Annotated in this window: 59 protein-coding genes and 3 pseudogenes (1 of these 62 running past the window's edge); 24 read left to right on the top strand and 38 right to left on the bottom strand. The window is 58.4% G+C overall.

Going from position 1 to position 55,754, the window contains the following annotated elements:
* The 4 genes in view from flhA to AC2FNR_RS00295 are tightly spaced (each overlapping or abutting the next) and all read left to right on the top strand, a layout consistent with a single transcriptional unit that may run on beyond the window.
* Positions 1–1,014, top strand: the final stretch of a protein-coding gene (gene flhA / locus AC2FNR_RS00310; protein WP_496847590.1) for a flagellar biosynthesis protein FlhA. 1,074 nt of this gene lie to the left of the window's left edge; 1,014 of the gene's 2,088 nt are visible here — the last part of the coding sequence; the start codon falls outside the window, past its left edge; its stop codon occupies positions 1,012–1,014.
* Positions 1,011–1,784: a flagellar biosynthetic protein FliR gene (locus tag AC2FNR_RS00305; RefSeq protein WP_496847588.1), complete on the top strand. Its 774-nt coding sequence runs from the start codon at positions 1,011–1,013 to the stop codon at positions 1,782–1,784. Before flhA ends, AC2FNR_RS00305 begins: the two co-directional genes overlap by 4 nt.
* Positions 1,781–2,869 (top strand): flagellar type III secretion system protein FlhB, encoded by a 1,089-nt coding sequence (gene flhB / locus AC2FNR_RS00300; protein ID WP_496847586.1) that lies wholly within the window; start codon positions 1,781–1,783, stop codon positions 2,867–2,869. Before AC2FNR_RS00305 ends, flhB begins: the two co-directional genes overlap by 4 nt.
* A complete protein-coding gene (locus AC2FNR_RS00295; protein WP_496847584.1) occupies positions 2,866–3,249 on the top strand; it encodes a hypothetical protein in 384 nt (127 codons plus the stop codon). Before flhB ends, AC2FNR_RS00295 begins: the two co-directional genes overlap by 4 nt.
* Positions 3,250–3,256: 7 nt before the next feature.
* Here AC2FNR_RS00295 and AC2FNR_RS00290 read toward each other — a convergent pair whose 3' ends face one another.
* The 9 genes and pseudogenes from AC2FNR_RS00290 to AC2FNR_RS00250 form a co-directional block, all read right to left on the bottom strand.
* Positions 3,257–3,778 (bottom strand): flagellar basal body-associated FliL family protein, encoded by a 522-nt coding sequence (locus AC2FNR_RS00290; protein WP_496847582.1) that lies wholly within the window; start codon positions 3,776–3,778, stop codon positions 3,257–3,259.
* A gap of 9 nt (positions 3,779–3,787) precedes the next feature.
* Positions 3,788–4,518, bottom strand: a pseudogene (flgH, locus tag AC2FNR_RS00285) (flagellar basal body L-ring protein FlgH).
* Entirely contained in the window at positions 4,518–4,934 is a 417-nt protein-coding gene (gene flgA / locus AC2FNR_RS00280) for a flagellar basal body P-ring formation chaperone FlgA (protein WP_170755364.1), read from the bottom strand. Before flgA ends, flgH begins: the two are co-directional and overlap by 1 nt.
* On the bottom strand, positions 4,934–5,719 hold the full coding sequence (gene flgG, locus AC2FNR_RS00275; RefSeq protein ID WP_170755363.1) for a flagellar basal-body rod protein FlgG: 786 nt from the start codon (positions 5,717–5,719) through the stop codon (positions 4,934–4,936). The genes flgA and flgG overlap by 1 nt, the downstream gene beginning before the upstream one ends.
* Before the next feature lie 21 nt (positions 5,720–5,740).
* On the bottom strand, positions 5,741–6,451 hold the full coding sequence (locus AC2FNR_RS00270; protein ID WP_496847579.1) for a flagellar hook-basal body complex protein: 711 nt from the start codon (positions 6,449–6,451) through the stop codon (positions 5,741–5,743).
* Positions 6,451–6,723, bottom strand: a complete 273-nt coding sequence (locus AC2FNR_RS00265) for a flagellar biosynthetic protein FliQ (protein WP_170353788.1) — start codon at positions 6,721–6,723, stop codon at positions 6,451–6,453. Before AC2FNR_RS00265 ends, AC2FNR_RS00270 begins: the two co-directional genes overlap by 1 nt.
* Before the next feature lie 4 nt (positions 6,724–6,727).
* Positions 6,728–7,018 (bottom strand): flagellar hook-basal body complex protein FliE, encoded by a 291-nt coding sequence (fliE, locus tag AC2FNR_RS00260; RefSeq protein WP_170771019.1) that lies wholly within the window; start codon positions 7,016–7,018, stop codon positions 6,728–6,730.
* Positions 7,019–7,029: 11 nt separating this feature from the next.
* The gene (gene flgC, locus AC2FNR_RS00255; protein ID WP_480551650.1) at positions 7,030–7,416 is read right to left on the bottom strand and encodes a flagellar basal body rod protein FlgC; all 387 of its coding nucleotides are present in this window, start codon (positions 7,414–7,416) and stop codon (positions 7,030–7,032) included.
* A 12-nt stretch (positions 7,417–7,428) separates the two neighbouring features.
* A complete protein-coding gene (locus AC2FNR_RS00250) occupies positions 7,429–7,815 on the bottom strand; it encodes a FlgB family protein (RefSeq protein WP_496847627.1) in 387 nt (128 codons plus the stop codon).
* A gap of 87 nt (positions 7,816–7,902) precedes the next feature.
* Between AC2FNR_RS00250 and AC2FNR_RS00245 the strand changes: the two genes are divergently transcribed.
* The 6 genes and pseudogenes from AC2FNR_RS00245 (at position 7,903) to AC2FNR_RS00220 (ending at position 15,142) form a co-directional block, all read left to right on the top strand.
* Complete coding sequence (locus tag AC2FNR_RS00245) at positions 7,903–9,243, top strand: FliI/YscN family ATPase (RefSeq protein WP_496847576.1); 1,341 nt, start codon at positions 7,903–7,905, stop codon at positions 9,241–9,243.
* 83 nt (positions 9,244–9,326) lie between these two features.
* Entirely contained in the window at positions 9,327–10,163 is an 837-nt protein-coding gene (locus AC2FNR_RS00240) for a flagellar motor protein MotB (protein ID WP_496847574.1), read from the top strand.
* Positions 10,164–10,261: 98 nt separating this feature from the next.
* A complete protein-coding gene (locus AC2FNR_RS00235; RefSeq protein ID WP_496847572.1) occupies positions 10,262–11,557 on the top strand; it encodes a flagellar hook protein FlgE in 1,296 nt (431 codons plus the stop codon).
* A 33-nt stretch (positions 11,558–11,590) separates the two neighbouring features.
* Positions 11,591–13,042, top strand: coding sequence for a flagellar hook-associated protein FlgK (gene flgK / locus AC2FNR_RS00230; protein ID WP_496847570.1), 1,452 nt, complete (start codon positions 11,591–11,593; stop codon positions 13,040–13,042).
* Positions 13,043–13,044: 2 nt separating this feature from the next.
* Positions 13,045–14,052, top strand: coding sequence for a flagellin (locus AC2FNR_RS00225; protein WP_496847568.1), 1,008 nt, complete (start codon positions 13,045–13,047; stop codon positions 14,050–14,052).
* Positions 14,049–15,142, top strand: a pseudogene (locus tag AC2FNR_RS00220) (flagellar basal body P-ring protein FlgI). The gene AC2FNR_RS00225 and the pseudogene AC2FNR_RS00220 overlap by 4 nt, the downstream one beginning before the upstream one ends.
* Before the next feature lie 54 nt (positions 15,143–15,196).
* On the opposite strand, the gene AC2FNR_RS00215 reads toward AC2FNR_RS00220, so the two are convergent.
* The 10 genes from AC2FNR_RS00215 to AC2FNR_RS00170 all read right to left on the bottom strand — a co-directional run bounded on the left by AC2FNR_RS00215 (position 15,197) and on the right by AC2FNR_RS00170 (position 23,196).
* Positions 15,197–15,844, bottom strand: a complete 648-nt coding sequence (locus tag AC2FNR_RS00215; RefSeq protein ID WP_170353798.1) for a DUF1523 family protein — start codon at positions 15,842–15,844, stop codon at positions 15,197–15,199.
* Between the two features lie 11 nt (positions 15,845–15,855).
* Positions 15,856–16,122 carry a hypothetical protein gene (locus AC2FNR_RS00210; protein WP_170353799.1) on the bottom strand — a complete coding sequence of 89 codons (267 nt, stop codon included), beginning with the start codon at positions 16,120–16,122 and terminating at the stop codon, positions 15,856–15,858.
* Entirely contained in the window at positions 16,123–17,460 is a 1,338-nt protein-coding gene (locus AC2FNR_RS00205) for a DUF6638 family protein (protein WP_496847566.1), read from the bottom strand.
* 241 nt (positions 17,461–17,701) lie between these two features.
* A complete protein-coding gene (locus AC2FNR_RS00200) occupies positions 17,702–17,998 on the bottom strand; it encodes a hypothetical protein (protein WP_170755352.1) in 297 nt (98 codons plus the stop codon).
* Positions 17,995–18,330 carry a hypothetical protein gene (locus AC2FNR_RS00195; RefSeq protein ID WP_496847564.1) on the bottom strand — a complete coding sequence of 112 codons (336 nt, stop codon included), beginning with the start codon at positions 18,328–18,330 and terminating at the stop codon, positions 17,995–17,997. The genes AC2FNR_RS00200 and AC2FNR_RS00195 overlap by 4 nt, the downstream gene beginning before the upstream one ends.
* Positions 18,327–20,258 (bottom strand): AAA family ATPase, encoded by a 1,932-nt coding sequence (locus AC2FNR_RS00190; protein WP_496847562.1) that lies wholly within the window; start codon positions 20,256–20,258, stop codon positions 18,327–18,329. Before AC2FNR_RS00190 ends, AC2FNR_RS00195 begins: the two co-directional genes overlap by 4 nt.
* A 57-nt stretch (positions 20,259–20,315) precedes the next feature.
* Entirely contained in the window at positions 20,316–21,434 is a 1,119-nt protein-coding gene (locus AC2FNR_RS00185) for a hypothetical protein (RefSeq protein ID WP_496847560.1), read from the bottom strand.
* Positions 21,427–21,711, bottom strand: a complete 285-nt coding sequence (locus tag AC2FNR_RS00180) for a hypothetical protein (protein WP_170755348.1) — start codon at positions 21,709–21,711, stop codon at positions 21,427–21,429. The genes AC2FNR_RS00185 and AC2FNR_RS00180 overlap by 8 nt, the downstream gene beginning before the upstream one ends.
* A 93-nt stretch (positions 21,712–21,804) precedes the next feature.
* Positions 21,805–21,981, bottom strand: coding sequence for a hypothetical protein (locus AC2FNR_RS00175; RefSeq protein ID WP_480868735.1), 177 nt, complete (start codon positions 21,979–21,981; stop codon positions 21,805–21,807).
* A 135-nt stretch (positions 21,982–22,116) separates the two neighbouring features.
* Entirely contained in the window at positions 22,117–23,196 is a 1,080-nt protein-coding gene (locus AC2FNR_RS00170) for a hypothetical protein (RefSeq protein WP_496847557.1), read from the bottom strand.
* A gap of 249 nt (positions 23,197–23,445) precedes the next feature.
* Here AC2FNR_RS00170 and AC2FNR_RS00165 point away from each other — a divergent pair, with 249 nt between their 5' ends.
* Both AC2FNR_RS00165 and AC2FNR_RS00160 read left to right on the top strand, forming a co-directional pair.
* Complete coding sequence (locus AC2FNR_RS00165; protein ID WP_496847555.1) at positions 23,446–24,921, top strand: NAD-dependent succinate-semialdehyde dehydrogenase; 1,476 nt, start codon at positions 23,446–23,448, stop codon at positions 24,919–24,921.
* 123 nt (positions 24,922–25,044) lie between these two features.
* Positions 25,045–27,228 carry an esterase-like activity of phytase family protein gene (locus AC2FNR_RS00160; RefSeq protein ID WP_496847553.1) on the top strand — a complete coding sequence of 728 codons (2,184 nt, stop codon included), beginning with the start codon at positions 25,045–25,047 and terminating at the stop codon, positions 27,226–27,228.
* A 73-nt stretch (positions 27,229–27,301) separates the two neighbouring features.
* Here AC2FNR_RS00160 and AC2FNR_RS00155 read toward each other — a convergent pair whose 3' ends face one another.
* From AC2FNR_RS00155 to AC2FNR_RS00125, 7 genes are all read right to left on the bottom strand, one after another.
* Entirely contained in the window at positions 27,302–27,544 is a 243-nt protein-coding gene (locus tag AC2FNR_RS00155) for a glycine zipper 2TM domain-containing protein (protein WP_170755343.1), read from the bottom strand.
* A gap of 255 nt (positions 27,545–27,799) precedes the next feature.
* Entirely contained in the window at positions 27,800–28,267 is a 468-nt protein-coding gene (locus AC2FNR_RS00150) for an Hsp20 family protein (protein WP_480868743.1), read from the bottom strand.
* A gap of 120 nt (positions 28,268–28,387) precedes the next feature.
* Positions 28,388–29,200: a trypsin-like serine peptidase gene (locus tag AC2FNR_RS00145; protein WP_170353812.1), complete on the bottom strand. Its 813-nt coding sequence runs from the start codon at positions 29,198–29,200 to the stop codon at positions 28,388–28,390.
* The gene (locus AC2FNR_RS00140; RefSeq protein ID WP_234899436.1) at positions 29,197–29,988 is read right to left on the bottom strand and encodes a trypsin-like serine peptidase; all 792 of its coding nucleotides are present in this window, start codon (positions 29,986–29,988) and stop codon (positions 29,197–29,199) included. The genes AC2FNR_RS00145 and AC2FNR_RS00140 overlap by 4 nt, the downstream gene beginning before the upstream one ends.
* Positions 29,989–30,106: 118 nt before the next feature.
* Positions 30,107–31,429, bottom strand: coding sequence for a glycolate oxidase subunit GlcF (gene glcF, locus AC2FNR_RS00135; protein ID WP_496847549.1), 1,323 nt, complete (start codon positions 31,427–31,429; stop codon positions 30,107–30,109).
* 4 nt (positions 31,430–31,433) lie between these two features.
* Complete coding sequence (locus AC2FNR_RS00130; protein ID WP_496847547.1) at positions 31,434–32,534, bottom strand: FAD-binding protein; 1,101 nt, start codon at positions 32,532–32,534, stop codon at positions 31,434–31,436.
* 22 nt (positions 32,535–32,556) lie between these two features.
* Positions 32,557–34,005, bottom strand: coding sequence for an FAD-linked oxidase C-terminal domain-containing protein (locus AC2FNR_RS00125; protein ID WP_496847545.1), 1,449 nt, complete (start codon positions 34,003–34,005; stop codon positions 32,557–32,559).
* Positions 34,006–34,086: 81 nt separating this feature from the next.
* Between AC2FNR_RS00125 and AC2FNR_RS00120 the strand changes: the two genes are divergently transcribed.
* Positions 34,087–34,785 carry a DUF599 domain-containing protein gene (locus AC2FNR_RS00120; RefSeq protein ID WP_170755338.1) on the top strand — a complete coding sequence of 233 codons (699 nt, stop codon included), beginning with the start codon at positions 34,087–34,089 and terminating at the stop codon, positions 34,783–34,785.
* 35 nt (positions 34,786–34,820) lie between these two features.
* On the top strand, positions 34,821–35,168 hold the full coding sequence (locus AC2FNR_RS00115; protein WP_170353817.1) for a hypothetical protein: 348 nt from the start codon (positions 34,821–34,823) through the stop codon (positions 35,166–35,168).
* A gap of 2 nt (positions 35,169–35,170) precedes the next feature.
* Here AC2FNR_RS00115 and AC2FNR_RS00110 read toward each other — a convergent pair whose 3' ends face one another.
* The 4 genes from AC2FNR_RS00110 to AC2FNR_RS00095 form a co-directional block, all read right to left on the bottom strand.
* Positions 35,171–35,656: a flavodoxin family protein gene (locus AC2FNR_RS00110; RefSeq protein WP_496847543.1), complete on the bottom strand. Its 486-nt coding sequence runs from the start codon at positions 35,654–35,656 to the stop codon at positions 35,171–35,173.
* Position 35,657: 1 nt separating this feature from the next.
* Positions 35,658–36,128, bottom strand: coding sequence for a 23S rRNA (pseudouridine(1915)-N(3))-methyltransferase RlmH (gene rlmH / locus AC2FNR_RS00105; protein ID WP_496847541.1), 471 nt, complete (start codon positions 36,126–36,128; stop codon positions 35,658–35,660).
* A gap of 44 nt (positions 36,129–36,172) precedes the next feature.
* On the bottom strand, positions 36,173–36,532 hold the full coding sequence (gene rsfS / locus AC2FNR_RS00100) for a ribosome silencing factor (protein WP_170353820.1): 360 nt from the start codon (positions 36,530–36,532) through the stop codon (positions 36,173–36,175).
* Positions 36,533–36,708: 176 nt separating this feature from the next.
* Positions 36,709–38,037: a mechanosensitive ion channel family protein gene (locus AC2FNR_RS00095; RefSeq protein ID WP_496847539.1), complete on the bottom strand. Its 1,329-nt coding sequence runs from the start codon at positions 38,035–38,037 to the stop codon at positions 36,709–36,711.
* 90 nt (positions 38,038–38,127) lie between these two features.
* Between AC2FNR_RS00095 and AC2FNR_RS00090 the strand changes: the two genes are divergently transcribed.
* From AC2FNR_RS00090 to AC2FNR_RS00065, 6 genes are all read left to right on the top strand, one after another.
* On the top strand, positions 38,128–38,235 hold the full coding sequence (locus AC2FNR_RS00090) for an isopropylmalate isomerase (protein WP_170675431.1): 108 nt from the start codon (positions 38,128–38,130) through the stop codon (positions 38,233–38,235).
* A gap of 43 nt (positions 38,236–38,278) precedes the next feature.
* Positions 38,279–39,682 carry a 3-isopropylmalate dehydratase large subunit gene (leuC, locus tag AC2FNR_RS00085; RefSeq protein WP_496847537.1) on the top strand — a complete coding sequence of 468 codons (1,404 nt, stop codon included), beginning with the start codon at positions 38,279–38,281 and terminating at the stop codon, positions 39,680–39,682.
* A gap of 37 nt (positions 39,683–39,719) precedes the next feature.
* Positions 39,720–40,289 (top strand): HdeD family acid-resistance protein, encoded by a 570-nt coding sequence (locus AC2FNR_RS00080; RefSeq protein ID WP_170755334.1) that lies wholly within the window; start codon positions 39,720–39,722, stop codon positions 40,287–40,289.
* A 42-nt stretch (positions 40,290–40,331) separates the two neighbouring features.
* Positions 40,332–40,937, top strand: a complete 606-nt coding sequence (leuD, locus tag AC2FNR_RS00075) for a 3-isopropylmalate dehydratase small subunit (protein WP_353390852.1) — start codon at positions 40,332–40,334, stop codon at positions 40,935–40,937.
* Between the two features lie 326 nt (positions 40,938–41,263).
* On the top strand, positions 41,264–42,094 hold the full coding sequence (locus AC2FNR_RS00070) for a hypothetical protein (protein ID WP_170755332.1): 831 nt from the start codon (positions 41,264–41,266) through the stop codon (positions 42,092–42,094).
* Positions 42,091–43,119: an endonuclease/exonuclease/phosphatase family protein gene (locus AC2FNR_RS00065; RefSeq protein WP_496847534.1), complete on the top strand. Its 1,029-nt coding sequence runs from the start codon at positions 42,091–42,093 to the stop codon at positions 43,117–43,119. Before AC2FNR_RS00070 ends, AC2FNR_RS00065 begins: the two co-directional genes overlap by 4 nt.
* Before the next feature lie 91 nt (positions 43,120–43,210).
* On the opposite strand, the gene AC2FNR_RS00060 is transcribed toward AC2FNR_RS00065, so the two are convergent.
* Entirely contained in the window at positions 43,211–43,738 is a 528-nt protein-coding gene (locus AC2FNR_RS00060; RefSeq protein WP_496847532.1) for a redoxin domain-containing protein, read from the bottom strand.
* Between the two features lie 91 nt (positions 43,739–43,829).
* Between AC2FNR_RS00060 and leuB the strand changes: the two genes are divergently transcribed.
* Complete coding sequence (gene leuB / locus AC2FNR_RS00055) at positions 43,830–44,933, top strand: 3-isopropylmalate dehydrogenase (protein WP_170755329.1); 1,104 nt, start codon at positions 43,830–43,832, stop codon at positions 44,931–44,933.
* A gap of 60 nt (positions 44,934–44,993) precedes the next feature.
* On the opposite strand, the gene AC2FNR_RS00050 is transcribed toward leuB, so the two are convergent.
* Entirely contained in the window at positions 44,994–47,195 is a 2,202-nt protein-coding gene (locus AC2FNR_RS00050; protein ID WP_496847529.1) for a transglycosylase domain-containing protein, read from the bottom strand.
* A gap of 258 nt (positions 47,196–47,453) precedes the next feature.
* Between AC2FNR_RS00050 and AC2FNR_RS00045 the strand changes: the two genes are divergently transcribed.
* Together AC2FNR_RS00045 and AC2FNR_RS00040 are read left to right on the top strand one after the other, a co-directional pair.
* Complete coding sequence (locus tag AC2FNR_RS00045) at positions 47,454–47,792, top strand: P-II family nitrogen regulator (protein WP_058273036.1); 339 nt, start codon at positions 47,454–47,456, stop codon at positions 47,790–47,792.
* Positions 47,793–47,824: 32 nt separating this feature from the next.
* Entirely contained in the window at positions 47,825–49,129 is a 1,305-nt protein-coding gene (locus AC2FNR_RS00040; RefSeq protein ID WP_170353832.1) for an ammonium transporter, read from the top strand.
* Positions 49,130–49,248: 119 nt separating this feature from the next.
* Here AC2FNR_RS00040 and AC2FNR_RS00035 read toward each other — a convergent pair whose 3' ends face one another.
* The 3 genes from AC2FNR_RS00035 to AC2FNR_RS00025 all read right to left on the bottom strand — a co-directional run bounded on the left by AC2FNR_RS00035 (position 49,249) and on the right by AC2FNR_RS00025 (position 51,915).
* Positions 49,249–50,433 (bottom strand): amino acid aminotransferase, encoded by a 1,185-nt coding sequence (locus AC2FNR_RS00035; RefSeq protein ID WP_496847527.1) that lies wholly within the window; start codon positions 50,431–50,433, stop codon positions 49,249–49,251.
* A complete protein-coding gene (gene sseA, locus AC2FNR_RS00030) occupies positions 50,433–51,287 on the bottom strand; it encodes a 3-mercaptopyruvate sulfurtransferase (RefSeq protein ID WP_496847525.1) in 855 nt (284 codons plus the stop codon). Before sseA ends, AC2FNR_RS00035 begins: the two co-directional genes overlap by 1 nt.
* An 82-nt stretch (positions 51,288–51,369) precedes the next feature.
* On the bottom strand, positions 51,370–51,915 hold the full coding sequence (locus AC2FNR_RS00025) for a helix-turn-helix domain-containing protein (RefSeq protein WP_170353838.1): 546 nt from the start codon (positions 51,913–51,915) through the stop codon (positions 51,370–51,372).
* A gap of 108 nt (positions 51,916–52,023) precedes the next feature.
* Between AC2FNR_RS00025 and ilvD the strand changes: the two genes are divergently transcribed.
* Entirely contained in the window at positions 52,024–53,856 is a 1,833-nt protein-coding gene (gene ilvD, locus AC2FNR_RS00020) for a dihydroxy-acid dehydratase (RefSeq protein ID WP_496847523.1), read from the top strand.
* A gap of 121 nt (positions 53,857–53,977) precedes the next feature.
* Here ilvD and AC2FNR_RS00015 read toward each other — a convergent pair whose 3' ends face one another.
* The 3 genes and pseudogenes from AC2FNR_RS00015 to AC2FNR_RS00005 form a co-directional block, all read right to left on the bottom strand.
* Positions 53,978–54,250 carry a DUF6525 family protein gene (locus tag AC2FNR_RS00015; protein WP_496847521.1) on the bottom strand — a complete coding sequence of 91 codons (273 nt, stop codon included), beginning with the start codon at positions 54,248–54,250 and terminating at the stop codon, positions 53,978–53,980.
* Positions 54,247–54,882, bottom strand: coding sequence for a DUF1826 domain-containing protein (locus AC2FNR_RS00010; protein WP_496847519.1), 636 nt, complete (start codon positions 54,880–54,882; stop codon positions 54,247–54,249). The genes AC2FNR_RS00015 and AC2FNR_RS00010 overlap by 4 nt, the downstream gene beginning before the upstream one ends.
* A pseudogene (locus AC2FNR_RS00005) lies at positions 54,879–55,688 on the bottom strand (CobW family GTP-binding protein); the annotation flags it as partial. The gene AC2FNR_RS00010 and the pseudogene AC2FNR_RS00005, both read right to left, overlap by 4 nt.
* Between the last annotated feature and the right edge of the window lie 66 nt (positions 55,689–55,754).

Genomic DNA, 55,754 nt, shown 5'->3' with positions numbered 1-55,754 from the left:
GCGCCCGACCTTGTCAGCATGGTTCTGAACCCCGGTACCGGTCTTGATGCACGGATCGCCAATATGAGGACCTATGTCGCCTCAACCTTCGGGCTGATCCTTCCGGACATTCGCCTGACTGACCGGGCGGATCTGCCCATGGGGACCTATGTGGTGAAGGTTCAAGGCGTCGAACAGGCACGCGGGGTTCTGAACCCCGATCTGGTTTTGGCGCTGGTACAAGACGGACATGACCTGTTGCCCGACGGCAATGACGTGACCGAGCCGGTTTATGGTGCACCCGCCCGCTGGATCTTGCCCAAAGATCAAGAAGCCGCTGCAATGAGTGGTGCCACCATCGTCTCTCCACCCGAGATTCTGGCGACTCATTTGCTTGAGATCATCAAGCAGAATTTCTCGCGCCTGCTGACGCTGAAATCCCTGCGCCGCCTGCTGTCTGAAATGACCAAGCTAAGTGATCCTGTTCGGGCCGAGGCCAACCGCAAACTATTGGATGAGTTGATACCGGATAAAGTGCCCATCGACACGCTGCACGCGGTGTTGCGGTTGTTGCTGGACGAGCGGGTCTCGATTCGCAACATGGCCCTGATTTTGGAAAGCGTGGCCGAGGCGCGCCTGACCACCACCCAGCCCGAAGGTATCTGCGAACTGGTTCGGCAACGCTTGGGCTTTCAACTGGTCGCCGAAATGAAGCGCGAGGATGGATCGATTCCCCTGATTCAGCTGGCGCCAGAATGGGAGGACACATTCGTCACCTACCAGATCGACGCACCCAATGCCGGTCTGGACGTAGCTTTGCCGCCAAACCTGTTCAACAAACTGGCCGATGGTGTCGTGGACAGCGTCGCGCAATCCGCCGATCACGGGCTATTCCCAGCAGTTGTGACCTCGACCCGGCGACGTAGGCTATTGCGCACGATCATGCGCGCCCGTGGCATTTCCAACCCGGTCCTGTCTTTTGAAGAAATCGGTCTGGAAGCACGACCGGCCCTTGTTGGAACGGTTCCCGCGTGATCGCCCTCCCGCTCGAGCTATTGCCCCAGTTGGGGGACGGGCTTTGGCACCTGTTTGCCGTGTTTCTGAGGGTCTCGGCACTGGTCTCTTTGCTGCCAGCATTTGGAGAGCGAAGCATCCCAACCCGCGTAAAACTTGGCATCGCGGTTGCTTTTACATTGGTGGTTAGCCCAGCCGCGCCGCCCCCTGAAGGTGGAACAGGCTTGCTGCCTCTTGTCCGACTTATCGGAACGGAAATTCTGGTCGGGATGGTTCTGGGGTTGGGGCTGCGTCTGTTCGTGCTGGCCCTGCAAACGGCGGGATCTATTGCAGCGCAGGCCACCTCCCTTTCCCAAATTCTTGGAGGAGCCGCAGCCGATCCTGTTCCGGCCATGGGATACATGCTGACGCTTGCCGGGTTGACCCTTGCGGTATTGCTTGGTCTGCATGTCCGTGTAGCCGAGTTTCTGATCCACAGCTACATGCTGTTTCCAATGGGCACCGCGCCTGCGGCATCGGATCTCTCGCACTGGGGCGTTCGCAACATCGCCCAGAGTTTTGCGCTGGCCTTTAGCCTGGCAATGCCATTTGTGATTGCCTCACTGATCTATAACCTCGCGCTTGGCGTCATCAACCGCGCCATGCCCCAATTCATGGTCGCTTTCGTCGGTGCGCCTGCGATCACATTTGCGGGCCTGTTTCTTCTTTTTGCCGGAGCACCCTTGATCCTGTCTGTGTGGTCGGACGCCCTGTTCGCCTTCATTGCCAACCCGTTGGGGGCCACCAGATGAGCGCTGGTGACGACGAAAGCGACAAGTCCTTTGAACCAACCCCGCAAAAGCTGCAGAAGGCACGCGAAAAGGGCGAGGTTGCAAAATCCAATGACCTGTCTGTCGTTGCCGCATATTCCGGATTTCTTTTGGCAATGTTGGCCGCGGGCCAATACGGTGTGCAACAGCTTGGGACCGTCTTTGTCGTTCTGATTGATCAAGCAGACGACCTTTCAGGTCTGTTGGTCCAAGGCCCTTCTGTCAACCCTGTTGGCGGGATGCTCAAGACCACCCTCGCCGCAGTTTCCGTTCTGTTTGCGTTACCTGCTGCGGCCGTTCTACTCAGCCTGATCGCCCAGCGCGCGCTGATCTTCGCACCGACCAAACTCAAACCCAAACTGTCGCGCGTTTCGGTGCTGTCCAACGCCAAGAACAAGTTCGGGCGTGGAGGCCTGTTCGAATTCGCCAAGAGCTTTGTAAAACTGACAATTTATGGAACCTGCCTCGCCTTGTTTTTGCGTGCAAACCTGGACGATATCCTGTCGGCAAGCGCTGCACCGGTACAATCATCCTTATTGTTGATGATAAACCTGCTGCTTCGATTCCTTTTCATCGTCGTAGTGATCGCCCTTGTGATCGGAGCCGTGGACTATTTCTGGCAATATGCCGAGCACATCCGGAAGAACCGCATGTCGCGCAAGGAAATCCAGGACGAAACCAAAGATGCCGAAGGCGATCCCCATGTTAAACAACAACGGCGGCAGAGAGCTCAGGACATTGCCACAAACCAGATGATGGCTGACGTTCCGAGGGCAGATGTGGTGATCGTGAACCCAACCCACTTTGCGGTAGCGTTGAAATGGTCTCGCAAAACAGGGTCTGCCCCCGTTTGTGTGGCCAAAGGTGTGGATGAGGTTGCGGCCTCGATCCGGTCGGCTGCCGGGACGGCAGGTGTCCCCATCCATTCTGATCCGCCAACCGCAAGGGCATTGCACGCCACCGTCGAGATCGGTCAGGAAATCCCGGAGGAACTCTACCGCCCGGTCGCCGCTGCCATTCGCTTTGCCGAAACGATGCGCAAACGCGCGAAGGAACAGATCAGATGAAATCAACGAAATATGCGGATATCAGCGCGGCGACCGAGGCCGCTTTTCAGAAGGAATACCAAAACCTGAAACCTGTGCTCGAAGAGGAAGCACGGATCAAGCAACAGCTGTCACGGCTGGACGGTCAGGTCCAGAAATCGCGCGTCGACGCGAGACAAACCAAAGGATACCAAGTGACCGGTACTGACGTCTTGTGGAGTGGATGGGAGTCCCGGACGCGGCGTCAACTGAACATGGAACTTGCTCGCGTCACGGCGCAAAAGCTTGCCTCGATGGATGCCTTGCGGTTGGCATTCGGGCGGCAACAAGCCGTAGAAAGACTGTCCGAAATGCAAAAAGCCGAACGCCGTTTGGCGCTCGGCAAGAAACAGACCTATTAGCCCGGTTTCAGATGTTCTGTCGGTTGACGCTCGTAATCAGCACGTTTTGAACGCTTTTCCCAAGATCCTTCTGCGCCACCTCAAGCAAAGCCTTGCGCAATAAATCAAGATTATCAGAGGTGGTGAAGTTGCCATCAAATCCACCCATGTTGGCGTGATCGAACAAGACCTGCAGGAAACGATCCCTCAGCTTGGGCTCAATCGCATAAAAACTGTCGGATATCCCGCCATCCGCTTCAAGGCTCAGTGACATCGTAACCATGCCCGAGATCCGTTCGGCCTCGACAACCGGAATTACGAATTGTTTGGTAAGCTTCAGATACTCCATCCCGCCTGACTTGCCTTTCTTGTCAGCCGATTTGGATTTGGCGTCTTTCTTTTTTTCTTTTGCTTCGGTCTTGTCGGCTTTGTCCGCTTTTTTCGCGTCGCTTGGCTTTACCTCGTCCGACGGTGACAGAACGACGCCTGCGCCGATACCGCCACCGAGACCAACCAACAGAAAAATAACGGGAAGAAGTTTCTTAATCAAAGCGCGACCTCAGAACGGCAAAAGTGTATCAAGGACCTGCTGCCCGTAGCGGGGCTGCTGGACGTCGGTAATCTGGCCACGGCCACCATAAGACACGCGCGCCGAGGCGATTTTGTCATAGGTAATTTCATTCTGTCGCGAGATATCCTGCGGGCGCACATAGCCTGTGACCAGCAGCTCTCGCAGTTCGAAATTCACTCGCAATTCTTGTGAACCGGAAATGGCCAGCACACCGTTGGGAAGCGCATCGATAACAGTCGCGGCGACCCGCAATGTCAGCTTTTCCTTGCGTTTAACCGAGCCCTTCCCACGACTGGACGACGCCGAATCGATCGAAACCGCTTCATCCAGAGACGCCCCTTCAGGCAGTTGTTCCAGCGCCCTCTGCGGCAGGCCAAACAGACCCGGTATCTCAAGATTTTCAGACCCGGACCGAGACCGGTTCGTGTCGTTCGAAATTTCAGCTTTTTCGTCAAGTTCGATGACAACAGTTAAGATATCGCCTTTTTGATGGCGCGCTGATCCCCCAAAAGCGATTTCTGCCCCCCGGTCCAAAGCGATGATTGGTCAACAGGCCGCTGCGGTTGAGTATGCAGTGGCAAACCCGGCCAGAGCATCGCGACATGTTCCGGAGAATCCTCGTTCGGAGTAAAACTGGGCGGTTTGCCCAGATGATCCACGCGGCCACAGGCCGACAAAGCAAGCGCGCCCAAAAGAACTGTTTTGGCAAGTCCTGACATCATTTTACCTCGATTTGACCGTCGAGCCGGATGAGACCGGTCACGGTGGTTCGGGACGACAGATTCATCACTCGGATCCGGTCGCCAACAGCCCCACGCCCCAACGCGCGTCCTTCGGCAGTGATTGACAGAGGCTGGCGGTCAAAAACTAGAACCACCAGGTCATTGCGGTCCACGAGTGCGGGTGGGCCGAAGTCACCCGCGCGAATGGGGCGACCGGGATAAAGCGCCACTCTCGCTTCCTGTCCCACCAGAATATCCGGGGTCGCAACCGCTCCGGGAACGTCCTGTTCCTTGGTGACAAGGTCGGTGGGCGCGATGATCTCTTTCGCGCGAATTGTGCGGGTTGGTACGACGATATCGGCAAGCGCCGCAGAGGGCCCCGCCAGGGCAAGGATCAAAAGAAATGTCCGCATCAGCGCACCTGTGTCGTCGCGCCCATCATCTGATCAACAGCAGAGATGACTTTGGCGTTCATTTCATAGCCCCGTTGGGCCTCGATCAGTTCGGTGACCTCACGCACGGCGTCGACGGAACTGTCCTCGAGGTAACCTTGCCGCAACGTGCCCAATCCGTCCTCACCCGGAGTGCCGACTACGGGCGCGCCCGAAGCCTCGGTCTCTTTGAACAGATTGCTGCCGATCGCCTCCAGACCTTTGGCGTTCGAAAAGCTGGCCAATGTGAATTCACCCAACAGCTGACCTTCTGGCGCGTCGTCGAAATAGGCATAGACCTCGCCCGATGCGTTAATCGAGATCGATCTTGCATCGTCTGGAATGGTGATTTCGGGCGCAACAGCGAACCCGTCCGAGGTGACGATCAGCCCCTCAGCAGATCGCTTCAAACTGCCATCGCGGGTAAATGCCGATTGGCCATTGGGCAACGTGACTTCCAGATAGCCGCGCCCCTCCACAGCCACATCAAGATCGCTGCCGGTGGCGGACAAAGCACCCTGCGCCAATTGTACGGTGACGGCAGCAGGCCGCACGCCAAGGCCAAGTTGAATGCCCGTAGGCAGAACTGTGCCGTCATTAGCGTTCACAGATCCGGCGCGCGCCATTTGCTGATAATGCAGATCAGCAAACTCAGCCCGGCGGGCGTTGTAGCCTGTAGTGTTCATGTTCGCGAGGTTGTTCGAGATCGTCTCGACCCGCATTTGCTGCGCGGTCATGCCCGTCGCTGCGATTTTCAATGCTCGCATGTCAGATCCTCCGTTCTAATGTCAGCGCATTAGCGCTTTGAGCGCGCCCCGCACCCGTTCGTCTTCGGTTTCAAGAAAGCTCTGGCCCAGCTCATAGGCGCGCTGGATTTCGACCAGCCGTGTCACTTGTTCGATCGCGTTGACGTTGGACCCTTCGAGAAAGCGATCAACGATCACCGGCTCTTCGATTGGCACTACGTCGCCTTCGTTACGGAACTGCGTGCTGCCTTCGCGCACCAGGGACTTGGGATCTTCGACCCGGTAGACACCAAGCTGTCCCAGCAATTGCCCCTGGATACTGAGGGTGCCGTCACTGCCGACGTCGATCGAGGCCGCGTCGGGGGGTACAAAAACCGGCGCGCCGTTGCTATCCAGCACACGGTGGCCATCCATCGTGACCAAATCTCCCTCGGCGCTTGGCGAGAACGCCCCTGCCCGTGTCAATCGATTGCCGGCCGGAGTTTCGACCATGAAGAATCCATCGCCTTCGATGGCGAAATCAAAATCGCCCCCAGTCTCAGTCAGAACCCCTTGCTGCAATGACGTGTTGCGCACCTCGGCCCGCGCCATTGACAAGGACGGATTGCCGGGCATGTCGCGCACGAATTCGGAAAACACCAAGCCTTGCGCGCGGTATCCGGTGGTGTTGGCATTGGCGATATTGTTCGCCACCAGCCGCATTTCGTTCATCAGCCCCGACTGGCGGGACAAGGTGGTATAGGCGGTATCCATCAGCGACCTCCGGCGATCAGCGGGACAAGGGTTGTGGTGAAAAACGTCACCAGCGTCTGGGTCATGAACCCCATGGAAATCCAGAACACGATGACGATGGCGATCAGCTTGGGCACGAAGGTCAGCGTCATCTCCTGCACCGAGGTCAGCGCCTGGAACAGGCCCACGATCAGGCCCGAAACCAGCGCCACAGCCAGGATCGGGACCGAGGTGATCACCGCGACCCACAGCGCCTGACGCACGATGTCATAGAACAGACCTTCGCTGAGCATCGCGTCAGACCGGCATCCGCAGGATTTCCTGATAGGCCTCGACCACTTTGTTGCGCACGACCACGGCCGTCTCGACCGCCAGTTCGGTCTGCGCCAGCGCCTGCACCAGCGCGTGCGGATCAGCCTGGCCGGTCATCGCGGTCTGCGAGATGGCCTCGGACTGTTTCAGCGTCGCGGCGAAATCCTGAAACGTACTGCGCAATCCTTGCGCCATTCCGGCGTGATCGGGATCGGCCTGCGTTGCAGGGCGCGCGCCAGTATAGTTCTGGGCAGCATTGAGGGCTCGGATATCCATTCTGGTGTCCTTTATTTTCTGAGGAGTTCCATCAGGCTCGACGACATCTGACGTGTCTGGTCGAACATCTTGAGATTGGCTTCGTAACTGCGCTGTGCCTCGCGGGCGTCGGCGATCTCGATCATCAGATCGACATTCGAGCCGCGATAATGGCCGGTCTCATCCGCCATCGGATGACCGGGGTCGTAAACGCGCGACGCGTCGCGGCGGTCCAGCTTGACCCGCCCGGCCTGTACCACCTCGCGTCCGTCTTTCTGCACGTTTTCAAACGGCACGGTCTTGCGGCGATAGCCCGGCGTATCAGCGTTCGAAATATTCTCAGACACATGTCGCAGACGCGCCGATTGCGCGCGCAGGGCGCTGGTCGAGGCGGCAAGGGAATGGGAAAAATCACTCATCTGTTTGCCTCCTTATGACCGACCGAGGCTAGTGCGCAGGATGTTCATCGAGGATTTGTAGATGGTCAGCGCGCGGTCATGCTGGCGCTTGACCTCGACCGCCTTGAACATCTCTTCCTCGACGGAGACACCGTTGCCGTTGGGATCGCCCGAGGGCGCGACGTCATATTCGGCCCAGGGCTGCGACGCGTTGTTGCCGTTCAGATGCCCGGCGCGCGTGGCGGTCATCGCCCCCTCGCGCCCGATCATTTCAAATGCTTTTTGAAAAGCCTCAAGATCGCGGGGCCGGTAGCCCGGCGTATCCGCATTGGCCATGTTGCGCGCAATTACCGCCTGCCGTTGCCCGGCATGGGTTGCCATTGCGTGCGCTGTCTTAAAGACGTTCAGGTCATAGAACATCGGGGCTTCTCCCTCGATCAATTTCAATCAAGGCTTAACCCCGATTCCTTTAGAAACCGTTTTCAGAAACCCGTTGGAGAACCCACGATGTCCGATCTCGACCCAAGCTTGCTGAAATGCGGATTCGACCGTCTTTCCGCCGTTCGTCATATGGGGCGCGTGTCCAGCGTGGCGCGTGGAGTTGTTGAAATTCAAGGACTTGAAGGGCAGGCACGGATCGGCGACCACCTGACCCTTCGGCGACGCAGCGGTCCGGATCTGGGCGGGGAGGTGCTGCATGTCGAATCGGATTTGATTCATATGATGCCCGCGGCCGCGCCCGATGGTGTTTGTCTGGGCGACCGGGTGATTCTAGAGCAGACGCCTGAGTTTGCGCCGGGGATGCATTGGCTTGGACGGGTGGTCGATCCGTTCGGGAAACCACTGGATGGCAAACCTCTGCTCTCTGGTACGCTGGAGCGCGACATCATGCAGGCCCCGCCCCCCGCCGTGGCCCGAAAACCGCTGGGCGCGCGGATGGAGACGGGGTTGGCAATGCTCAACACCATGCTGCCGGTGGTGCAAGGGCAGCGCGTTGGGCTGTTTGCGGGCTCGGGCGTGGGTAAGTCGACGCTGCTGGCCACGCTGGCCAAGTCGATACAGGCGGATGCCGTTGTCGTCGCGTTGGTTGGGGAACGTGGGCGCGAGGTGAATGAATTCGTCGAACACGCGCTTGGGCACGAGGGGATGAAACGGTCGGTTGTGGTGGCCGCGACCTCGGACCAGTCCGCGCTGGCCCGCCGACGCTGCGCCTGGTCGGCGATGGCGGTGGCTGAATATCTGCGCGATCAAGGGCTGAACGTGCTGTTTCTGGCCGATTCGGTGACCCGTTTTGCCGAAGCTCACCGCGAAATCGCCGTCGCCATGGGCGAATCCCCGTCCCTGCGCGGTTTCCCTCCGTCGGTTACACCGCTGATCGCCGGTCTATGCGAACGCGCCGGACCGGGGACGGCGGAACAGGGCGACATCACCGCCGTGTTCAGTGTTCTGGTGGCCGGATCGGACATGGACGAACCCGTGGCCGACATTCTGCGCGGCGTGCTGGACGGCCATATTGTCCTGAGCCGCGAAATTGCCGAGCGCGGGCGATTCCCGGCCATTGACCTCAGCCGCTCAGTCTCGCGCAGCCTGCCGGGTGCCGCGTCCGAGGATGAAAACCGCATGATCGCCGAGGCCCGCAAGCTGGTCGGCAGCTATGAGCAATCCGAGGTGATGATCAAAGCGGGGCTTTATTCCGAGGGCGCGGATCCGCTGCTGGATCAGGCCGTGCGGGTGCATGAGGAACTGGATGCTTTCTTTGCTAAATCTGAATCAGATGGAATCAAGAACAGCTTCAACCACCTGCAGCTTATCCTGCGACGGGCCGGGTCCACGCTGGCGCGACAGTGAAATCCGAACAGTTTTAAGTGTTAAGCCCACCTTAAGACCTGCCCGGCTACCCCTGTAGTCGGGTGATAGAAAAGGTGGTGGAGATGGGTGCGCAATCCAATGCGGCGCCAATCATCATCAAGAAGAAACGTGTGTCAGGTGGCGATGGCCACCACGGTGGCGCGTGGAAAGTGGCATATGCCGACTTTGTCACGGCCATGATGGCGTTCTTCATGTTGATGTGGCTGCTGAACGCAACGACGGAAAAACAACGCAAAGGCTTGGCGGATTACTTTTCGCCGACGATCCCGGTGAATCCGGTCTCGGGCGGGGGTGATGGGGCCTTTGGCGGCAACAATATGTTCTCGGAATTGACCATGGTCATGGATGGCTCGGGTGCCAGTCAGCGCAGCCCCACCGCCGCCCGTCAGGCACGGGGGTTGATCGGTGTCGCCAATGAAGGGGGCAAGCAAAGCACCGAGGAGTTCTCGACCTTTGAAGCGCGCCTTATGGGACGAACCGGAGAGAGCATGGTCTCGGACAAGGTGCTGAAACACATTGTCACGCGAGTGACCAATGAAGGGTTGGTGGTCGAACTGTTCGACACAGAGGATCAACCGCTTTTCGATTCGGGCAGCGACACACCGACTGCGATCATGCGTGCTCTGGCGCTATTGGTTGCCCGTTCTTCGGACCTTGTTACCAACAATATCGCGGTTGAGGGTCACGTTGGCTCGTTTCCGGTCGTGGTGGCCAGTAATCCGGTTTGGACAGTATCGACATCTCGGGCGCAGAAAGTGCGTCAGATGCTTCAGGATAAGGGTGTTCAACCAGTTCGACTGGATCGGGTTACCGGTCACGCGGATCGCGAATTACATGATGAGAACCCAATGGCGGCGCGCAATAACAGGATCGAGATCATCTTCCTGCGCAATTCCTGATAGGAAAAGGATAGGACGCATTTTACCTGTTAGCGCGCTGTTAAGGCCCAGCGCGTTAGCTGTTGCATCAAGGATTGACGCAACAGAAGGGCGTGCCCATGACTATTTCATCTTCATTGAATGCTGGCGTGGCTGCATTGAAGGCCAATGCAAATCGGTTGGCAACGATTTCCGACAACATCGCCAACTCATCCACCTTTGGGTACAAGCGTGTTGAAACTGATTTTCATTCCATGGTCACGTCTGGCCAAGGCGGCAGCTATTCGGCGGGCGGTGTGCGCACAACCAGCCAGCGACTGATCGACCAGCGCGGCTCGCTGGTAACGACGAACAACTCGACCGATCTTGCAGTACGCGGGCGTGGGATGCTACCGGTGCGTCCCAGTTCCCAGATCGCGGGTGGTTCGAACGAGATGTTGTTGACCACAACCGGTTCGTTTCGCACCAATGAAGAGGGGTATCTGGTCACCGAATCCGGTTTGGTTCTGCTGGGCTGGCGGGCAAATCCTGACGGGTCCATCCCGGCGGTACCACGTGACACGCCCGCCGCGCTGGAGCCCATTCAACTTAGTGTCAATCAGTTGTCTGGCGCGCCAACCACGCAGATGAACTTGCGGATGAACTTGCCTGCTACCGCAACAGATGCAGGGGCATCTGGGGACAGCCAACCTCTGTCCGTCGAATATTTTGACAATCTGGGCAAATCGGAAAGCATCGATATCGAACTGGTGCCCACCGTTCCCCCAACAGGGTCCAGCAATGAATGGACGATGATCATGCGCGATTCGGCTTCGGGCGGCGCGGTGATCGGGGAATATCCTTTGACCTTTACCGACAGCCGGACAGCAGGCGGCACCCTTGCCAGCGTCACGGCAGTTTCGGGCGGTGCTTATGACCCTGCCACCGGCAGCGTTGTGGTGAACGTAGCGGGCGGCCCGATGGAGGTTAATATCGGCCAGATCGGCGACGCAGATGGGATCACACAGTTGTCGGATACATTTGCACCGGTTTCGATCACTCGGGATGGGTCAGCTGTGGGAACGATGACCAGTGTTCAGGTCGACGAGAACGGCTATGTCTACGCGTTTTATGACACTGGCGTCAGCCGCCGTATGTTCCAGATTCCGTTGGCAGATGTTCCAAATCCCAACGGTTTGACGGCATTGGACAGCCAAACCTATGCACCGTCGCGCAAAAGCGGCACGTTCTTTTTGTGGAATGCGGGTGAAGGTCCGACGGGTGATCTGGTTTCTTTCGCGCGCGAGGAATCCACCACCGATGTCGCGACCGAACTGACCTCGATGATCCAAACGCAGCGGGCTTACTCTTCAAGCGCGAAAGTCATCCAGACGGTCGATGAGATGCTGCAGGAAACCACCAACATCAAACGCTGATTTCGGCGCTAACCCAGCGAAAGGACCCGTGCCATGAACATGTCGACGGCCCTGAACAATGCCATTGGCGGTCTTACGGCCGCCAGCCGCGGCGCCTCGGTAGTGTCCGAAAACATCGCCAACGCGCTAACGCCCGGCTATGCACGCAGAAGTTTGGAACTGACGACGAACACGATTTCTGGCCATGGCGTTAGAACCGTCGGCGTGGTTCGAAACCAGGATCCTGTGCTAACAGCCAACCGCCGCACCGCAGATGCCGAACTGGCACGTCAATCGACCGTTTCAGGTTTTCACAGCAGAATGGAGGGACTTGTCGGCACCCCGGATGACGCCACATCCCTTGCAGCCCGTCTGGCCGATTTCGACGGCGCTTTGATTACCGCGTCCAGTCTGCCCGACTCGTCAGAGCGTCTGGATCAGGTTGCCCGCACGGGTCGCGATCTCGCAAACAGTCTGAATGCTGCCTCGGAAGGGCTGCGTGATCTGCGGTCGGACGCGGATCGGTCAATTGGTCGATTCATCGACAGGCTGAACCAGACGTTGACCGACATTGAGGCATTGAATGCCAAAATTCCCGCCGTCAAATACGCCGGTGGTGAGATTGGAGCCTTGCTGGACCAAAGGCAGGTTCTGATCGATCAAGTCAACGAGGTTATTCCAGTTAATGTTGTGCCTCGGGCCAATGATCAGGTGTCCATCTACTCGGATGGAGGGTTGATCTTGCTTGAAGGTACAGCAGCCGAGTTTACGTTCACCACAACTGGCGAGCCCAAGCCCCATATGACTGTGGCAAACGGCTTGTTGTCGGGCCTGCAGATGAACGGAAACCCGGTTCGCACCAGCGGTGACAACGCGCAGATCAAAGGGGGTGCTCTTGCCGCTGAGTTCGAAATCCGCGATGAGCTTGCTGTTGAGGCCCAGGGTAATCTGGACACGATCGCGCGCGATCTGATCGAGCGGTTTGAAACACCGGGTCTGGACCCTACGACGCTGGCCACCGATCCAGGGTTGTTCACTGATGAAGGCAATCGTTTTGATGCAACCGCGCCTGCCGGGCTGGCCTCGCGGATTAACCTGAATTCCATTGTCGATCCTGACAACGGCGGCCAAAGCTGGAAATTGCGCGCAGGCCTAGGGGCAATAACCCCCGGAGACCCCGGAAACGCCACGCAATTGCAGGCGTTCGGGGCCGCTCTATCGCAAGCGCGACCGGTAGCCGGATCCCCTTTCGGGACCGGAGACATGCGCGCATCCGACCTGACCGAGGCGCTTCTATCCAGGACCGGTGCGAATGCGCACACGGCCAGTCAACGTCTGGCTTTCGCCAATAGCGCCCAGCTCGAGATGACCAAGATCGAAGCAGAACAAGGCGTGGACACGGATCAGGAGCTTCAGCGTCTGATCCAGATTGAACAGATCTATTCAGCGAACGCGCGGCTTATCTCGGTCGTGGATGAGTTGATGGAAACATTGCTGAGGTTGTGATCATGACTTTGACATCTATAGGTGATTTGGCGCGCGGCCTCACTCTGAAAAGCCGCGCAACCGAAATCAAAACCCAGATCGAAACTCTGTCCTACGAAATGTCAACGGGCAAAGTGCAGGACGTCAGTGGCCGTCTGGACGGGGACTATTCTCATCTGCTTGATCTCGATCGCAGTCTGTCACAGCTTGAGGCGTTCAAAGTCTCAACTGCCGAGGCCAGCTTGTTCACCGATGCCATGCAGCTAAGCCTGACGACGATTGACGACTCGGTCGGAGAGATAACCGCTGCACTTTTGTCTTTTGGCACGTCCAATCAAGCGGTTACCCACGAAAACGCTTCGGTACAGGCAAGGAATGAGCTGGACACGATCATGTCAGCACTGAACACCCGTGCCGGGGGGCGCAGTCTGTTTTCAGGCACAGCAACGGATGTCTCACCCTTGCCGACCGCAGACACCCTTCTGACAGCGCTTGAGGCCGAGTTGACCGGGTTGGTCACGGCAACAGATATTCAGCAGGCGGCGGAAGACTGGTTCAATGACCCCACGGGGTTTGACGCGGTTATTTACCAGGGTTCGGCGGCAACGCTTTCTGCGATGCAAATCTCTGAGAATGAAAGCGTCAACATACCGGTAACTGCGACCGACCCGGCGCTGAAGGCCGCGATCAGGGACATCGCTGTCGCTGCTCTGGTTTCGGATAACGCATTGAACCTACCCCGCGATCAACGAACCGCGCTGTTCAAGCAGTTGGGTGTCGATCTGGCCAACACGCAAAATGAAACAGTAAACCTGCGCGCTCTGGTCGGTGCAGCAGAAGCCCGAATTGATCAGGCGGCAACACGCAACAGCGCAGCAATGACAAGCCTTGAATTCAGTCGAAACGAACTGATTGCCGCGGACCCTTATCAAACCGCTGCGCAGTTGCAGACAGTCCAGTTTCAATTGGAAAGCCTGTATTCCGTAACCGTTCGCAACGCGAACCTGTCACTGGTGAACTTCCTGAGATGAGAGTTCTGGTTTTCATTTTGATGTTGCTGCCTGGCCTGGCCTCGGCCGGAGCGATCCGGTTGAAAGACTTAGTGGACTTTGATGGTGTTCGGGGAAATGACCTTGTCGGCTATGGCCTTGTGGTTGGCCTGAACGGAACCGGGGATGGGCTGCGCAATTCCCCATTCACCGAGGAAATCATGTCCAACATCCTCGAACGTTTGGGCGTGAACGTGAACGGTGAGGATTTTCGGCCCAAGAACGTGGCCGCCGTGTTGGTAACCGCCAGCTTGCCACCATTTGCCAGGGTCGGTGGCGAGATTGATGTGACGGTTTCAGCCATCGGGGATTCCAACAGTCTTTTAGGAGGCACCCTGATCATGACGCCCTTGAACGCAGCGGACGGTCAGATCTATGCGGTCGCCCAAGGCACCGTTCTGGCAGGTGGTGCCGCTGTCGAGGGCGAAGCCGCGTCTGTGTGCGCGGGGTTCCAACCTCTGGCGTCATCCCCTCTGGGGCGAGGGTCGAGCGCGAGATTGATTTTGACCTTTCGTCGCTGACGCAAATGCGGCTGGCGCTCAGAGAGCCGGATTTTACTACCGCTGGCCGGATTGAGTCTGCAATCAACACGGAATTCAACCGCCCCGTTGCCATCATGCGAGATTCTGGCACGGTGGAGTTGAACATTGCCGCGACACAGTCGATCTCGACTGCGCATGCGTTGGGTCGGATCGAAAACATTCTGGTTGAGCCGGAAACCAAAGCGCGCGTCGTCGTGGATCAGCGCTCTGGCACGATTGTCATGGGTCAAGAAGTCCGCATTTCGCGCGTTGCAGTCTCGCAGGGGAACCTGACCCTCACGGTAGAAGAAGCACCTATTGCAGTACAACCCAACCCGTTTGCGCGTGGTGAAACAGTTGTTGTCCCCCGAACGATTGCCGGGATCGAAGAAGAAGAAGGGACTGGTTTGGCCGAAATCCCCGAGGCAACAACCCTATCAGAGGTTGTTGCCGGCCTGAACGCACTAGGCGTTTCCCCCCGCGACATGATCGATATTCTGAAAACGATCAAAGCCGCTGGGGCATTGCACGCGGAATTTGTAGTGCGTTAAGGGTGCGGCGGGTCCATGTGCCCCATCTTACCTTTTCCGAAAGAAGAACGGGCATTACTTGGATTTCCAGCTGTCCAGCCACTTCCTGAACCTGCTGCTTTGCTCTCCAATCGCATCCCCGGCGGCGTATAACCCGTCTTCAACGTTTTCGATCACGGGATCGACCCGCGCCGCGCGGAACCTGCGCCAACGCACCCATATGGCCCAGACGATCGCGAAAAAGACGGTCAGGAAAATGATGTTGAACCAAGGTATCAGCCGCACATCGGGGCTATCGACCGGGCGAACAGAAACAGCATTTGGAAAGATCGACATTAGCTGATTACGCCAGCCGTAATGGCGTAGCACCACCCATTGCGGGTTATCCGCAGTCGAGACCAAATTGGTCAGTTCGGCCTGCAGGTTCGAACTATCGAGTTTGAAGTATGGTGGCCATCCCCAGCCGGTATCTTCATTGCGGTAAACACGCGGTTTGCCATTAGGGCGGAAGGTTTCGACAAAGCGCACATCGCGATTGACGGTCTGCGCGCCCTCTTGCCCGGTGTCCTGCTGCGCCCAGAAGATCGAGTTCTCACCGAAATCGACGCGCCGCACCTCGGTCTTGACGATCCGCACCACATCCTGCTGCGGCAGGGTGTATTCCAGAACCGAGGCAACCAGCCCCCAGAAGACGATGATGAATGCCCATTTGATATAGACCATCTATTCGGCCCTCACATGAAATTTGTTATATAGATCAGCAGGGCAATGCCCCCCAGCGGGATGACATAGACACCCAGCAACAGTTTCTTTCGAAACGAGTTATCATACTGCCGCATCCCCCGCTGTAGAAATGCGTCACGATCGCCGTGCAGCCCTTTCTTTTCCCAATGTGCGATCAGTTTACGACGGCGTATCAGACGGGAATAGATCGACAACCCGACATAAATCACTGTCAGAATGACCAGTAAGGGTATTAGAAAACGGATTGCGACGATCATTCAGCTTCTCCCTACCGCGCCCCAGGGGCCGACCCGCGCGATGACCGCGTCGCTGACCCGGTCGGTGCCGCTCATGTCCGGTTCATGGCCGAACAGCGCGGCGCGGGCACCGGCCTTGTCCACCTGATACTCGCGCGCGAGGAAGTCGGCAACATAGGCTTTCTTGGTGTCCGGCCAGGTGGAATAGGTCCGGTAGAACAGCTCTTTGTGGCAGATGAACATTTGGCGCGGGTCCAGCGGGGCCAATTCGGCCAACAGCATGTTGATCAGATCGCGGTTCGGCGTGTCGGCGGCGCGCAGCGTATAGAAATAAGCTGGGTGGTCCGAGGTGATCCGCGGCCACGGCCCTCCGTCACTGGCCCAGCGCAACAACTGGGCGAGGCCATGATAGGCCTCGGGCAGGTGATCAGCGTGGTTGCGGGCCAGACGGCGCATATCGCTGCGGTCCAGCCCGGTCAGGTCAACGCCTGCGTCAGCTGCAGCATGGATGGTCAGGAAATCCATCTTTTGCTGCAACACAGCAGCCGAGTTCACGCCGCGCGCCTCGATGATGGTCTCGACCAGAGAATTATCGTTCAGGAAGGCCGCAATCTGGTGCCGTTGCACCGGATCGAGCACGTGGTTCAACGGCAAATCATCAGCCCGCTCGCCCATGCAAATCGCCGCCGGATAGTCCAGGTCAGGGAACAGGTAGAGCCCGCCGAAATGCGCCGTCCAGAAATTGCGCTGTTCGAACGCAGTGTGACGCAGGTGAACGGGGTTTCGGGTGACGTCCCCGGTTTCTTTGGCGGTTTCGATCATTTTGGCGATCAGCACATCGTCGAACCAGGCGTCCTCTTGGGTTTTGAACTGTTCGACCATACCTGCAAGTTGTTCAGCCCTGCGCAGAGTACCGCCCACCGTGTCGGCTTCAATCTCAATCTTGCGTAGGTTCAGAAGATCGGCGGACGTGTTGAGTTTGAAGACCGAGTTCACCAGCTCTCCGGCCACCGCATCCGTGGCGGTCAGGGCGAACAACTGCGCCTCGTTCATCTCGATGAACTCGCGCAGAATATCGCGCGAGGTCGAGAATTTGACGTTCAGCAACGGCGCGCGTTTCTGTTCGGTCGTCAACAGGATGAATTGCCGGTTGACCCCGTTGGGGTTGAGGTAGAGCGGGTCGTCCAATTCCTGCCCCACTTCGGGCGAATAGCCCGAGATATCCACATGGAAATCTGTCAGATCAGTGGTCTTGCCCGCCAAATGCTGCAACGCGCGGTTATACCGCTCGACCAAGGCCGGGCTGGAAATGTGGACGAGGTTGCCAAACATCAGGCCTTTTTCGATGAGACGGATCATGGAAGATACCTTTTGAAAACCCATCGCTCCAGAAGAAGCAAAATTGATAAGATCACGCCGAGGAAACACCCAAATACTAGGAAGCTGAGAAAAACTTCGTTTGGTGAATCCGTTGTGCCACAACTACGAATGACCCGGAATTTTTCGGGCATCAGCCCTTCCCAACCGCAAATAGTGGTGGTCATAAATACAGCCAGAATGACTGCAAATAAGACTGCGGCGATGATCACTCTCAAGTTCGTCACCTCATCATTCTATTTAGACGACCAACAACCACAATTGCCAGCACCAACAGTGGCAGCGCAAACGCCCGCGCGGTGATCTGCAAGTTGAAGCCGATATAAGACACCACACTGCCTTCAAACAGGATCAGGGTCTCGTCCCACGACGCGCCTTCAAAGCCGCTGCCTGCATTCACACCGAACTGAGTCAGATACAGAACCGCAACGGCGCCCAGAAATCCGAACACACCCCAACGCAGGGGCAGGATCAGGCCCAGTACAAGCGCCAAACCAGAGATTGCGAGAGTTAAAGTCATGTCATTACGTCCTTTTTCCGGCGATGCGTGACTGCATACGCTCCGCCGGCCAAGATCATTGCGGGGACGAACCAGAACAACGCCTGCGCAAGAAAATGTGAAGAGGCCTGACCCGGACCAAAGGCGTGGACCAATGAGGCGGGGCGCAGGACCGAGGCACCGTTGATCCAGATTTCAAACAACGCGCTCCAAACGTAAGTAACCGCGAAAATAATTAGCGCCATCATTGCAAAGGCGGGCCGGGCAGCTGCGCGGCGACGCGCGACCGTGATGCCGAAAAACAGGCACGCGCCGATCAGCGATCCGAAGATCAGGATCCAGCCGCCGGTCATGTTTTCCCCTTCAGATACCGCCGCTTGGCTTCTTCCATCCGGCCCATTTCGCGGACGGCGTTCTCGATGGCGACCTCGTCGCTCTTGTCGGCATAGCGGAATTCACTGTCGGCATAGCGGTTGATTTCCTGCATCACCATGTCCACCGTGATCGGCTGGCGCAGGTCCTCGATCATTGCCTTCTTGGTGTCGTAGTCGCGGAACAGGAACAGGTCGGGGTTCTCCATCCACTCATCAGGCAGTTCGAAATCCATTGCGCGGACCTTTACCGCGTCGGTGATGTTCTTGATCGCGCGACCCGTGAACCGCTCATCCGCTTGCTGTATCGCCTTGAGATAAGTGCCCAGCTTGGCGATCGTATCCATCTGGCCGATCTCGCCGGAGACCCGGTCATAGACCTGCATCAGTGCATCCTCATGCGGGCGCGCATGGCTTTCGAAACTGGCGGCGACGGCCTTTTTGATTTCTTGCGCGGCATAAGCCTCGTGCTCGCCCAGCGGGATGTCGTGGTTGCGGCCCATCAGCAGATGCAGAATGTCGATGTAGTCCTCGCGCGTCTGGGGACCGTCCACCAAAAACCGCGCTCCCGCCCGCTGGCGCAGAGCATCGTCCACGTTCTCAGGGTAATTCGAGAACATACCAAAGGTGCAGTTGCCGCGTACAACTGTGTTGGCACCCGCAAAGCTCTCCATCAGCACAGCGGTGATTTCCAATTGCCCGGCTGAGGACTGCCGGTCGCCGCGTTTGCCTGCCAATTGGTCGATATCATCGATGGTGCCAAAGCCGATAACCGAGGGGTCGATGATCGTGTTGATAAACGCCTTGGCGTTCTGGCCGGATTTGCCCTGATAGCTGTCGATATTGTCGGTGCTCAGGTTTTGATAGCGGAACGGATAGCCCGCGTTCTGGCAATAATCGTTGATCAGCCCGGCCATCATTTGGATCAGGGTGGTCTTGCCAGTGCCCGGTTTGCCGTCGCCCATGAAGGTAAAGATGAACCCGCCGAGTTCCGCAAACGGGTTCAGGCGGCGGTCAAAGTCATAAGCCATCAGCATCTTGGCCAGCTTCATGGCCTGATATTTGGCGATGTGGTTGCCCACCACCTCGTTCGGCTTCTTGAACGTCATGGTCAGGGTGGTGGATTTGGCCTTGGAGGCGGGCTCGAACCCCCGGATCGTCAGGTCGTCGGCCTCAATATGCCACGCGGCGTTCTGGAACGGGGCCAAATGATCCGCCGACTGCGCGCGCAGGGCAGCCTTGTCCATCAGTTGTTCAGCATAGGCGCTCGTGGCCGCGATCAGATGCACATCATCGGGGGCGTGTTTTGCCAACACTTGATCCAGTTCCCACAGGGCACCATGCAACGCAAGCTGGCCATTGTCGGTCAGGACCTCTTCGATCTCGCCGAGGTCGACGGTGGTCTCGCCCAGATGCGAAGACATCAGGTAGGCCAGCGCATTCCCGAAGGTATGGGACGTGATCAAAGCCTCAGCCGTCAGCAATTCCGAGAATTCTGTTTTGCGCGCGGCGGGCAGATCCCCCGCCAGGTTGGCGCGTTTCAGATCGGCCAGCGGGGTCTGTTCCGCATAAGCCTCGGCCACGGCCAGAGCGATCGCAATCGCCCGGCGAATGGCTTGCTGTGTTGTGGCTTGCGGTGGCGAGACCAGCGTATCGCCGTCGTCCGAGGCCTCGATCCGCTCAACCAGATGCACCCCGTCCGCGCGCGCGGTGCGCCGCGTCACCAGCCCCGGCGTCGTGGATCGAAACCGCCGTCCGGTCGAAACACCCGGAGACCGCTCAACCGCTGCCTCAACCGGTTTGGCAATCCGCGGCGCGTGTTCGAACCCGTTCAGCAAAGCGGTCGCTGCCGGGTAATGCTTGCGAATGTCGTCTTCGCGCAATTCCATCTGATCTGACGTCAAACTCATTTAAAAAACCGCCGTTGCTTCTTCTATTCAAAAATACTTCCGCCCGATGCGAAAAAACTAGTATCTCAACACCTGCCCGGTCTTGCTGACAACGAATTTGCGCACATCAGCAAACCCTGGCGGGCTGCGCTCGGCCAGCACCTGAAACGGGCGCTGGGGCAGGATGATCGACCGCTGCGTTTGCGTCGCTCCGGTCTCGGCCCCCTGCCCGCCGAACGGGTCCAAGGCGAACACCTCTCGCTCGACGGTCGAGAACCACCCAGCGCGTTCTTCGATTACGTCCTCGCTTTCCAACTGTTCCATGGTCCAGGCCAGCGCCCAATCCTGACCTTCGGGGGCCTGCGCGTCCTCCAGCACTTGCCGCAGGGGTCCGGATTGTTCCGTATAGGCCGAGGAATACATCGGGCCCACATGGATGCGGCGCAGGTGTTTGGGGTGCAGGTCGTCAAAATCCTGATCGAAGCCCGTGGCGATCGTCACCAGCTTCAGCCCGCCCAAAGACTGCGCCATCAGATGCGCCTGTACCTCGGGCCAGCGACGCTGGTCCTTGGGCAGGGCCGTGCGCCCGCTGTCTTCCAACTTCATCATGTAGATGACTGGCAGGTTGATCTGGCTGTCATAAACCGCCCAGTGGATCAGAAACTTGCGCCGATCCCCTTCATTCCCGATCCAAAGGCATTCGGGATCGTTACGGGCCCAGAACAGCTGTCCTTTCAGCAATTCCTCGTAATAGAGCCTTTGCGACAGTGCGAATTGCAGCTTGGTCGGTATCTCGCGGTCGCCAATGATGGTGCGTACCATGTCGGTTTTCAGATCGTCGGCTGATGGCATATTGGCCAGATGCACCTGCGCCTGCTGCGCGTCATTGGCCATGGTCAGCAACTCGGCCGCCACCGGAAACCCGCTGTCGCGCTTGTCCATGGCAAGGCTGCCAAAGAACCGCCCCGTATCACGCCCGACCAGCAGGTATTTCATGGACAGTGCCCGGAACGTATAGAGCAACCCGGAGAGGTAGCGCGACACGATCCGCACCTCTTGCTTGCTGATCGCGCCCTCGGCCTCCATCGTCGCGGCCACGCGAAGGAGGTGGACGGTGATCACCTCGAATTTGCGGAAGTAGCGACGCGAGGCGAAGGTGTCGGTCAGGCCGACATGGTCTTGAACGGGGTTAGTCATTTGGGGGCTTTTTGTAGTTTTCGCCAAACATGTGCCGGGCATGATCTTTGCCATACAAAAATTCGATGCCTTCGCCCAACCCGTAGTTTCTGAAACTTTCTAAACAGAGTTGAGCGGCCCCTAGGAACGCAACAATCACCCCCATCGCTGCAGCTACCGAGCCGATCGAGATCGCAGTTTTATTCGCGAAACTGATTCCGAACGTGAAAGCGACCCCGCTGGAACAAGCTGCAACGAGGACAAACAATCTCAGAGCTTTCTTCTCAAAATCGTTCATCCGCCGCACAAACTCCTAAAGCTTTTCTTAACAACCACTTTTAGCCCAAAAGGGGCAAAGGTGCCGTTCAGGCTGACACGCTCTCGGGTGGGGTTAGTCATGCATCACCACCGCCAAAGCCACCAAAATCCCGGCCGGGCGACTGCCCGCCATCGCCATGGTTGTTGGTTGGTACGCTGTTAATTCCTTGCGACCTGCGAAACATCTCCAACCGATAGGTAGACCAAATAGCTCCGAGAGCACCAGCACCGCACAATAAGTAGAATCCATTCACCATCATCGTCAGAAAAAAGATTAGAAAAGCGAGCCCAATTGCACCCCAAACAAGCTCACCGTTTCGCTCGACCCATGTCTTGCTTTTGTCTTGCTCCAAGAAAAATGGCATTCGTCGCAACCAGCCTTTTCTTATCCACCATACAAATTATTATCATGCTTCTCGACAATCGCCGCGAACCGGCGGGCAAAGCGTTCATCCGCCTTGGCTTTTTTCTCCAGCACGTCGCGGGCAAAGACCATGTGGCCTTCGTGCGCCTCAAGCATGTCGGCCATTTTCTGGTTGGTCGCTGTGCCGATGGCCGCCATGGCCGTCTGCGCCTCTTGGTCGGTCTGCACGCCGATCTCGTTGATGCGGTGGGCCACGTCCTGCTGCTGCGCGGTTTTCAGCGATTTGGTCAGGGCATCGTACAGCACCACGCGCTGCTGCGTGTCTGTCTGCAGCTTGTTGATCAGCACCATCTGCGTCGCCGCCTGGTTCTGCAGTGAATCGACCCAGGTCTTGCCCTTTTCAATGTAACGCTCCAGCGTCTGAGACTTAGCCAGCTTGACCTGCTCTTCCTGAACCTTGGCGTTGTATTGCTTGTTCAGTTCGGCCAGCTCGGTTTCAAGCTGAGTGCGCGCGGCGGCGTCCTGTTCGACGCTGATCTTGTTTTCCAGCGTAATGATGGTCGGGTCCATGCCCTGGATTTCAGCCCGCAATGCTTCCAGTTCGGCCACTGTCGCCTCACGATCATCCAGCGTGCCGGTCAGGTTGTCCTCGACCTTCACGCGCTGTTCCTCCAGCACGGACAGCTGCCCTTCCAGCAGTTTCACGATCACGTCGGATTTGGCGATCAGGTCCTGCAGCTTGTCGTCGATATTGGCGGTGCGCATCCGCTCCTGCCGCATGGATTCGGACTTGCCCTTGGCGAAGATGCCAACAAAACTCTCCCACCCGGTTTTCGAGCGCATCTCGTCGAAATCCTTGGAGAACGCGTTGGTGACGTCATCCAGACCCATGATCAGCTCGGCAATATTGGCGTTCATCACCTCAGTATGGGCGTGCACATCTTCCAGCGTAGCGTTTTCGATGTCGATATCGGCCTCGGCCGTGCCAATCTTGGCCCGGGCGGCGTCAATGCGCGAGGTCAGGTTTTCGATCTGCGACTGGCTTTCGCGGACTTTCGCCTGCGTTTCTTCGATCAACGCGTCAAATCTATGGTTCGACATCTGCACTATCCCCTTTTTTGTTCAATTACCCAATAAGATAGGGAATGTTACATCTATTTACATCCCCCGAGAGACAAAATTCCTGCAAACTGTGGCAAACTCGGCCCGAAAAAGATAGGCGCGATCTTTCTCGCCCGAGTGCCGCTTTTGATCAAATCTGGATTGATCCCTGCCGGGTTGTGGACATAGACATTCCAGACCCCACCTGTTTGTGTGCGACAACTCTAAATTCCTGCCGGAGGCCAAGCTATGCTGGACACGACAACCGATCTGAAATCCATCCTGAAAAACCCCGATCTCCTAGCAACCAAGGCCTATATTGGCGGTCAGTGGGTGGACGGCGACAACGGCACGTTTGCCGTCACGAACCCCGCGCGCGGAGATGTCGTGGCCGAGGTCGCGGACCTAAGCCGCGCGCAGGTAGCAGGTGCGATTGCGCAGGCCGAGGCAGCGCAAAAGGAATGGGCCAAACTGACTGGTAAAGAACGCGCAGTTATCCTGCGCCGCTGGTTCGACCTCATGATGAAAAACGCCGAGGATCTGGGCAAGATTCTGACCGCCGAACAGGGCAAACCGCTGGCTGAAGCGATTGGCGAAATCGGTTATGGTGCGTCCTTCATCGAATTCTTCGGCGAAGAGGCAAAGCGGGTTTACGGTGAGATGATCCCGGGCCATCAGCGCGACAAGCGGATCATGGTTCTGAAGCAACCCATAGGCGTTGCAGCCTCGATCACGCCGTGGAACTTTCCCAACGCGATGATTACGCGTAAAGCCGCGCCGGCACTGGCGGCCGGATGCGCCTTTGTTGCGCGCCCTGCTAAGGAAACACCTTTGTCAGCGCTGGTCATGGGCGTTCTGGCCGAACAGGCTGGCATTCCGGCGGGCGTTTTCAACGTGCTGCCGTCCTCCAGCGCCAGCGAGATCGGCAAGGAGTTCTGCGAAAACCCCGGCGTGCGCAAACTGACCTTTACCGGCTCGACCGAAGTGGGCCGTATCCTGCTGAAACAAGCGGCCGATCAGGTCATGAAATGCTCGATGGAGCTGGGCGGCAACGCGCCGTTCATCGTGTTTGACGACGCAGATCTGGATGCCGCGGTCGAGGGCGCAATGCTGTGCAAGTTCCGCAACAATGGTCAGACCTGTGTCTGCGCGAACCGTATCTACGTGCAGGCAGGTGTCTATGACGCTTTCGCGGCTAAACTGAAAGCCGCCGTTGAGGCGCTGAAGATTGGTGATGGCCTGTCCGAAGGCACGACCACGGGCCCGCTGATCAACGCAGAGGCGGTCGCCAAGGTCGAAGAGCATATTAAGGACGTCACCGATAAGGGCGGTGCCGTTTTGACTGGGGGTCTGCCGCATGATCTGGGTGGCACCTTCTTCCAGCCCACCATCGTAACTGGCGTGACGCAGGACATGATGGTCGCGCAGGATGAAACCTTCGGCCCGCTGGCCCCGCTGTTCAAATTCGAGGACGAAGATGACGTGATTGCCATGGCCAATGACACGATCTTTGGTCTGGCCTCTTACTTCTATGCCAAGGATCTAAGCCGCGTCTACAAGGTGGCCGAGGCATTGGAATATGGCATAGTCGGCGTGAACACGGGCATCATCTCGACCGAGGTTGGGCCTTTTGGCGGTGTCAAACAATCCGGTCTGGGTCGCGAAGGCAGCCATCATGGAATGGAGGACTACCTTGAGATGAAATACGTCTGTCTTTCGGTCTAACTCTTCGCGGCCACTGCCCCGGTAGTGGCCGCGTTTGTCACAAAACTGAAGCCAAACTGTCACAACACCGCAACGATCCCGGTCCATCCCCCTCGCATCCGAGTGAAAAGAGGAAACCCACCGATGTCGTTGCGCACTGTCTGCCTGACATCTGCCCTTGCTCTGACTGCTGGTCAGGCCTTGGCAGAGATGAATTTCAACCGAATTGCTTCCTTCCCCGTAGTGAAAAACATGGCCGAAGGCGCGGACACCACCCGCGAAACCTCGCCCGAGATCATCGCGGCGACCGCAGATGGCATGACGCTGGTCTACACCGACAGCCCGCTGGGCGTGATCGGCATGGTCGACATCACCGATCCCGCGAACCCTGCGCCCTTGGGTGCGATGGAGGTTGGTGGCGAGCCAACCTCAGTCGGGATCGTTGGCGCAAATGCTTTTGTTGGCGTGAACACTTCGGACAGCTATACCGCCCCGTCGGGCAAACTTATATCGGTCGATATCGCGGGAAAGGCGCAGACCGGCGCCTGTGATCTGGGCGGTCAGCCAGACAGCGTCGCCATCGCTCCCGATGCCAGCTTTGTTGCTGTGGCGATAGAAAATGAGCGGGACGAAGACCTCAACGATGGCATCATCCCGCAGCTGCCCGCAGGTGAGCTGGCGCTGGTGCCGCTAAAAGATGGCGCGCTGGATTGCGCAGGCATGAAAATGGCCTCGCTAACCGGCCTGGCCGAGGTTGCGCCCACCGATCCCGAGCCCGAGTTCGTGGATATCAACGGCCTTGGCGAAACGGTCGTCACCCTGCAGGAAAACAACCACATCGCGGTTGTTGCCAAAGACGGCACCGTGATCAGCCATTTCTCGGCCGGCAGCGTGGATCTGGAAGGCATCGACGCCACCGATGAGCGCGGCGCGCTGATCTTCACCGAAAGCCAGCCGGGCCGCCTGCGTGAACCCGACGCGGTGAAATGGATCGACGACAACCACTTCGCCACCGCCAACGAAGGCGACTACGAAGGTGGCTCGCGCGGCTGGACGATCTTCCACAAGGACGGGACCGTTGTTTACGAAAACGGCACCGATTTCGAAAAGGCCATCATTCAGATTGGCCACTACCCTGACAAACGCTCGGACAGCAAAGGGGTCGAGCCGGAAAGCGTGACCGCAGCCACCTTTGGCGGTACTCCGATGATCTTTGTGGGAGCCGAGCGCGCCTCGGTCGTGGGGGTCTATGACGCTACCGACCCTGCGAGCCCGGTTCTGAAACAACTGCTGCCCTCGGGCGTTGGTCCGGAAGGCTATGTGGCAATCCCCGAGCGGAACCTGCTGATCTCGGCCAATGAAAAAGACCTGATCGAAGATGGTGGGCCGCGTGCACATGTGTCGATCTTCGAATATCAGGATGCGCCCGCCGCCTACCCGCACCTGACATCGGAAGGCGCGGATGAGCTGATTGGATGGGGTGCGCTGTCCGGTCTGGTCGCGGATGAAGACGGCATGATCTACGCGGTCAATGACAGCTTCTACGGCTTCCAGCCGTCGATCTTCAAGATCGATCCCAGCCAGCAACCCGCCCGCATCGTGGACGTGATCCGCATCCACCGTCAGGATGGCAACCCAGCGCAGAAGCTGGACCTTGAGGGCATCACGCTGGACGGCAAGGGTGGCTTCTACGTCGCATCCGAAGGTCGCACTGACCGTGTGATCCCGCACGCGATCTACCACGTTTCAGCCGAGGGCAAGATCAAGGATCGCAAAGGCGAGATCGGCTTGCCTTCCGAGTTGATGGCGGTCGAGAAACGCTTTGGCTTCGAGGGCATCACCCGCGTCGGTGACACTCTGTGGATGGCTGTTCAGCGTGAATGGAAGGACGACCCGGAAAACCACGTGAAACTGGTGGCCTATAACCTTGAGACCAAGGAATGGGGCGCGGTTCACTACCCCAAAGCGGACCCGGATACCGGTTGGGTCGGCCTGTCGGAAGTCGTGGCCTTCGGCGACCATGTCTATGTGATCGAGCGCGACAACCAGCACGACCATCGCGCCGTGACCAAAAAGGTCTACCGCGTCCCACTGTCGGAAATGACCCCTGCCCCGCTGGGCGGCCCCCTGCCAGTGGTCAGCAAGGAAGAGGTTCGCGACCTGCTGCCTGATCTGACCTCGACCGGAGGCTATGTTCTGGACAAGATCGAAGGTCTTGCCATCCTACCCTCGGGCGAGGCGTTTGTGATGACCGACAATGACGGCGTCGACGATGCCTCGGGCGAGACGATGTTCTGGTCGATCGGGTCGGTGACGGCTGGGAACTGAAGCACATATTCCTAAACTATTGGCGCCGCGCATTACCTGCGCGGCGCTAAACTTTTCAGCATGTAACTCTTAGTCAGTTGCAAGCCGACTGACCTGCATACATTCCAAGTCCAGCACCTGCCGCAGTCGCCAGTGTTTGGCCTGATCCGCCGCCAAAGCGATTACCGACAACGCCACCAAGAGCCGCGCCGCCCAAAATACCTGCTGCGCAACGCGCATCGTGTTGGACCTGGGCCTGTGTTGGCGTCGTTGGCGCCCCGCACGCCGCCAAAGCAAGCGTGCCCACAAGCAGGCAAGATATAGTTACTTTCTTCATTTCAGATTCCTTCCATTCACTCGCACTCAGTTGTCCTTACTTTTGGTCATGTAAGTCCCAACGAATCCCTACCCACCACGGGACTGACCCAGATCAAGATGGCTGGGTTCAAGTAGCTCGTTGAACATTCAACCTCTGCACTATTGCGTAGGATAGATATTGGTTTGGGGAACAACGCCCCGCGTCTGGAGGAACGCGGGGCGTGCAGTCTGCGATAACCCCGAGAGGCAGGACTATCGCGGTGGTCGGACGGCCTTAGTTCACGGCTTTGGCGTCAACCACGTCCTTTTCGATGGCCTGACCAGACGAAATCTGAATCCGGCGCGGTTTCAGCGCTTCGGGCACCTCGCGCTTGAGGTCGATGTTCAGCATCCCGTTCTCATGGCTGGCACCAGTCACGCGGACGTGGTCGGCCAGCGCAAAGCGGCGCTCGAACGCACGGGTGGCAATGCCACGGTGCAGGTAGGAACGGTCCTTGTCCCCGGCAGCTTTCTTGCCGGCCACGATCAGGGCGTTTTCTTTTACTTCGACCGACAGATCGGCCTCGGCGAAACCGGCGACAGCGACGGAAATCCGATAGGTGTCGGCATCGGTTTTTTCGATGTTGTAGGGCGGATAGCTGGGCTGAGCCACGTCATTGGTCAGAACGCGATCCATCATGTCGGCGATCTGGTCGAAACCAATGGTGGCGCGGTGAAGCGGTGCAAAATCAAAACTACGCATGTGGTGTATCCTCATCTGAGCGATCTACGATATGCCCTCCGGTTTGGACGGGCGTTTGCTGTGTCAGGCCCCATCATTGGCGACCCAATACAGTTCAGATGGGTAACGATTTGACCGAGTTCAACCCCCGCCCGAGCTGATGAATTTCGCGCCGGAATTGGACTTGCCCGAACCGACCTGCAAGCGTCGGATCTCGGCTTTGGGTTGCGGCGCGTCCCGACGCAGCGCGGCCTTCAATTCCGACACTATTCCGGACAATTCCATCCCGAACCCGACCTTTTGCCGCCCGTCGCTACCGACCGCGGATACGACGGAGAGAATCTGCCAGCGTGACCCGCTCCGGGCCAGCAAGGCCGAACCGGACGACCCAAAGGTGATATCGCAATTGAACGTGATCAATCCCTGATGGCGCTGCAGAATACGACAAGAGCGTTCCCGCGTTATCGCCTCGGACCGGCCGCGCCCGTACGAAGCAAGGCTGACCTCATTGCCCAAAACGCGCCCGCTGTGCAGGGCGAAAGGATTGGCCACCGAATACGGGATCGGCTGATCCAGCCGCATCAGCGCAACGTCAATCCGAACAGCCTCGGCCGATAGCCCACCGTGCTTGGTATAGTCGGGATGAATGGCGATCTGTTCGACTTTGCGCTCGGCCAGTGCCTCACCATCGCTCAGCCCAGCCCGAAATGTTAACTGGCCGGGTGCATATAATTGCCCGGTTCCCCGATCCAGCGCACAATGGGCAGCGGTCAGGACAATATCCTGCGCGATCAGAGTGCCGGTGCAAAACCCTCGGTTGCCGATATCCAGACGCCCCACAGCCTCCCAACCGTAAAGATCATCCCGGTCGGTCAGCTTTCGCTTTGCGCTCTGTGCAAAAGATGCGGTCGCTAGGCCGATAAGGCACAAAGCAGTCAGCAATGCACGGATCATGGTTTGACGAACCTTGCGCCAACATTATTTCGCGCGGCGCCCTGCGGGGTCTTGGCGATAAAGCCACGCCCCGCCGACAATTCCCTTTGCAGAATGGTCAGAGAATCTTCGACCGTTGTTCCGACCGCCACGCGCTGTCCGTCAAATTCTGCCTTTGCGGCGACCACGGACACAATGCGAGGACGATCACCCTCGAAGGAAAATACTGGCGCACCAGAGGACCCGAACTCTACGTCACAAGACATGACAAGAACGTCGGACCTGCGGCTCATGACTGAGCACACCTCTTGCAGAGCCGGAGCTTCGGCCCTGTCTCGCGCGTAGGATACGACACCAACCTCTTCGCCTCGGGCAGGGCGATCACCTGTTTCAAAAGGAATGACCGTTGTGTTTCGGATCGGTTGCCACAACTCGATCAGCGCAATGTCACTGCCGATGCGGGCTGCGGTCGCATCTTCGCCATACTGGTATTTCGGATGCACAACCGCTCGACGCGCGGCGCGATAGGCAGATGCGCGCCCAAGTCGCCATGCGGCCAGAAACTCGACATCAGACAAATCCACACGCTGACCTGTGGCTTTGTCAAACAGGCAATGCGCGGCCGTCAGGACCAGCGTCGGAGAGATCAACGTGCCTGTACAGAACCCCGTTCCGCCAATATCCAAGCGTCCAACCGCCATCCACGCGCGGCCCGCATCAGTCGTATCCAGGCTTTTCAACCTGGAATCCTGCGCCATCGCAGCCATCGGCATCAAAGCCAGTGTCAGAACCTTCAACCAGTGTCGCAAGCGCTTCTCCGACGTTGCTTGGTACGTTTCCTCCTACGCGCCACGTGGGGCGAAATTAGGGTGCTTGCTTGTCGGGTTGAATCCAATCGCGACAGTCTAGCACTGCCGCATCAGATACCTACCTTAAGATCGGCACCTCTCGGTCTGGCCTGCGGTCCTGCTGCATAGCCCGCGGCAGCGGACCTCCGGTCGCCCAATCAAGCAGTTCGACCGTATGCAGAATCGGAACCTCGGTGGCCGACCCTATTTGCATCATACATCCGATATTGCCTGCGGCAATAACGTCGGGGTTCTTGGCCTCCAACGTTCTAACCTTGCGTTGTTTCAGCTTGCCCGAGATTTCGGGCTGCATCAGATTGTACGTACCCGCGCTGCCGCAACACAGATGGCTGTCGGCGGGTTCAACCACTGAAAAACCCGCGCGTTTCAGCAGATCCTTTGGATAGGTCTTGATCTTTTGACCATGCTGCAGCGAACAGGCCGCGTGGTAGGCGACGGTCATGCCCTTATCTGCGCCCTCAGACAGGTCCAACTGCATCAGCACCTCGCTGATATCCATGGCAATGCCCGACACCCGCGCCGCGTCCTTGGCCAAGGCGTCATTGCGGAACATATGCCCGTAATCCTTCACGGTCGTTCCACAGCCCGAAGTGTTGATGACGATGGCATCCAACCCGTCCCCGTCCATCTCGGCCACCCAAGCGCGGATATTGGCAGCGGCCGCTTTGTGGCTGTCATCGGACTTGCCCATGTGATGCGTCAGCGCCCCACAACAACCCGCGCCCTCGGCTACGACGACCTCACACCCCAGCCGGGTCAGCAGGCGGATGGTGGCATCGTTTATATCAGTGTTCAGCGCCTTCTGAGCGCATCCCGTCATCAGCGCCACACGCTTTTTGCGCGCACCCTTGGGCGCAAAGCTTTGCGGATCATCATTGCGACTGACCGGAGGGATATGTTTTGGTGCCATATCCAGCATCGCCCGCAACCGCGCATCCGGCATCAGGAATTTGAACGGACGGCCCAGCTTAGCCCCGATCAAAGCCCAGCGGAACCGCATCGGATAAGGCAGGATCTGCGCCAGCACCCAGCGTAAGGCGCGGTCGGTGAAGGGACGTTTGTACTTCTGCTCGATATATTCGCGCGCGTGATCGACCAAATGCATGTAATGCACACCGGATGGACAGGTGGTCATGCAGGCCAGACAGGACAGGCAGCGGTCGATATGTTTGACCGTTTTTTCATCCGGTACACGCTCGTTCTCCAGCATGTCCTTGATCAGGTAAATGCGCCCGCGGGGGCTGTCCAACTCGTCGCCCAGCACCTGATAGGTGGGGCATGTGGCGGTGCAAAAGCCGCAATGCACACAACTGCGCAGAATCTGGTTCGAGCGCTGGATCGCCGGGTCTTGCAGTTGTTTTTCGGTGAATGTCGTCTGCATCGGCCTACCCCATCAATCCCGGATTGAACAACCCGCGCGGGTCGAAACGCTGACGAATGCCCTGTGTCAGAGCCTGAATCCCGGCACTTTCCGGCTGGAACCGCCCCAGGGCCTCAACCGTTTCGGCCGCTGCCCTGACCAGGGTCGCGTGGCCGTCAAATGCCCCAAGACGTGCCCGCAGGTCGTCCCCTTTGCGCACCAGCGCCCAGATCAGCCCGCCGCCCCAATCGAACAGAGTCTGATCCGCCCCAAGCCGCGCCGCAATCCCAGGCGCATCCGAGGGTTTGACCGAGATCCGCCATACATCTCCTTCATGCCCGTGAAACACCGATACGTCCCGAATGGCCTGCCAAATCTCGGCCGAACCGTCGCACTCCGCGACATCCCCGTATTCCGCCAAGACCGACTTTAACTGCCCAACGCGATACGCCACTGAGTCAGCGAAACCCTCAATTCTAAGCAAAGCATGACCGTCTTGCGGATCAAAGGCCGCACCCGAGACCTCGAAAGGGGATTTCAAGGCCGCAGACAATGCCCCCACCGCACGGGATCCATCCGCAACTCGCACTGCCAACGTCGCCACCGCCTGTGGCTTGGGCAGCACTTTCAGCGAAACTTCGGTCAACACACCCAATGTGCCCCACGACCCGCCCATCAGCTTGACCAGATCATAGCCGGTGACGTTCTTCATCACCCGCCCGCCATTCTTGACCAATTGGCCCTTGCCATCGACATAGCGCACACCCAGCAGGAAATCGCGGCAAGCCCCAGCCTGAATACGGCGCGGACCCGAGATATTGGCGGCCACGACACCGCCAATGGTCGGTGCACCATTCGTACCCAACAGACCGCGATGATCCATCGGCTCAAACGCCAGTTGCTGCCCTTCGGCCTCCAACGCGGCCTCGATCTCGGCCACGGGGGTGCCGGCTTGCGCCACAATCGTCAGCGCGCCCGGTTCGTACAGGGTGATCCCGCTAAGTCCGCCGGTTTCGATAGTCATCTCTGACCCGCCGATCCCACGGGTACCGCCACCGGCAATTCGCACGGGATCCTGCAGCCCGGCCACTGTTTCGGCCAGCTCGGCCTCAGTCCTGGGTTTCATCATATTTCTTCTTTATTAGAGCCTATTCTGCAGCGATCCGCGCCTCGCGGCGGGGCTGAGAAACATCCAATGGGAACACCTTGGCCGGGTTCAGCAACCAGTTCGGATCGAATACATCCTTGACGGCCATCTGCGCCTCAAGATCCTCAGGCGCGTATTGATGCGACATCAGATCCCGCTTTTCGATGCCCACACCATGCTCGCCAGTCAAGCAGCCGCCCACATCCACGCAGAGCTTTAGGATATCCGCTCCGAACGCTTCGCATTTCTCAAGATCGCCGGGTTTATTGGCATCGAACAGGATCAGCGGGTGCATATTGCCGTCGCCCGCGTGGAACACGTTGCCCACGGGCAGGCCATACTCCTCGCTCAGCTCTCCGATACGGCGCAAAACCTGCGGCAATGCCGAGACCGGGATGGTCCCATCCAGACACATATAGTCGTTCATCTGACCCATCGCGCCGAAGGCCGATTTGCGCCCTAGCCAAATCTTGGCGCTTTCTTCTGCCGACTGACTTTCGCGCAGCTCGACGGGGTTATGCCGCTTGGCAATCTCAATGATCTTGGACAGCTGATAGTCGATTTCGGCCTCAGAGCCTTCGACCTCGACGATCAGCAAGGCGTGGCAGTCGGGGTAGCCGGCCTGAGCAAAGTTCTCGCACGCCTTGATACACAGCGTATCCATGAACTCGATCGCCACCGGCAGGATGCCAGATTTGATAATGTCAGAAACACATTGCCCGGCGACTTCGTTATCATCAAACCCCATCAGCACGGGCCGCGCGCCTTCGGGTTTGCGCAGGATGCGCAGCGTCGCCTCGGTCACGACACCCAACTGTCCCTCGGATCCGCAGACCACGCCCAGCAAGTCCAGCCCGCCCGCGTCCAGATGCGCGCCACCGATTTCGACCACACTGCCATCCATCATCACCATCGTGACGCCCAGCAAGTTGTTCGTGGTCACACCGTATTTCAGACAATGCGCCCCACCCGAATTCATCCCGATATTGCCCGCAATCGCGCAGGCCAGCTGCGACGACGGGTCGGGGGCATAGAAGAAATCATCTTCTTCCACGGCACCGGTCACACTCAGATTAGTACGGCCGGTCTGAACGCGGATGAAGCGGTTATCATAGTCGGTTTCCAGAACGTCATTCATTCGGGCAATGCCAAGAATGACGCTGTCCGCCGTGGGCAACGCCCCACCTGCGAGCGACGTGCCCGAGCCGCGCGGCACCACCGGCACGCCCTCTTCATTGCAGATGCGCAGCACGTCCGAGACCTCAGACGTCGTAGACGGTAGTACCGCCAACATCGGAGGGCAGCGATAAGCCGTCAGCGCGTCGCACTCATAAGCGCGCGTCTCGGCCGGGTCGTGGATCACCGCATCTTCTGGCAAAACCTGCTGCAATCGGCGCAGAACCACGTCCTTTCGACGCAGGATGTCGGGATTTGGCTTTGGCATTTCCATGGCGGCCCTCCAGTTTGGTAAAATAATATTACCAATTTTCTGATCTGGCAAGTTCTAACGTCACAACTTAGTGTCACGCTTATGTCCTGGATTGATCAGTCTCTGCCCTTCGCGCCACTCGATTTTGTCGGCATCGCCCTGCTGATCGGCGCGTGGCTGTGGATCGGCTGGCGGATCGAAAATCCGCCCCCTGAAAAACCCTCGGTTGGGATGATCATGGATGGCTATCGCCGGGACTGGATGAAGGAAATGGTCACGCGCCAGCCGCGTATGTTTGACGCGCAAGTGGTGGGCACGATGCGACAGGGTAGCACATTCTTCGCCTCGACTACGATGATCGCCATCGGGGGCGGGCTGGCCCTGTTGGGCAATACCGAACGGTTGGCAGGACTGGCGCAGGATCTGGCCCTGGGGACCGCACCCGCGTTGGTGTGGGAGGTCAAGATCCTGATCATCCTGTTGTTTTTGGCCAATGCCTTTCTGAAATATGTCTGGGCGCATAGATTGTTTGGCTATTGCGCCGTGCTGATGGCCGCCGTTCCAAATGACCCCGATGATCCCACCGCTTATCCCCGTGCTGGGCAAGCAGCCGAGATTTGCGTTACCGCCGCCCGCGCCTTTAATCGCGGCCTGCGGGCGACGTATTTCGCACTGGCGGCCGTGGCGTGGATTCTAGGGCCTGTAGCTTTGATTGCGGGGACCGTAGCAACACTGGCGATGCTGTATCGGCGCGAGTTCGCATCGCATTCGCGCACGGTGCTGCTTAACACCGGATCGTGATCACCACTCTGCATCAATGAGGTTAAGTTCACATCATGCGATATCTTGTTTTAACCGCCCTTCTGGCCACCCCCGCCCTTGCCGATGATCCCGTGATCGAGGCCGTCACTGCCAAACAGAGCGGCGCGACATGGCGATTCGATGTCACCGTCCTCCATCCCGAAACGGGTTGGGATGACTACGCAGATGGCTGGCGCGTGCTGGATATGGAGGGGAAAGAGCTAGGGATGCGCGTACTGCATCACCCGCATGAGAATGAACAACCCTTCACCCGATCGCTCAGTGGTGTAGCGATTCCCGAAGGAGTGGCGCAGGTTCAGGTGCAAGCCCGCACCAACACGGACGGCTGGGCCAAAGAGACCTTTGTGGTCGATCTGCACTGAGATCAGAAGACCCCCATCGCCAACCCAGCGGCCATGGCCAAGCCCAATTCGCGGCAGTTGTCCAACTGGGCGTCGGGGATGGTTTTCTCGGCCAATATCGCCTCGGGCGTTTGCGCATGGGTGCAGATGATCAAAGGCGGCTGCACCTCTTTCAACCGCCAGCCCGTTGCGATGCGGGCGGTTTGGCGTGCGGCGTTTTCGCCATCGGACCCGGCGCAAACCATTTGCGCATAGGGTCGGCCCTCAATGCGGCCCAGAACCGGGTAGTAGCTGCGATCGAAGAACTCTTTCAATAGACCCGAAATAGCAGCCAGATTCTCAGGCGCGCAGAAGATATAGCCGTCAGCTTTCAGTAAGTCTTCGGGTCCGGCCTGATCCGCGGTTTTCAGAACCACATCCGTCTCATCCCGCGCGGCCTGCGCTGCGGCTTCGGCCATCTGCCGGGCCCCGCCGGTACGCGAATGGTAGACGATCAAAAGCTGCGCCATATCAGACCCGGTGATAAGGGCCGCCCGAGAGAATGGTCGTAGCCCGATAGAGTTGCTCGGCCAGCATCACACGGACCAGCATATGGGGCCAGACCATCGACCCGAATGAGATGGAAAAATCCGCTTCATCCCGCAGATTAGGGTCTATTCCATCCGCCCCGCCGATGATCAGCGCCAAATCCTGCCGCCCGGCATCACGCCAGCCGCCCAGCTTTTTGGCAAAATCCGGCGAGGACATCACTCGCCCGCGTTCGTCCAGCGTACAGATCACCGCGCCCTTGGGCAGCGCCTTGCGTAGCAGCGCGGCCTCGGCCCCCATGCCTGCGTTTTTTTTGTCTTCAACTTCAATCACCCGCGCGGGACCAAGGCTCAGCGCGCGGCCGGTCCGGTCAAATCGAGTCAGGTAATCGTCAAGCAGGGTCTTTTCGGGTCCGGCGCGCAATCGCCCGACCGCAACTATGCTGATCCGCATATCTCTCTCGCCTCCGACCCTTCAACAGGGGCCGGGATGGCGCCTCAGTTGGCCGAGGCGCTGCCGCCCGCAGGCAGCCACATCTTTTCCAGCTGGTAGAATTCACGCACTTCGGGGCGGAAGATATGGACGATCACGTCGCCCGTATCGATCAGCACCCAGTCGCCGGCATCCTTGCCTTCGACCTTCGAGGTGAAACCGAATTCCTGCTTTATGCGATCCGTCAGCTTTTCCGCCATGGCCGCCACCTGACGGGTCGACCGACCCGAGGCAATCACCATGTGATCCGCAACAGAAGACTTACCTTGCAGGTTGATCTGCACGACGTCTTCGGCCTTGTCATCGGAAAGTGAGGAAAGGATACGCTCAAGCAGCTTGTCGCTGATTGACTGAGAGTGGGCCATCACGCTGGCCCCGTCATCGGCGGGCAAACCCGCCTGGGTATGTAGAGACAGGACATAGTCCTCCTTTGCTGCACGCCATCAAATCCCGGCGCCGGGGTACTAATAAGGTAACAAGGGGAATGCAACATTTCAATGAACCGCCGCGCAACGTGGGGTCACTCCAATGCGATCTGTTGCTACTCTGCGTCGGACAAAAGTCGCACTTCACGCTGCGGGAAAGGCAGAGATATCCCCTCGGCTTTAAACGCATCCCACAGCGCCAGATAGACATTGCCGCGGATGTTCGTCAGCCCTTTGGTCGGGTCGCTGATCCAAAAGCGCAGGACATAGTCGACGCTGCTGTCCCCGAAACCGGTAATATGGCAGACCGGTTCATGTAGACCGCCGCTCAGAACCCGACCTACCGCTTTTACTGATTTGATGGCCGTTGCACGTACTTGGTGCGGGTCGTCGTCGTAGCTGGTGCCGAACTCAAGATCCAACCGCACGAACTTGTCGGAATGCGACCAGTTCACGACCTGACTGGTGATCAGATCTTCGTTCGGGATCAGGTATTCCCGCCCATCCCGTGTCACGACCGAGACATAACGCGCGCCCAGCGCATTGATCCACCCAAACGTATCGCCAAGCGAGATCACATCGCCCGGCTTGATCGAGCGATCCATCAGGATGATAATCCCCGAAATTAGGTTCGATACCACCTTTTGCAGCCCAAACCCGATGCCCACACCGATGGCACCGGACAACAGCGCAATCCCGGTCAGGTCAAAGCCAAGCGTTCGAATGGCTGCCAAGAAAACCGCACCATACAGAACCACCTGAATGCCCTTGGCCAATAGCACCTGCATGGAAGGCGTAATGTCATCGTTGTTTTTCAAACCACGTTCGGCTGCGCGCGTACCCACACGCGCCAACGTCAGCAGAACACCGATCAACAGCGTCGCCTTGATGATCCCCAGCACCGAGATATGAAGATCTCCGATAGAAATCGCGACTCCGTCCAAAAACTCGGCCACGTCATCAGTCAGATTCAGGGCAACAAGCGTTGCATAGACCCACATGGCCCATTTGAAGATCCGCCGCAGCGTCCGGTTGCGCACCAGTCGCGCCACCAGCGCTATGGCCAACCACGCCGTCGCCAAAGTCGCGATAACGCCAATGATATAGCTGCGGGACGGCCATGTGATCTGCTGCATGACCAGATACAGTGCCCAGGACAGCACTACGAAATAGACCAGCGTCAAGCGCTGCATCAGCTGTACTAAAACGCGCAAACGCCATTTGGGCCACCCAGTGCGCGCCCGCGCCCAAGATTCCCACCGGCCTTGCGTGAAAAGCTTAAGGCCAAATGCCAAAGCCCATAGCAATAGAATGATCACCAGCTGGTGCTGACGCCAGCCCGGCGTGACCACCAGTTCAAGAAGGTTTTCGAATTGCACGGAAAAGCCCGCGACCATGTTGTCATAAAGGTCCGACAGCGAGCTGGGGATCAGGTCTTGATTCATACCCCCAGCTTGGACAGCACAGCCCCATGATGCAAGCCTGACGCAGTTTTGAACCTTGATTGACGGCAAGCCGCGATATATCTGGACGCCATGAGACTCACTGTAGCCCAAATTCAGAACCTGGAAGACCGCGCGCGTCTGCGTGAACGGTTCTTTGGCGCTGCCCGCACGGTTCTGGCGCGGCTATCCGCGGCCTGAGCCATTTCGCCAGCCATTTCTCATTACATACGGGAGAGGACCGATGTCCCCCAAAACACTCTATGACAAGATCTGGGATGCCCATGTCGCGCACGAAGCCGATGATGGCACCTGCCTGCTGTATATTGACCGCCACCTGGTTCACGAAGTGACCAGCCCGCAGGCCTTTGAAGGGCTGCGTATGGCGGGCCGCAAAGTGCGCGCGCCGGAAAAAACCATCGCCGTGCCGGATCACAACGTTCCGACGACACCGGACCGTGTGAACGGGATCGAGAACCCGGAATCGCGCATTCAGGTCGAAGCGCTGGACAAGAACGCCAAGGATTTCGGCATTCACTACTATCCTGTGCATGACGTCCGTCAGGGCATCGTCCACATTGTCGGCCCCGAACAGGGCTGGACCCTGCCCGGCATGACCGTTGTCTGCGGCGACAGCCACACCGCCACCCACGGCGCGTTTGGCGCGCTGGCCCACGGCATCGGCACATCCGAGGTTGAGCACGTTCTGGCCACCCAGACCCTGATCCAGAAAAAATCCAAGAACATGAAGGTGGAAATCACCGGCAAATTGCAGCCGGGCGTGACCGCCAAGGATATCACTCTGGCCGTGATCGGTAAGACCGGTACCGCTGGCGGCACCGGCTATGTCATCGAATATTGCGGTGAAGCGATCCGCGATCTGTCGATGGAAGGCCGCATGACCGTCTGTAACATGGCGATCGAAGGCGGCGCCCGCGCGGGCCTGATCGCCCCCGACGAGACCACGTTCGAATATGTCAAAGGCCGCCCCCACGCCCCGAAAGGCGCGCAATGGGAAGCCGCGATGGACTGGTGGAAAACGCTCTATACCGACGAAGGCGCGCATTTCGACAAAGTTATCACCCTGCGCGGTGAAGACATCGCGCCCGTCGTCACCTGGGGCACCAGCCCCGAAGACGTGCTGCCGATCACCGCAACTGTGCCGAACCCCGAAGATTTCGAAGGTGGCAAGGTCGACGCGGCCCGCCGCTCGATCGAGTATATGGGTCTGGAAGCCGGTCAGAAGCTGAGCGATGTGGAAATCGACACCGTCTTTATCGGGTCTTGCACCAATGGCCGGATCGAAGATTTGCGCGCCGCTGCTGAAATCCTGAAGGGCAAAAAGATCAAGGACGGAATGCGCGCCATGGTCGTGCCTGGCTCGGGCCTTGTGCGCCTGCAGGCCGAGGAAGAAGGGCTGGCAGATATCTTCAAAGAGGCCGGTTTCGAATGGCGTTTGGCGGGATGCTCCATGTGTCTGGCGATGAACCCTGACCAGTTGCAACCGGGCGAGCGCTGTGCTGCGACCTCGAACCGCAACTTCGAAGGCCGTCAGGGCCGCGGAGGCCGCACCCACCTGCTAAGCCCGGCCATGGCTGCCGCTGCGGCACTCACAGGACGGCTGACAGACGTCCGTGAATTGATGTAAGGTGCCCTCATATCTGAATATTTGAGGGATTGAACTGATGAGTGACTGGATCAAATGGCTGCTGTTGGGGCTTCTGTCCATCGCGTTTGGCATCTTTGTGCTGGGCGCGCCCGCGGTGGCGTCTATTGCAGTAACGGTGGTAACCGGTGTGTTACTGCTGATTTCGGGTGTGTTGCAGATTGTCGGCGGCTTTACGGTCGAGGGCACCGGTAACAAGATCCTGTCGCTCATCATGGGTGTGGTGATGGTGTTCCTTGGATGGTCCTTCTGGATGCATCCGCTTGAGGGCACGCTGACATTGGCAACCGTCTGCCTGATCCTGTTTCTGGCTGGCGGTATCGCCCGGGTTATCCTGTCGTTCCAGATGCGTGGCACACAGTATTTCTGGGCAACGCTGATCTCGGGCGTGATGTCGATTGTTCTGGCCGTCCTGATCTGGCGCTTTGCTGCCACCGACCCTGCGGTACTGTTCCAGTTGCTGGGCATTCTGCTGGGGATCGAGATGCTGTTCAACGGGCTTGGTCTGGTCTTCATGGCGTTCTTCGTCAAGAACAACCCCGATGCCGCCCTATCACCTGACGAAACCACAGAAGCGAAACAAGCTTAAAAGCAGGGCACGGGCGCGGCCCTCCCCTGCAGGAGTGTAGAGATGGAAAAGTTCGAAAAAGTCCACGGGGTGGCCGCCCCAATGCCGCTGATCAATATCGACACCGATATGATCATCCCCAAAGTGCACCTGAAAACGATCAAACGGTCCGGCCTTGGCGTCGTGCTGTTTGACGAGATGCGCTATCACGACCACGGCGGCGAGAACGAAGATTTCGTTCTGAACAAACCCGCCTATCGCAACACCGAGATTCTGGTGGCCGGCGACAATTTCGGCTGCGGTTCGTCGCGCGAACACGCGCCCTGGGCGATCAAGGATTTCGGCATCAAGGTCGTGATCTCGACCAGCTTTGCCGACATCTTCTTCAACAACTGCTTCAAGAACGGTATCCTGCCCATCGTGGTCGAGGACGAGCACCATGCGATCCTGATGGATGACGCGCACAAAGGTGAAAACGCCCGCATGACCGTGCATCTGGAAGAGCAGAAGATCACCACTTCGGACGGCGTCGAGATCACGTTTGACATCGACCCGCACCGCAAACATTGCTTGCTGAACGGTCTGGACGACATTGGCCTGACCATGGAGAAAGATCACCACATCGACAAGTTCGAGGATCACGCAAGCCAGGCCCGCCCCTGGGTCTGATTCTTTCGATTCTGCAAACACTCAACTTATTGGGGTCGCGTCAGCGGCCCCTTTCGCATTCTTGGGGTCGAGATTAACGCAACCACAACATGTAGCGGGCATCTTAAATACCGCGTCGGATTTGCGACACGAATGATGCAAACCCGCACCAGTTTTGCCATCTTTTTGCCCAAAATGGCGTGTTTTCTGCACCTTGGCTTGAGCGAAGTGCCTCAGGGGGCCAGTGTTGGCGCTAAAGAGGCATCCGTCAGAATAATCAACGGCGGGCACAAGTTGGAAAGAAGTCGGCAAAGAATCGGCCTATCCAGTTTGAAAGGGTTCGGATAGTGATTGCGCGCACAACAGGGGCGGCAATTCGGGGGATATTGGTTGCACTTATGGTGCTGACCCCCGCGTTGTATCTGCCCGTATCGTCAACGAATGGGACCGAGATCGTCGTGTTTCTCGCCATTCTCGCGTTTTTCCTGACGTTTGCTGAATATAACTCGGCCTTTCCCAGCTTTATCGAATTCCGAGATGCGCCGCCTGTAAACCGCCTGAGGTTCGTCGGACTTGTATCGATGATCATGTTCCTGACACTGATCTGCAAGAATGCCTACGCGCCGACCGCTCTGACCGAGGTATTCTACACGATAGGCGTTGGTGTCGCGAATGTCGTCGATTTCCCGTATTCGCCCGTTCGGCTGATAGTTCTAATGCTGCCCGTTGACGCAAGCATTCCACTGACCGAACTGGTTCGCATTTCAGCCAGCGTTGCGTATGTGGCTGCGCTGGCCACGATCGGCAGCTTTGCATATGCGGTTAAACTGCGCGGGTGGCCCACAGGCAATGGCGCGTTCAATGTCTGGACCAACCTACCCCTGTTCGACCCCACCAAAGGCGGAGACGTCGTCACCCGCCTGCAGCGAGACGGTCGTCTGAATATCTCGATCGGAGTGTTGCTGCCCTTCCTGATACCGGCGCTGATCAAACTGCTGACCGACTATGCGAATCCGATCTCGCTCACTAACCCGCAGACGCTGATCTGGACCATGAGCGCCTGGGCCTTCCTGCCAGCTAGTATGATCATGCGCGGTATGGCCACCCTGCGCATTGCGAACCTGATCGTCGAAAAGCGTCGCGCATATTCAACAACCGAGTCCACACAGACCGCATGATCCGCGTCTTGCTTTTGCTGCTGCTGCCCTTTGCGGCGCATGCAGAAACCATCCGTGTAGCCTCATTCAACACCGAGCTCAGCCGTGACGGCCCCGGCCTGCTGCTGCGCGATATTCGGCGCGGCGATCCGCAGGTACAGGCCGTGGTCGCGGTTCTGACACGGACCCGCCCCGATATCGTTGCGCTACAGGGTGTCGACTGGGACCTGAATGGCGAAGTGCTTGCTGCTCTGAAGTCCAAGCTACGCTTGGCTGGGCTGGACTATTTGCACCACTTTTCCGCGCAACCAAACGCAGGTTTGGAAACCGATCTGGATCTGGATGGCGACGGTCGCACACATGGTCCCGGAGACGCTCAGGGTTGGGGTCGTTTTACTGGTCAGGCGGGCATAGTAGTTCTGTCCCGCTATCCCATTGTGCGTGAAGGCGTTCAGGATTTCACGCCATTGCTGTGGCGCAATGCACCCGATGCGCAGCTACCGGTCAAGGATGGTGCCCCCTTCCCATCCGACGCGGCGCACCGCGTTCAGCGCTTGTCTTCGGTCGGGCATTGGGTTGTTCCGGTCGAAACGCCCTTTGGGCCATTGGACCTGCTAACCTTCCACGCAGCGCCGCCGGTGTTCGACGGGCCTGAAGACCGCAATGGCCTGCGCAACAAAGATGAAATCCTGTTGTGGCGTGCCCTTTTAGACGATCGGATCGGCACACCACCCCATGCGGCTTTCGTCATTGCCGGAGACGCAAACCTGGACCCGTCACGGGGCGAAGGGCGCAAAGAGGCCATTCGCATGCTGTTAGAAGACCAACGTCTGCAAGACCCTGAGCCTGCGGATCCGACCGGCAACACGGCCACGGTCAGTTGGAAAGCAGTTGGGGAAATGCGGGTCGACTACGTTCTGCCCTCGACGCATTTGCGTGTGGTGGACGCGGGCATTCATTGGCCCGACAAAGACACAGGCTTGCGAAAAGAGGCGCAAGCAGCCAGTCGCCACCGTTTGGTATGGGTCGACTTGGCCCAGCCATAGAGGCTCTAAAAGCGATATCAGCAGGAATACAAACCCTGCACAGGACGTCAGCCCGGACCAGCAGATATCCGGGCTGCGTCACAGAATTCAATCAGAGCGGGCCGGTATAGGTGCCACGCGGCGGGTAATCATTGCCTAATGTGAACTTCAGGCCGCCGACGATATCAGAAATGGCCGGGCGGCCGAACGGCGTTGTCTGCTGCCACGCATAGTACAACGTCCTGTCTGTCCCGACATAGAAATGGCCGGGTTCGGCGAACATCGCGGGCTCGGTACTGCCCTCGCGCGCGGTTGAGATTTGCAGCCCCCAATCCTCACGCGCGGCGGCCAAAGGCAGGCTGTGCCCCACACGCAGACGCGACACCCCGGCTTTTTCGGCAGTTTTCGCAGCACGTTCAGCAGTATCCGTGGTCACCATGATCACCTCAACACTCAGAGCGGCGAAATCGTCCAGCGCGGCCTCAACCTCGGTCATCTGCTTGATGCAGATAGGGCAATGCAGCCCGCGATATTGAATCACCAGCGTGCCGTTTTCACCCTTATCGGCATCCAGATCGAAACTTCCGTGGCTGACGGTATCGATTTTCAGGCCTGGAACAGGATTTCCCGGTGTTAACATGTGTTTTCCTCGTGATTTGGCTGGATCGTCTCATTGACCCGCTCGGGTCCAGACGCTAGGCCCTGTGCGACGAAACGCAAGGAGATCCTTCATGTCCAACCCTTCGCTCCTCATCCTGCCCGGAGACGGAATTGGCCCGGAAGTTATGGCCGAAGTGCGCAGAATCATCGGATGGTTCGGCGACAAGCGCGGCCTTCACTTTGACGTGAGCGAGGATCTGGTCGGCGGTGCCGCCTATGACGCGCATGGCAAGCCCCTTTCGGATGAAACCATGGCCAAGGCACAAGAGGTGGACGCGGTTCTGCTGGGTGCCGTGGGCGGCCCGAAATACGACGATCTTGATTTCAGCGTAAAGCCTGAACGCGGCCTGTTGCGCCTGCGCAAGGAAATGGACCTGTTTTCCAACCTGCGCCCGGCCCAGTGCTTTGACGCGCTGGCGGATTTCTCGTCGCTGAAGAAAGACATCGTGGCCGGACTGGACATCATGATCGTGCGCGAGCTGACATCGGGCGTCTATTTCGGCGAACCGCGCGGCATCTTCAACGAAGGCAATGAACGCGTGGGCATCAACACCCAGCGTTACACCGAGTCCGAAATCGAACGCGCCGCGCGCTCGGCCTTTGAACTGGCGATGCGCCGGAACAAAAAGCTGTGCTCGATGGAAAAAGCCAACGTGATGGAATCGGGCATCCTGTGGCGCGAGGTCGTAGACCGTGTGGCCGCCGATTACCCCGAGGTCGAGCTGACCCACATGTATGCTGACAACGGCGCGATGCAGTTGGTGCGCGCGCCCAAGCAGTTTGACGTGATCGTCACCGATAACCTGTTCGGCGATATCCTGTCGGATTGTGCGGCGATGCTGACCGGTTCGCTTGGGATGCTACCCTCCGCTTCGCTAGGTGCACCGATGGCCAATGGTCGCCCAAAGGCAATGTATGAACCCGTGCATGGCTCGGCCCCCGATATCGCGGGTCAGGGCAAGGCCAACCCGATTGCCTGTATCCTCAGCTTTGCTATGGCGCTGCGCTATAGCTTTGATCAGGGAGATGAGGCGGATCGTCTGGAAGCCGCGATTGAAAAAGTGCTGGCCGATGGTGTCCGCACCGCTGACCTGCTGGCCGAAGAGGGCGTACAGCCTGTGTCGACCACCGAGATGGGTGACGCGATTCTGGCGGCGCTGGACGAAAGTGTCTAATCCCCTCGGCCCACGGCAAATAAAGGCGGTGCCCAGTGCACCGCCTTTTTCTTTGGCCGGTCAATTCCCGAAAATGTTGTTCAACAGGTTATTGATGGCCCGATCTAAACCGGTTTGCTTTTTACGACGCTGTTGCTGTGGCTGAGCGGTCCTGACGGGCGGGTCCGGTGCCAACATCGGCAGTGGTGTGGGCGTCATCCCCTCGGTCACGCGGGCCATTGTCTCTTTCCAGATCTCGGCGGGCAGACCACCTCCGGTAACACCGGACAGGGGCGTGTTGTCATCATACCCCATCCATACACCAGCCACGTAATCCGCCGTGAAGCCGATAAACCAGGCATCCCGAGCGGCCTGCGTTGTACCTGTTTTGCCTGCCACCTGCCAGCCCGGCAGTTTCGCGCGCCCGCCGGTCCCTTCGGACACCACACGCTCCATCATCCAGGTCAACTGCTTGGCCGCCTTATCGTTGATCACACGTTCGCCGATACCAGTTGTCGTCACCATGACAGGCGTTTCATCGCCCAATAGCTTCAGTTCAGTCAGGCCATAAGGCTCGACAGACGAACCGCCGTTCAGGATACCCGCATAAGCGCCGGTCATCTCGATCAGCGTGCTCTCGGACGCGCCCAGCGCCAGAGCTGGCCCCTCGGCCAGGTCGTTTGCGATGCCAAAACCGCTGGCAACAGTGCGTACGTTATCAAGCCCCGATATCTCGGCCACCTTCACCGCCGGGATATTCAGCGAGTTCATCAGTGCGTCTGCCAATGTCACCCGGCCATAGAACTTGTTGGTATAGTTCTTGGGACACCATGGTCCCGAACCGGGAATATCGATGCAGTAGGGTTCGTCCATCACCGTATCCAGCGGCGAATAGCCCAGCTCAAGCGCAGTCGCATAAACGAAAGGTTTGAAAGATGATCCGGTCTGGCGCAGTGCTTGTGTGGCGCGATTGAACGCACCCGAGACGCGGGTCTTGCGCCCGCCGACCATCGCGCGCACCGCACCATCCGCCGACATCACGACAATCGCGGCCTGAGCCTTGGATCCTTCACGCACCTTTTCCTGAAAGATATATTGCAACGCTTCTTCCGCCGACTTCTGCAGCCGCTGATCCAGAGTCGTGCGGATCACCACATCCTCAGTGGTGTTTCGGGTAAAGAACTCGGGTCCGCTGGCCATGACCCAATCGGCGAAATACCCGCCTGCGCGCGCAGCCGCGGCCTCGGACAGTTGTGCCGGCCGTGCGCGCGCCTCGCTGGCCTGCGCGGTGGACAGGTATCCCTGATCCTCCATCAACCCAACGACAAGCCGCGCCCGGTCCTGCGATCGTTGCAGGTTGTTGGTCGGCGCATAGCGGGTGGGGGCGACCAGCAAGCCCGCCAGCATCGCCGCCTCGGACGGTGAAACCTCGGCCGCTGAAATACCGAAATAACGCTGGCTGGCGGCTTCGAACCCGCGGGCGCCAGCGCCAAGGAAAGCACGATTGAGGTAGATCGTCAGAATCTCGTCCTTGGAGTATTTCACCTCCATCGCCATTGCATAGACGGCCTCTTTCGCCTTGCGCCAAAGCGAGCCCTGTCGGCAATCGGACTCGTATGCGGCCTCTGACTCCCACTCGGCAGGATCGTACGGCACGCCCAGGCACAACAGCTTGGCCGTCTGCTGCGTGATGGTCGAGCCACCATGGCCCGACAACGGCCCCCGTCCTTCGCTAAGGTTGATACGCACAGCACTTGCCACACCACGGGGGCTGACACCAAAATGACGGTAGAACCGTTTATCCTCGGTCGCGATGACCGCGTGTTTCAGATGCGGTGAAACCGTATCTGCTGTGATCACACCGCCGAATTGGTCGCCGCGCCATGCAAAGACCTTACCCTCGCGGTCCAGCATCGTCACGGAACCCCGCGCGCGTCCGTCCAACAGCGAATCGACATCAGGCAGTGAGGTGTAGACAACACCGATCGCCAACGCGAGCAACAGCGCGCACACGGCCCCCACGCGCCAGGTCACGCCCCAGACCATACGCCAGAGCCAACGGAACAGGCGGCGGAAAAATCCGCCCCCTTTGCCGCCTGATTTCTTACGTGTTTTCTTACGGGTGGACTTTCGGGTGGTGGACTTTCGGGTGGTGGTCTTGCGTGCGACGGCCTTCTTGCCCGCGGGTTTCGCGGTGCGCTTGGTCGCCTTGGGTTTACGACCCTTGGACGGGTATCTTTTGTCCGCAACCAAAGGGGATTTGCGACGCCTGGAATCTGTCATTTCCGAACTCTGCCCGGTTATCGTTTTGAGCCACCATACCTTGCCCGACCAATGAAGTTGAGGTCTGAATTTCAGGTAAATCGCTTCCTTATTATGCACAATTTTTAGGCATTGTCCTCATTCTGTGCAAAAATTGTGCACCTCGCCGCAAATTTCCCCAGCGTTTGGCTGCTCTCGGCGTTCCTAAACGCGGTCTGTCCGGCTTTTTTGCTGCGAGTGCAAACAAGCCGGACAGACCGGGAAGCAGAGGGGATCAACGTGAAACTGATCATTGCGACAATCAAGCCGTTCAAGCTGGAGGAGGTGCGCGAGGCACTGACCGAGGCCGGTGTGCGCGGCATGATGGTGACCGAAATCAAGGGCTTCGGCTCGCAGTCCGGTCACACCGAGATTTACCGCGGCGCCGAATACGCCGTGAACTTCGTACCTAAGATCAAGCTGGAAATCGTGGTGCCCGCCACGATGGCCGACCAGATCGTCGAAACCATCACCAAAACCGCCAAGACCGGCAAGATCGGCGACGGCAAGATTTTCGTCCTTGATGTCGAGCAGGCCCTGCGCGTGCGGACCGGGGAAACGAACGAAGAGGCGCTGTAAGGCGCCCCCATCCGTAAAAGGACAGATATCAGATGAAACTAAACCGAATTCTCACCACAGCCGCTGTGCTGGTCGCCTTTCCTGCGGCTGCCTTCGCTAATGACCCGCCTTCGTCGATGGAGGACGTGGGCTATATCTTCACCACTCTGCTGTTCCTGATGGCCGGTTTCCTGGTCTTCTTCATGGCGGCTGGCTTTGCCATGTTGGAAGGTGGCCTTGTGCGCTCCAAGAACGTGGCGATGCAGATGACCAAGAATATCGCGCTGTTTTCGATTGCGGCGATCATGTATTGGCTGGTTGGCTTCAACACGATGTATCCCGGCGACTTTAACGGTTTCTTCTCCCTTGGTGGTCAGACCGTTCTTGATCCGGTTGGCATTGCGTCTGCGGATGCGGCGCTGGATTATGCCTCGATCGGATCGGACTTCTTCTTCCAGCTGGTCTTCGTTGCCGCAACGGCCTCGATCGTGTCAGGTGCAGTAGCCGAGCGTATCAAGCTGTGGCCCTTCCTGATCTTCGTCGTTGTTCTGACCGGCATCCTGTACCCGATCTCTGGTTCGTGGCAGTGGGGCGGCGGCTGGCTGTCTGAAGCTGGCTTCTCGGACTTCGCTGGTTCGACCGTTGTACACTCGGTCGGCGGCTGGGCCGCTCTGGCAGGCGTGATCGTTCTGGGCCCGCGTATCGGCAAGTACAAAGACGGTAAAGTCCACCCGATGCCCGGTTCGAACCTGGCGCTGGCAACCCTGGGTACGTTCATCCTGTGGCTGGGTTGGTTCGGCTTCAACGGCGGCTCGCAGCTGGCAATGGGAACCGTGGGTGACGTTTCCGACGTGTCGCGCATCTTTGCCAACACCAACATGGCCGCTGCATCCGGTGCCGTAGCCGCGCTGATCCTGACGCAACTGCTGTACAAAAAGCCTGACCTGACCATGGTGCTCAACGGCGCGCTGGCCGGTCTGGTCTCGATCACGGCTGAACCTCTGGCCCCGACTCTGTTCGGTGCACTTTGGATCGGTGCCGTGGGCGGTGTCATTGTAGTCTTCGCGGTTCCGATGCTGGACAAGTTCAAGCTGGACGACGTTGTCGGTGCGATCCCGGTTCACCTGTTCGCCGGTATCTGGGGCACCATCGCCGTGATCTTCTATGGTGAAGCCTCGTTGGGCACTCAGCTGCTGGGCATCGCAGCTTACGGTGTGTTCACCTTTGTCGGCGCGCTGATCCTGTGGGTCATCCTGAAGACCACCCTTGGCATCCGTGTCAGTGAAGAAGACGAGATCAACGGTCTCGACATGGCCGAGCTGGGCATGGAAGCCTACCCGGAATTCTCGAAGGGTTAATATCCCTGAGATACCCAAACCAAAGCCGGGCGTTCGCGCCCGGCTTTTTCTTTGGATCATACAGGCATGAAAAAAAGCCGCGCCCTAAGGCGCGGCTTTGATGTATTATTCAGATAGGCTTAAACGCCGACGTCGACAATCGCCTTGGCCAGAATCGGCACCGTGTTGGCGTTCAGACCAGCGATATTCAAACGGCTGTCTCCCACCATATAGATCCCGTGATCGTTGCGCAGTTGCTCGACCAATTCAGGTGCTGCGCCCAGACGCGAGAACATGCCGCGGTGCTGGGCGATAAAACCAAAGCGGTCTGATCCGGTCAGGCGTTGCAGCTCATCGGCCAGTTGCTGACGCAGGCCCAGCATGGACAGGCGGACCTCTTCCAGCTCGGCCGCCCAGTCGGCGCGCAGGGCGTCGTCATTCAGGATCGTGGTCACAACCCGCGCGCCGTGGTCGGGCGGGAAGGAATAGTTCTGACGGTTCAGGAAGGCCAGCGTCGACTGGTTCAGCGACGTTTGCGCCGCGTCATCACTGATCGCCATCAGCAAGCCAGTCCGTTCGCGATAAACGCCGAAGTTCTTCGAGCAGGACGCCGCGATCAGGCAACGCTTGACGGATGAGGCTACCAGACGGGTTGCCTGCGCGTCTTCCTCAAGCCCGTCACCAAAGCCCTGATAGGCAATGTCGACCATCGCCACGAGGCCCAGCTCGTTGATAACGTTCATCACCTCTTGCCACTGGACCATGTTCAGGTTGGCCCCGGTCGGGTTGTGGCAGCAGCCATGCAGCAGCACGACGTCGCCTGCTTTGGCGGTTTTCAGATCGGCAATCATGCCGTCGAAATCAACGCCACGGGTCTCACCGTCGAAGTACCGATAGGGAACGGTCTCCATCCCCAGATAGTTCAGGATCGACAGATGGTTCGGCCATGTTGGGTTCGACACAAAGACGCGGGCCGAGGGGTTGGCCATGCGGATCATCTCGAACGCCTGACGACAGGCACCGGTGCCGCCGGGGGTCGCCACGGCGGCGATGTTGCCACGCGGCACGGCATCGCCGAGGATCAGGTTAATCATCGCATCGGCATAGGCCGGATCACCAGCCAGACCCGTGTAAGCCTTGCTCTCCTGTTCCTCCAGAATGCGCTTTTCGGCGGCCTTGACGGCGCGCATCACCGGGGTCACGCCTTCGGCATTCTTGTAGACGCCCACACCCAAGTCGATCTTTTGATCGCGCGGGTCTTCGCGGTACATCTGCATCAGCGCCAGGATTTTATCGGCGGGCTGCGGTTTGAGGTTTTCGAACATCAGTTCTCTCCGGTTGCGACGGGCAGGGTCGGGAAGGCACCCCATTCAGCCCAGGAGCCGTCATAAAGCGAATGGTCTTTCTTGCCCAAGCGTTCCAGCGCCAGGCTAAGGATCGCGGCGGTCACGCCCGACCCGCAAGTGGTGATCGCGGGTTTTGTCAGATCAACGCCTGCGGCCTCGAACACGGCGCGGCAATCCTCGGGCGATTTCATAGTGCCGTTTTTGTTCAATAATTCGCCAAAAGGTACGTTGTGCGAACCCGGGATATGGCCCGAGCGCAGCCCCTCGCGCGGTTCGGGCGCAGTGCCTGCAAAGCGCGCAGCCGCGCGTGCGTCGATGATTTCGTGGTCATTCAGCTTGGCAGCGGCCGAGACCTGCGTCACGTCCCGCACCAGATGGTTCTGCACGCGCACAGTCATGTGGCGGTCACGGATCACGGGGGGCAGGTCTTCGATCTCGCGGCCCTCGGCCTGCCATTTGGGAAAGCCACCGTCCAGCACGGCCACGTTCTCTTGCCCCATCAGACGGAACAGCCACCAGACCCGTGCCGCCGACATCAGCCCGGAACCGTCATAGACCACGACCTGATGCCCGTCGCCGACACCCATCGCCCGCATCCGCGACATGAACTTTTCAACCGGGGGCGCCATATGCGGCAGGTCCGAGCGGCGGTCGGAGATTTCATCAATATCAAAGAACCGGGCACCGGGGATATGGGCCGCGTCATATTCGGCCTTGGCATCGCGGTTCTGCGCAGGCAGATACCATGACCCATCCAGAACCCGCAGGTCCGGGTCTTTCATATGGGCCGCAAGCCATTCGGTAGAAACGAGGGTTTTCGGATCGTCCTGCATCAAAGCCTCCCCTAAGCGAGCTTGGGTTTTCCCTATACGCGCAGGGGTGCAGGTTCAAGACTGGATGGGAGCAGCGGACCGCTTAACCGGCCTGACCATAGTGGTGCATGTTCAGAAACGCGGCACCCTGCGGTCCAGCGCGATAGCCATGGGGCAGATCGGCGGCAAAGCGCAGCCCTTGCCCGGATTGCAAAGGCACCCATTCGCCATCGCGCAGAATCTCTAGCGATCCGTTCAGCACAAACACCTCTTCGGTAACGCCTGCGGCGTGGGCGGCGGATTCGTGGCTCTGATTTGGGGCCAGATCGACATGAAAGGTCTCGGCACCCAGAACAGGATCATAGGGAAAGACGATCTTGACCTCGATGCTGCCGGGGAAAGTCACGGTTCGAAAGAGGCTTTCATCCGTAGGGTCACGCAACACCGACGATCCTATCAGCGCGCTGAGCGGCAACTGAAACCCTTTGGCGATCTTCCAAAGGGTCGCAATGGTCGGGCTGGATTCGCCGCGCTCGATCTGGCCCAGCATGGCTTTGCTGACGCCTGTCATCTCGGCCACCTTGGACAGGCTCAGCCCAGAGGCTGCGCGCACATCCCGTAGTTTCAGCGTAATGTCGTCCTGTGCCATGTCGTTCGTCTTTCGAATCCTCTTGTGCGTTATAGCGCACATGTGGTACGTGCGCTATAACGTACGAACCCCAAGACATGCAACCCGAGGCAATAGGGACACAGCGTCATGCCACTATACCGATCCAGAACCTCTACTCATGGCCGCAACATGGCCGGCGCCCGCGGCCTGTGGCGCGCAACCGGCATGGGGGATGACGATTTCGGCAAGCCAATCATCGCCATCGTCAACTCGTTCACGCAATTTGTGCCCGGTCACGTCCACCTGAAAGACCTTGGCCAGATGGTCGCGCGCGAGGTTGAAAAGGCCGGTGGCGTCGCCAAAGAGTTCAACACGATCGCAGTGGATGATGGCATCGCCATGGGCCATGACGGGATGCTGTATTCGCTGCCCTCGCGCGAGGTGATCGCGGATTCGGTAGAATACATGGTCAATGCACATTGCGCCGATGCGATGGTCTGTATCTCGAACTGTGACAAGATCACGCCAGGTATGCTGATGGCCGCCATGCGCCTGAACATCCCTGCGATCTTTGTTTCGGGCGGGCCGATGGAGGCGGGCAAGATCGACATCGCCGATCTGGACGCCAAGAAAATCGACCTTGTAGATGCAATGGTTGCTGCCGCCGACGACCGGTTCACCGACGAGCAGGTCCAGCATATCGAGGAAAATGCCTGCCCCACCTGCGGGTCGTGCTCGGGCATGTTCACTGCAAACTCCATGAACTGTCTGGCCGAAGCGCTGGGTCTGGCGCTGCCGGGCAATGGCTCGACGCTGGCCACACATTCGGATCGCAAAGAGCTGTTCCTTGAAGCCGGTCGCCGCATCGTCGAGATCACCAAGCGCCACTATGATCTCGACGAAAAAGGCTTCCTGCCCCGCGAAATCGCCACGTTTGATGCGTTCGAAAACGCCATGTCGCTGGATATCGCCATGGGTGGCTCGACCAACACCGTGCTGCACCTGCTGGCCATCGCGCATGAGGGCGGCGTGGATTTCGACATGTCCGACATGGATCGGCTCAGCCGGAAAGTGCCGTGTCTGTGCAAAGTCGCACCCAATACCGAGAATGTGCATATGGAAGACGTTCACCGCGCCGGTGGCATCTTCTCGATCCTCGGCGAGCTCAGCCGCGCCGGTCTACTGCACGAAGGTTGCAGCACTGTACATTCCGGCACCATGGGCGAAGCGATTGCCAACTGGGACATCAAGGTGGCCAACAACCCCAAGGCGCAAGACCTGTTCAAAGCGGCCCCCGGTGGAGTGCGCACAACGCAGGCATTCAGCCAGTCCAACCGGTACAAAGAACTGGACACCGACCGCGAAGGTGGCGTGATCCGGTCCAAGGAGCACGCGTTCAGTCAAGATGGCGGTCTGGCCGTTCTGTTCGGCAATATCGCGCGCGACGGCTGTATTGTGAAAACCGCCGGTGTGGACCCGGCCAGCCTGACCTTCACCGGCTCGGCCTATGTCTGCGAAAGCCAAGATCAGGCGGTGAACGACATCCTGACCGGCAAGGTGAAAGAGGGCGACGTGGTCGTCATCCGCTACGAAGGTCCGCGCGGTGGTCCGGGGATGCAGGAAATGCTGTACCCGACCTCATACCTGAAATCCAAAGGTCTGGGCAAAGCCTGCGCGCTGCTGACCGACGGTCGGTTCTCGGGCGGCACCTCGGGTCTGTCGATTGGCCACGTCTCGCCTGAGGCGGCCGAGGGCGGTGTTATCGGTCTGGTGCGCCAGGGTGACAAGATCGAGATCGACATCCCCAATCGCTCGATCCATCTGGCAGTCTCGGACGAAGAACTGGCTACCCGCCGCGCCGAGCAGGATGAAAAGGGCTGGGAGCCCGCCGCACCGCGCAAACGCAAAGTCTCCACGGCGCTGAAAGCCTATGCCAAGCTGACCACAAGCGCGGCCAAAGGGGCTGTGCGCCAGGTTTGAGTTAGACACCGCTCAAGAAAAAAGCGGCCCACCTTTAGGGTGGGCCGTTTTTTGTTCTTTCATGCGGACAAAACCGCGCTTTCGCTGCGGCTTCACCAATGGCAGTTCTTCGTAAAACTTTTCAGTTTTGCGTATTGAAATCAAAGAGTGTCGAATACCGATCTCGGGCAAGCGTTTTAGCCTCGGCCACGTTCAGCGACGCCTGCGTTTCTTCTTCTGTCAGGTCCTTGGCGCACGATTTCGACCACAAACGGCGTGCAGATACGGGAGACCAGGGTAAGGCAGCTTCTGACAAACACAGTCTCAGAGGCGCTGGCAGGCCATCATAGGCTGACATGGGATCACCAGTCCGACGTTTGCGGCGGAGGCTACTTTGTTCAAGATCGCCGCTCATATTTCGTCTTCCTGATCGGTCACGGGGTCGAGAACGAGGACGAGCCGGGTTTCGCCTGTTCCCTCGATGGGCGGCGATCGATGTAGCAAACCCGAAGGTGTCTCGGCAGGCCAAAGCGTTCCGCGCAAGAGGATGGGTGAGCCGGTTTGAACCGTGAACACACGTTCCGGTTCAGTACCGTCGGTCGATATTCCGTATTGCGTTCCGGTGCCTCGATAGGTGCACACAAGCCGTGCAGTGATGGCGTCGATGTGAAACCTGCGACAGGCGTTGGTTGTTACGACGTCCAACCGCAGTCGCAGGAAACTGGCGATCATCAAGTCTGAGAACATGTCGGCCAGCCCAGCGATATCCGCCTGAAGCCAGTCGCGTTCCGCCCCGGCGGGCAAATTGGCCATGTCAAAGAGGTGCTGGACCGTTTCACCGACTGCATGCGCCGGAAGGATAACCCGAGCGCGAGGCAGAGTTTCGACGTCAACGCCATCCAACCAGGATTGCACCTCTGGCGGCGCTTGCCGACGCCAGATCGCAGCGGCACAGCCGGGCTTCAGGAACGTGCTCAAGGCCGTTGGATCATCTGCGATACCGACACCAATGGCGGCATCCTTGATGTTCTTCCGGGCAAAATTCATGCTGCATCCTCAACACGACGCCACTCCGGAAACGGATCGGGCAGGTCAAGCGGCAAGGCGTCTGGTCCGCTTGCCACGACAGTCGGAACAAGGCAGCCATCCAGTTTTGCCTTCAGAGCGGTCCAGTTAATGCCGGCACCCATGAAAACCAGTTCCTGCCGCCGGTCTCCCCAAGGCTCTGCCCAATGTTGTTTCATGTAGCCAGATGCCGCGACATGTTCGGGCCAGCGATCTTTGGGCACGTTCGCCCACCAGGTTCCAATGGGCTTGATGCTCGACAACGATCCAGCCAGCGAAAATTCCGCCACCCATTCTGGTCGGGTTGCGATCCAGAAATGACCTTTAGCCCGGATGACGCCCGGCATGTCATCGTTCAAGGCTGCAAGAATTTTTTCAGGGATAAACGGAGCCTTGGCACGGTAAACGTAGGAGGCCACACCATATTCCTCTGTCTCAGGCACATGGTCGGCAAAACCATACAGCTCCTTTGCCCACATCGGATGTTCATGTGCCTGCTCGAAATCGAAAAGGCCTGTATCGAGGATCTTTTCAGCTGCAACCTGCGATTGGTTGGTTTCGATGATTTCCGCATCGGCATTGAGGCTTCGGATTATCTTGCGCGCCCCGTCGACCTTTTCGGGGCCTGCATCATTGACCTTGTTCAAGATGACAACATCGGCAAACTCAATCTGATCTGTCAGCAGATGCACGAGGGTACGTTCGTCCTCTTCGCCCATGGTTTCACCGCGATCGCTCAGGAAATCGTGGCTGCCGTAGTCGTTCAGAAGGTTCACGGGTGTTGTCACGTTAACCGTCGTTCGGTTGCTCATGCTTGGATTTGGACATAGGTGACATCGATGAATTCATCGTCG

Source organism: Ruegeria sp. SATB045 (genome assembly GCF_059613525.1).
This window is presented reverse-complemented; position numbering and strand designations above follow the sequence as displayed.

Bases quoted from the DNA above. Each gene is read 5' to 3' on its own strand.
- flgC (WP_480551650.1), bottom strand. From the start codon at position 7,416: ATGAGTGATTTTTCCCATTCCCTTGCCGCCTCGACCAGCGCCCTGCGC.
- flgK (WP_496847570.1), top strand. From the start codon at position 11,591: ATGAACATGTCGACGGCCCTGAACAATGCCATTGGCGGTCTTACGGCC.
- AC2FNR_RS00240 (WP_496847574.1), top strand. From the start codon at position 9,327: ATGGGTGCGCAATCCAATGCGGCGCCAATCATCATCAAGAAGAAACGT.
- AC2FNR_RS00115 (WP_170353817.1), top strand. From the start codon at position 34,821: ATGCGATATCTTGTTTTAACCGCCCTTCTGGCCACCCCCGCCCTTGCC.
- AC2FNR_RS00265 (WP_170353788.1), bottom strand. From the start codon at position 6,723: ATGCTCAGCGAAGGTCTGTTCTATGACATCGTGCGTCAGGCGCTGTGG.
- flhB (WP_496847586.1), top strand. From the start codon at position 1,781: ATGAGCGCTGGTGACGACGAAAGCGACAAGTCCTTTGAACCAACCCCG.
- AC2FNR_RS00245 (WP_496847576.1), top strand. From the start codon at position 7,903: ATGTCCGATCTCGACCCAAGCTTGCTGAAATGCGGATTCGACCGTCTT.
- AC2FNR_RS00065 (WP_496847534.1), top strand. From the start codon at position 42,091: ATGATCCGCGTCTTGCTTTTGCTGCTGCTGCCCTTTGCGGCGCATGCA.
- AC2FNR_RS00160 (WP_496847553.1), top strand. From the start codon at position 25,045: ATGTCGTTGCGCACTGTCTGCCTGACATCTGCCCTTGCTCTGACTGCT.
- AC2FNR_RS00235 (WP_496847572.1), top strand. From the start codon at position 10,262: ATGACTATTTCATCTTCATTGAATGCTGGCGTGGCTGCATTGAAGGCC.
- AC2FNR_RS00035 (WP_496847527.1), bottom strand. From the start codon at position 50,433: ATGTTCGAAAACCTCAAACCGCAGCCCGCCGATAAAATCCTGGCGCTG.
- AC2FNR_RS00170 (WP_496847557.1), bottom strand. From the start codon at position 23,196: ATGTCGAACCATAGATTTGACGCGTTGATCGAAGAAACGCAGGCGAAA.
- AC2FNR_RS00090 (WP_170675431.1), top strand. From the start codon at position 38,128: ATGAGACTCACTGTAGCCCAAATTCAGAACCTGGAAGACCGCGCGCGT.
- sseA (WP_496847525.1), bottom strand. From the start codon at position 51,287: ATGCAGGACGATCCGAAAACCCTCGTTTCTACCGAATGGCTTGCGGCC.
- rsfS (WP_170353820.1), bottom strand. From the start codon at position 36,532: ATGGCCCACTCTCAGTCAATCAGCGACAAGCTGCTTGAGCGTATCCTT.
- AC2FNR_RS00010 (WP_496847519.1), bottom strand. From the start codon at position 54,882: ATGAATTTTGCCCGGAAGAACATCAAGGATGCCGCCATTGGTGTCGGT.
- AC2FNR_RS00200 (WP_170755352.1), bottom strand. From the start codon at position 17,998: ATGACTTTAACTCTCGCAATCTCTGGTTTGGCGCTTGTACTGGGCCTG.
- AC2FNR_RS00175 (WP_480868735.1), bottom strand. From the start codon at position 21,981: ATGGATTCTACTTATTGTGCGGTGCTGGTGCTCTCGGAGCTATTTGGT.
- AC2FNR_RS00225 (WP_496847568.1), top strand. From the start codon at position 13,045: ATGACTTTGACATCTATAGGTGATTTGGCGCGCGGCCTCACTCTGAAA.
- ilvD (WP_496847523.1), top strand. From the start codon at position 52,024: ATGCCACTATACCGATCCAGAACCTCTACTCATGGCCGCAACATGGCC.
- flgA (WP_170755364.1), bottom strand. From the start codon at position 4,934: ATGCGGACATTTCTTTTGATCCTTGCCCTGGCGGGGCCCTCTGCGGCG.
- leuD (WP_353390852.1), top strand. From the start codon at position 40,332: ATGGAAAAGTTCGAAAAAGTCCACGGGGTGGCCGCCCCAATGCCGCTG.
- AC2FNR_RS00145 (WP_170353812.1), bottom strand. From the start codon at position 29,200: ATGATCCGTGCATTGCTGACTGCTTTGTGCCTTATCGGCCTAGCGACC.
- AC2FNR_RS00155 (WP_170755343.1), bottom strand. From the start codon at position 27,544: ATGAAGAAAGTAACTATATCTTGCCTGCTTGTGGGCACGCTTGCTTTG.
- AC2FNR_RS00215 (WP_170353798.1), bottom strand. From the start codon at position 15,844: ATGGTCTATATCAAATGGGCATTCATCATCGTCTTCTGGGGGCTGGTT.
- AC2FNR_RS00205 (WP_496847566.1), bottom strand. From the start codon at position 17,460: ATGATCCGTCTCATCGAAAAAGGCCTGATGTTTGGCAACCTCGTCCAC.
- AC2FNR_RS00050 (WP_496847529.1), bottom strand. From the start codon at position 47,195: ATGACAGATTCCAGGCGTCGCAAATCCCCTTTGGTTGCGGACAAAAGA.
- AC2FNR_RS00130 (WP_496847547.1), bottom strand. From the start codon at position 32,534: ATGAAACCCAGGACTGAGGCCGAGCTGGCCGAAACAGTGGCCGGGCTG.
- AC2FNR_RS00210 (WP_170353799.1), bottom strand. From the start codon at position 16,122: ATGATCGTCGCAATCCGTTTTCTAATACCCTTACTGGTCATTCTGACA.
- AC2FNR_RS00125 (WP_496847545.1), bottom strand. From the start codon at position 34,005: ATGGAAATGCCAAAGCCAAATCCCGACATCCTGCGTCGAAAGGACGTG.
- AC2FNR_RS00025 (WP_170353838.1), bottom strand. From the start codon at position 51,915: ATGGCACAGGACGACATTACGCTGAAACTACGGGATGTGCGCGCAGCC.
- AC2FNR_RS00195 (WP_496847564.1), bottom strand. From the start codon at position 18,330: ATGACCGGCGGCTGGATCCTGATCTTCGGATCGCTGATCGGCGCGTGC.
- AC2FNR_RS00295 (WP_496847584.1), top strand. From the start codon at position 2,866: ATGAAATCAACGAAATATGCGGATATCAGCGCGGCGACCGAGGCCGCT.
- fliE (WP_170771019.1), bottom strand. From the start codon at position 7,018: ATGGATATCCGAGCCCTCAATGCTGCCCAGAACTATACTGGCGCGCGC.
- AC2FNR_RS00180 (WP_170755348.1), bottom strand. From the start codon at position 21,711: ATGAACGATTTTGAGAAGAAAGCTCTGAGATTGTTTGTCCTCGTTGCA.
- AC2FNR_RS00120 (WP_170755338.1), top strand. From the start codon at position 34,087: ATGTCCTGGATTGATCAGTCTCTGCCCTTCGCGCCACTCGATTTTGTC.
- AC2FNR_RS00150 (WP_480868743.1), bottom strand. From the start codon at position 28,267: ATGCGTAGTTTTGATTTTGCACCGCTTCACCGCGCCACCATTGGTTTC.
- AC2FNR_RS00015 (WP_496847521.1), bottom strand. From the start codon at position 54,250: ATGAGCGGCGATCTTGAACAAAGTAGCCTCCGCCGCAAACGTCGGACT.
- AC2FNR_RS00250 (WP_496847627.1), bottom strand. From the start codon at position 7,815: ATGTTCTATGACCTGAACGTCTTTAAGACAGCGCACGCAATGGCAACC.
- AC2FNR_RS00190 (WP_496847562.1), bottom strand. From the start codon at position 20,258: ATGAGTTTGACGTCAGATCAGATGGAATTGCGCGAAGACGACATTCGC.
- AC2FNR_RS00185 (WP_496847560.1), bottom strand. From the start codon at position 21,434: ATGACTAACCCCGTTCAAGACCATGTCGGCCTGACCGACACCTTCGCC.
- AC2FNR_RS00270 (WP_496847579.1), bottom strand. From the start codon at position 6,451: ATGGATACCGCCTATACCACCTTGTCCCGCCAGTCGGGGCTGATGAAC.
- flgG (WP_170755363.1), bottom strand. From the start codon at position 5,719: ATGCGAGCATTGAAAATCGCAGCGACGGGCATGACCGCGCAGCAAATG.
- AC2FNR_RS00165 (WP_496847555.1), top strand. From the start codon at position 23,446: ATGCTGGACACGACAACCGATCTGAAATCCATCCTGAAAAACCCCGAT.
- rlmH (WP_496847541.1), bottom strand. From the start codon at position 36,128: ATGCGGATCAGCATAGTTGCGGTCGGGCGATTGCGCGCCGGACCCGAA.
- AC2FNR_RS00095 (WP_496847539.1), bottom strand. From the start codon at position 38,037: ATGAATCAAGACCTGATCCCCAGCTCGCTGTCGGACCTTTATGACAAC.
- AC2FNR_RS00080 (WP_170755334.1), top strand. From the start codon at position 39,720: ATGAGTGACTGGATCAAATGGCTGCTGTTGGGGCTTCTGTCCATCGCG.
- leuC (WP_496847537.1), top strand. From the start codon at position 38,279: ATGTCCCCCAAAACACTCTATGACAAGATCTGGGATGCCCATGTCGCG.
- AC2FNR_RS00040 (WP_170353832.1), top strand. From the start codon at position 47,825: ATGAAACTAAACCGAATTCTCACCACAGCCGCTGTGCTGGTCGCCTTT.
- glcF (WP_496847549.1), bottom strand. From the start codon at position 31,429: ATGCAGACGACATTCACCGAAAAACAACTGCAAGACCCGGCGATCCAG.
- leuB (WP_170755329.1), top strand. From the start codon at position 43,830: ATGTCCAACCCTTCGCTCCTCATCCTGCCCGGAGACGGAATTGGCCCG.
- AC2FNR_RS00060 (WP_496847532.1), bottom strand. From the start codon at position 43,738: ATGTTAACACCGGGAAATCCTGTTCCAGGCCTGAAAATCGATACCGTC.
- AC2FNR_RS00110 (WP_496847543.1), bottom strand. From the start codon at position 35,656: ATGGCGCAGCTTTTGATCGTCTACCATTCGCGTACCGGCGGGGCCCGG.